This is a genomic window from Mesorhizobium sp. M0761, assembly GCF_040320205.1.
Lineage (GTDB): Bacteria > Pseudomonadota > Alphaproteobacteria > Rhizobiales > Rhizobiaceae > Mesorhizobium.
The window spans coordinates 1-57,671 of sequence record NZ_JAMYPF010000018.1; the positions used below are offsets into that span (position 1 = coordinate 1).

The 57,671-nt window shown below is 62.8% G+C and carries 49 protein-coding genes (1 of these 49 running past the window's edge); 26 read left to right on the forward strand and 23 right to left on the reverse strand.

The window, feature by feature from the left end; translation table 11 throughout:
* Window positions 1–214 precede the first annotated feature (214 nt).
* The 11 genes from pyrH (at window position 215) to lpxB (ending at window position 11,500) form a co-directional block, all read left to right on the forward strand.
* Window positions 215–937, forward strand: a complete 723-nt coding sequence (pyrH, locus tag NKI32_RS24355; protein WP_023671026.1) for a UMP kinase — start codon at window positions 215–217, stop codon at window positions 935–937.
* A gap of 101 nt (window positions 938–1,038) precedes the next feature.
* A complete protein-coding gene (frr, locus tag NKI32_RS24360; RefSeq protein WP_023671027.1) occupies window positions 1,039–1,593 on the forward strand; it encodes a ribosome recycling factor in 555 nt (184 codons plus the stop codon).
* 31 nt (window positions 1,594–1,624) lie between these two features.
* The gene (locus NKI32_RS24365; protein ID WP_023748403.1) at window positions 1,625–2,347 is read left to right on the forward strand and encodes an isoprenyl transferase; all 723 of its coding nucleotides are present in this window, start codon (window positions 1,625–1,627) and stop codon (window positions 2,345–2,347) included.
* 11 nt (window positions 2,348–2,358) lie between these two features.
* Window positions 2,359–3,174 (forward strand): phosphatidate cytidylyltransferase, encoded by an 816-nt coding sequence (locus tag NKI32_RS24370; RefSeq protein ID WP_352513709.1) that lies wholly within the window; start codon window positions 2,359–2,361, stop codon window positions 3,172–3,174.
* Between the two features lie 103 nt (window positions 3,175–3,277).
* A complete protein-coding gene (gene rseP / locus NKI32_RS24375) occupies window positions 3,278–4,420 on the forward strand; it encodes an RIP metalloprotease RseP (protein ID WP_352513708.1) in 1,143 nt (380 codons plus the stop codon).
* 217 nt (window positions 4,421–4,637) lie between these two features.
* Window positions 4,638–7,004: an outer membrane protein assembly factor BamA gene (bamA, locus tag NKI32_RS24380; RefSeq protein WP_023693445.1), complete on the forward strand. Its 2,367-nt coding sequence runs from the start codon at window positions 4,638–4,640 to the stop codon at window positions 7,002–7,004.
* 77 nt (window positions 7,005–7,081) lie between these two features.
* Window positions 7,082–8,140 (forward strand): UDP-3-O-(3-hydroxymyristoyl)glucosamine N-acyltransferase, encoded by a 1,059-nt coding sequence (gene lpxD, locus NKI32_RS24385; RefSeq protein WP_023688576.1) that lies wholly within the window; start codon window positions 7,082–7,084, stop codon window positions 8,138–8,140.
* A gap of 1 nt (window position 8,141) precedes the next feature.
* A complete protein-coding gene (gene fabZ / locus NKI32_RS24390) occupies window positions 8,142–8,594 on the forward strand; it encodes a 3-hydroxyacyl-ACP dehydratase FabZ (protein ID WP_353003946.1) in 453 nt (150 codons plus the stop codon).
* A gap of 15 nt (window positions 8,595–8,609) precedes the next feature.
* Window positions 8,610–9,443 carry an acyl-ACP--UDP-N-acetylglucosamine O-acyltransferase gene (gene lpxA, locus NKI32_RS24395; RefSeq protein WP_023706235.1) on the forward strand — a complete coding sequence of 278 codons (834 nt, stop codon included), beginning with the start codon at window positions 8,610–8,612 and terminating at the stop codon, window positions 9,441–9,443.
* A complete protein-coding gene (locus NKI32_RS24400; protein WP_353003948.1) occupies window positions 9,430–10,332 on the forward strand; it encodes an LpxI family protein in 903 nt (300 codons plus the stop codon). The genes lpxA and NKI32_RS24400 overlap by 14 nt, the downstream gene beginning before the upstream one ends.
* Window positions 10,322–11,500, forward strand: coding sequence for a lipid-A-disaccharide synthase (gene lpxB, locus NKI32_RS24405; RefSeq protein ID WP_353003950.1), 1,179 nt, complete (start codon window positions 10,322–10,324; stop codon window positions 11,498–11,500). The genes NKI32_RS24400 and lpxB overlap by 11 nt, the downstream gene beginning before the upstream one ends.
* A 132-nt stretch (window positions 11,501–11,632) precedes the next feature.
* Here lpxB and gltA read toward each other — a convergent pair whose 3' ends face one another.
* Window positions 11,633–12,964: a citrate synthase gene (gene gltA, locus NKI32_RS24410; RefSeq protein ID WP_353003953.1), complete on the reverse strand. Its 1,332-nt coding sequence runs from the start codon at window positions 12,962–12,964 to the stop codon at window positions 11,633–11,635.
* Between the two features lie 180 nt (window positions 12,965–13,144).
* Window positions 13,145–14,569 carry a glutamate--tRNA ligase gene (gene gltX / locus NKI32_RS24415; protein ID WP_023706238.1) on the reverse strand — a complete coding sequence of 475 codons (1,425 nt, stop codon included), beginning with the start codon at window positions 14,567–14,569 and terminating at the stop codon, window positions 13,145–13,147.
* A gap of 461 nt (window positions 14,570–15,030) precedes the next feature.
* Here gltX and arr point away from each other — a divergent pair, with 461 nt between their 5' ends.
* Complete coding sequence (arr, locus tag NKI32_RS24420) at window positions 15,031–15,447, forward strand: NAD(+)--rifampin ADP-ribosyltransferase (protein ID WP_023688571.1); 417 nt, start codon at window positions 15,031–15,033, stop codon at window positions 15,445–15,447.
* A gap of 111 nt (window positions 15,448–15,558) precedes the next feature.
* Window positions 15,559–18,015 carry a ComEC/Rec2 family competence protein gene (locus NKI32_RS24425; RefSeq protein ID WP_353003955.1) on the forward strand — a complete coding sequence of 819 codons (2,457 nt, stop codon included), beginning with the start codon at window positions 15,559–15,561 and terminating at the stop codon, window positions 18,013–18,015.
* Here NKI32_RS24425 and lexA read toward each other — a convergent pair.
* On the reverse strand, window positions 18,009–18,791 hold the full coding sequence (gene lexA, locus NKI32_RS24430) for a transcriptional repressor LexA (protein ID WP_023693449.1): 783 nt from the start codon (window positions 18,789–18,791) through the stop codon (window positions 18,009–18,011). The genes NKI32_RS24425 and lexA overlap by 7 nt on opposite strands.
* A 205-nt stretch (window positions 18,792–18,996) precedes the next feature.
* Window positions 18,997–19,761, reverse strand: a complete 765-nt coding sequence (locus NKI32_RS24435; protein ID WP_023688568.1) for a GntR family transcriptional regulator — start codon at window positions 19,759–19,761, stop codon at window positions 18,997–18,999.
* 167 nt (window positions 19,762–19,928) lie between these two features.
* Between NKI32_RS24435 and kynU the strand changes: the two genes are divergently transcribed.
* Entirely contained in the window at window positions 19,929–21,176 is a 1,248-nt protein-coding gene (gene kynU / locus NKI32_RS24440) for a kynureninase (protein WP_023696564.1), read from the forward strand.
* A gap of 106 nt (window positions 21,177–21,282) precedes the next feature.
* Here kynU and kynA read toward each other — a convergent pair whose 3' ends face one another.
* Window positions 21,283–22,119, reverse strand: a complete 837-nt coding sequence (kynA, locus tag NKI32_RS24445) for a tryptophan 2,3-dioxygenase (protein WP_023748414.1) — start codon at window positions 22,117–22,119, stop codon at window positions 21,283–21,285.
* Window positions 22,116–23,741 (reverse strand): AMP-binding protein, encoded by a 1,626-nt coding sequence (locus NKI32_RS24450; RefSeq protein WP_023684707.1) that lies wholly within the window; start codon window positions 23,739–23,741, stop codon window positions 22,116–22,118. Before NKI32_RS24450 ends, kynA begins: the two co-directional genes overlap by 4 nt.
* A 166-nt stretch (window positions 23,742–23,907) precedes the next feature.
* On the opposite strand from NKI32_RS24450, the gene NKI32_RS24455 reads away from it, so the two are divergent.
* Window positions 23,908–24,735: a hormone-sensitive lipase gene (locus NKI32_RS24455; protein ID WP_352840309.1), complete on the forward strand. Its 828-nt coding sequence runs from the start codon at window positions 23,908–23,910 to the stop codon at window positions 24,733–24,735.
* Window positions 24,736–24,781: 46 nt separating this feature from the next.
* Here the strand turns inward: NKI32_RS24455 and NKI32_RS24460 are convergent, their stop codons facing one another.
* From NKI32_RS24460 to NKI32_RS24480, 5 genes are read right to left on the reverse strand one after another with little or no spacing between them, the layout of a single operon-like run.
* The gene (locus tag NKI32_RS24460; RefSeq protein ID WP_353003957.1) at window positions 24,782–25,987 is read right to left on the reverse strand and encodes a molybdopterin molybdotransferase MoeA; all 1,206 of its coding nucleotides are present in this window, start codon (window positions 25,985–25,987) and stop codon (window positions 24,782–24,784) included.
* Window positions 25,987–26,469 carry a cyclic pyranopterin monophosphate synthase MoaC gene (gene moaC, locus NKI32_RS24465; RefSeq protein WP_023726639.1) on the reverse strand — a complete coding sequence of 161 codons (483 nt, stop codon included), beginning with the start codon at window positions 26,467–26,469 and terminating at the stop codon, window positions 25,987–25,989. The genes NKI32_RS24460 and moaC overlap by 1 nt, the downstream gene beginning before the upstream one ends.
* Before the next feature lie 2 nt (window positions 26,470–26,471).
* On the reverse strand, window positions 26,472–27,284 hold the full coding sequence (gene trpC / locus NKI32_RS24470; RefSeq protein ID WP_023750454.1) for an indole-3-glycerol phosphate synthase TrpC: 813 nt from the start codon (window positions 27,282–27,284) through the stop codon (window positions 26,472–26,474).
* 3 nt (window positions 27,285–27,287) lie between these two features.
* Window positions 27,288–28,298 (reverse strand): anthranilate phosphoribosyltransferase, encoded by a 1,011-nt coding sequence (gene trpD, locus NKI32_RS24475; RefSeq protein WP_353003960.1) that lies wholly within the window; start codon window positions 28,296–28,298, stop codon window positions 27,288–27,290.
* 31 nt (window positions 28,299–28,329) lie between these two features.
* The gene (locus tag NKI32_RS24480) at window positions 28,330–30,225 is read right to left on the reverse strand and encodes a peptidylprolyl isomerase (RefSeq protein ID WP_023688560.1); all 1,896 of its coding nucleotides are present in this window, start codon (window positions 30,223–30,225) and stop codon (window positions 28,330–28,332) included.
* A 147-nt stretch (window positions 30,226–30,372) separates the two neighbouring features.
* Between NKI32_RS24480 and tpiA the strand changes: the two genes are divergently transcribed.
* The 5 genes from tpiA (at window position 30,373) to NKI32_RS24505 (ending at window position 35,500) form a co-directional block, all read left to right on the forward strand.
* Window positions 30,373–31,143 carry a triose-phosphate isomerase gene (gene tpiA, locus NKI32_RS24485; protein WP_023819952.1) on the forward strand — a complete coding sequence of 257 codons (771 nt, stop codon included), beginning with the start codon at window positions 30,373–30,375 and terminating at the stop codon, window positions 31,141–31,143.
* A 195-nt stretch (window positions 31,144–31,338) separates the two neighbouring features.
* Window positions 31,339–31,827, forward strand: a complete 489-nt coding sequence (gene secG, locus NKI32_RS24490; RefSeq protein ID WP_023693455.1) for a preprotein translocase subunit SecG — start codon at window positions 31,339–31,341, stop codon at window positions 31,825–31,827.
* A gap of 201 nt (window positions 31,828–32,028) precedes the next feature.
* On the forward strand, window positions 32,029–33,147 hold the full coding sequence (locus NKI32_RS24495) for a L,D-transpeptidase (protein WP_027049440.1): 1,119 nt from the start codon (window positions 32,029–32,031) through the stop codon (window positions 33,145–33,147).
* A 163-nt stretch (window positions 33,148–33,310) separates the two neighbouring features.
* The gene (gene pyrG / locus NKI32_RS24500; protein WP_023672693.1) at window positions 33,311–34,939 is read left to right on the forward strand and encodes a CTP synthase; all 1,629 of its coding nucleotides are present in this window, start codon (window positions 33,311–33,313) and stop codon (window positions 34,937–34,939) included.
* A gap of 24 nt (window positions 34,940–34,963) precedes the next feature.
* Complete coding sequence (locus tag NKI32_RS24505; protein WP_023832095.1) at window positions 34,964–35,500, forward strand: DUF1697 domain-containing protein; 537 nt, start codon at window positions 34,964–34,966, stop codon at window positions 35,498–35,500.
* A 103-nt stretch (window positions 35,501–35,603) separates the two neighbouring features.
* Here NKI32_RS24505 and NKI32_RS24510 read toward each other — a convergent pair whose 3' ends face one another.
* From NKI32_RS24510 to NKI32_RS24530, 5 genes are all read right to left on the reverse strand, one after another.
* Window positions 35,604–37,061: an NCS1 family nucleobase:cation symporter-1 gene (locus NKI32_RS24510; protein WP_023710457.1), complete on the reverse strand. Its 1,458-nt coding sequence runs from the start codon at window positions 37,059–37,061 to the stop codon at window positions 35,604–35,606.
* 200 nt (window positions 37,062–37,261) lie between these two features.
* Entirely contained in the window at window positions 37,262–38,050 is a 789-nt protein-coding gene (gene otsB, locus NKI32_RS24515) for a trehalose-phosphatase (RefSeq protein ID WP_023672690.1), read from the reverse strand.
* Complete coding sequence (locus NKI32_RS24520; RefSeq protein WP_023754856.1) at window positions 38,047–39,828, reverse strand: alpha,alpha-trehalose-phosphate synthase (UDP-forming); 1,782 nt, start codon at window positions 39,826–39,828, stop codon at window positions 38,047–38,049. Before NKI32_RS24520 ends, otsB begins: the two co-directional genes overlap by 4 nt.
* A gap of 144 nt (window positions 39,829–39,972) precedes the next feature.
* Window positions 39,973–42,135 carry an amylo-alpha-1,6-glucosidase gene (locus tag NKI32_RS24525; RefSeq protein WP_023688553.1) on the reverse strand — a complete coding sequence of 721 codons (2,163 nt, stop codon included), beginning with the start codon at window positions 42,133–42,135 and terminating at the stop codon, window positions 39,973–39,975.
* Between the two features lie 43 nt (window positions 42,136–42,178).
* Entirely contained in the window at window positions 42,179–43,240 is a 1,062-nt protein-coding gene (locus NKI32_RS24530) for a glycosyltransferase family 4 protein (protein WP_352626157.1), read from the reverse strand.
* Here NKI32_RS24530 and NKI32_RS31585 point away from each other — a divergent pair.
* Window positions 43,226–43,732, forward strand: coding sequence for a DUF982 domain-containing protein (locus NKI32_RS31585; RefSeq protein WP_488377175.1), 507 nt, complete (start codon window positions 43,226–43,228; stop codon window positions 43,730–43,732). The two genes, NKI32_RS24530 and NKI32_RS31585, sit on opposite strands and share 15 nt — an antisense overlap.
* 185 nt (window positions 43,733–43,917) lie before the next feature.
* Entirely contained in the window at window positions 43,918–44,076 is a 159-nt protein-coding gene (locus NKI32_RS24540; protein WP_352626158.1) for a hypothetical protein, read from the forward strand.
* A gap of 600 nt (window positions 44,077–44,676) precedes the next feature.
* Here NKI32_RS24540 and NKI32_RS24545 read toward each other — a convergent pair.
* From NKI32_RS24545 to NKI32_RS24565, 5 genes are all read right to left on the reverse strand, one after another.
* The gene (locus NKI32_RS24545) at window positions 44,677–44,877 is read right to left on the reverse strand and encodes a hypothetical protein (RefSeq protein ID WP_352626159.1); all 201 of its coding nucleotides are present in this window, start codon (window positions 44,875–44,877) and stop codon (window positions 44,677–44,679) included.
* Between the two features lie 2 nt (window positions 44,878–44,879).
* Window positions 44,880–45,065, reverse strand: coding sequence for a hypothetical protein (locus NKI32_RS24550; protein ID WP_023682450.1), 186 nt, complete (start codon window positions 45,063–45,065; stop codon window positions 44,880–44,882).
* Between the two features lie 655 nt (window positions 45,066–45,720).
* Entirely contained in the window at window positions 45,721–47,193 is a 1,473-nt protein-coding gene (locus NKI32_RS24555; protein ID WP_353003965.1) for a protein adenylyltransferase SelO, read from the reverse strand.
* A gap of 285 nt (window positions 47,194–47,478) precedes the next feature.
* The gene (locus tag NKI32_RS24560; RefSeq protein WP_353003967.1) at window positions 47,479–48,855 is read right to left on the reverse strand and encodes an NAD(P)/FAD-dependent oxidoreductase; all 1,377 of its coding nucleotides are present in this window, start codon (window positions 48,853–48,855) and stop codon (window positions 47,479–47,481) included.
* 30 nt (window positions 48,856–48,885) lie between these two features.
* On the reverse strand, window positions 48,886–49,713 hold the full coding sequence (locus NKI32_RS24565) for a DUF2243 domain-containing protein (RefSeq protein ID WP_023738736.1): 828 nt from the start codon (window positions 49,711–49,713) through the stop codon (window positions 48,886–48,888).
* Between the two features lie 311 nt (window positions 49,714–50,024).
* On the opposite strand from NKI32_RS24565, the gene ctaD reads away from it, so the two are divergent.
* Window positions 50,025–51,683, forward strand: coding sequence for a cytochrome c oxidase subunit I (ctaD, locus tag NKI32_RS24570; protein ID WP_353003969.1), 1,659 nt, complete (start codon window positions 50,025–50,027; stop codon window positions 51,681–51,683).
* Between the two features lie 104 nt (window positions 51,684–51,787).
* On the opposite strand, the gene sdhD is transcribed toward ctaD, so the two are convergent.
* Window positions 51,788–52,177, reverse strand: coding sequence for a succinate dehydrogenase, hydrophobic membrane anchor protein (gene sdhD, locus NKI32_RS24575; protein WP_027050929.1), 390 nt, complete (start codon window positions 52,175–52,177; stop codon window positions 51,788–51,790).
* Window positions 52,178–52,833: 656 nt separating this feature from the next.
* Here sdhD and cphA point away from each other — a divergent pair.
* Genes cphA through NKI32_RS24590 form a run of 3 tightly spaced genes read left to right on the forward strand, consistent with a single transcriptional unit; the run spans window position 52,834 to window position 57,331 of the window.
* Window positions 52,834–55,611: a cyanophycin synthetase gene (gene cphA, locus NKI32_RS24580; protein WP_352626163.1), complete on the forward strand. Its 2,778-nt coding sequence runs from the start codon at window positions 52,834–52,836 to the stop codon at window positions 55,609–55,611.
* Window positions 55,611–56,510, forward strand: coding sequence for an isoaspartyl peptidase/L-asparaginase family protein (locus NKI32_RS24585; RefSeq protein ID WP_353003972.1), 900 nt, complete (start codon window positions 55,611–55,613; stop codon window positions 56,508–56,510). The genes cphA and NKI32_RS24585 overlap by 1 nt, the downstream gene beginning before the upstream one ends.
* Complete coding sequence (locus tag NKI32_RS24590; protein WP_352626165.1) at window positions 56,507–57,331, forward strand: cyanophycinase; 825 nt, start codon at window positions 56,507–56,509, stop codon at window positions 57,329–57,331. Before NKI32_RS24585 ends, NKI32_RS24590 begins: the two co-directional genes overlap by 4 nt.
* A gap of 227 nt (window positions 57,332–57,558) precedes the next feature.
* Here the strand turns inward: NKI32_RS24590 and NKI32_RS24595 are convergent, their stop codons facing one another.
* Window positions 57,559–57,671 carry the final stretch of a hydrolase gene (locus NKI32_RS24595; protein ID WP_023702861.1) on the reverse strand. 385 nt of this gene lie beyond the right edge of the window, so the window shows 113 of its 498 coding nt (coding positions 386–498); the start codon falls outside the window, past its right edge; the stop codon is at window positions 57,559–57,561.

Genomic DNA, 57,671 nt, shown 5'->3' on the forward strand with positions numbered 1-57,671 from the left:
GCGGTTGTGTTCGGCCCGGGGGCGGGGGGGGGGGGGCTCCGCTGCCTCAACCCCCCCCCCGGGGGGCGCCGCGCGTGCTTGGGGATGTGGGGGTGGGGCGGCGGGGTTCTCGCGCGGCCCCCTTCGTGTATCGGAACTCGGCATCGCGCCAGCGGCGGCGCCCCCGCGAGGGCGGCCTGCCCAGGCTGCCACACGCAACAATGACGAGGTCCAGATGACGGCAAAGCCCCTCTATCGACGTGTCCTGCTGAAAGCGTCGGGCGAAGCGTTGATGGGCGAGCAGCATTTCGGCATCGATGTCTCGGTGGTCGACCGAATCGCGGCCGACATCGCCGAAGCCCGCGCACTTGGCATCGAGGTCGGCGTCGTCATTGGCGGCGGCAATATCTTTCGCGGCGTGGCGGTGGCATCCAAGGGCGGCGACCGCGTCACCGGCGACCACATGGGCATGCTGGCCACCGTCATCAACTCGCTGGCGCTGCGCACCTCGCTGAACAAGATCGGCGTCGATGCCGTCGTGCTGTCGGCCATCGCCATGCCCGAACTTTGCGAGAGTTTTTCCCAGCGCCAGGCCACCGCCTATATGAACCAGGGCAAGGTCGTCATTTTCGCCGGCGGCACCGGCAATCCGTTCTTCACCACCGATTCGGCCGCGGCCTTGCGCGCCGCCGAGATCGGCGCCGACGCGTTGTTCAAGGGCACCCAGGTCGACGGCGTCTATTCGGCCGATCCCAAGAAGGATCCGAATGCGACCCGCTTCGAGCGCATCAGCCATGCCGAAGTCATCAACAAGGGCCTTTCGATCATGGATACCGCCGCAATTGCACTTGCGCGCGAAAATAACATCCCGATAATCGTCTATTCGATCCACGAAAAAGGTGGTTTCGGCGATATTCTGCGGGGCGGTGGCCGTTGCACGATCGTCGCCGACGAGTGACCCGGAGTATACTCTCCTAAAAAGGGGATCAGTTTTCGAAAGCGGGTCCGAATATAGGCCCTAAGCACTGAACCCGGATCAAACGGGTCGAGGAGACTAAGATGAGTGGTGAGTTCGACGACCTCAAGCGGCGCATGGATGGCGCGATCGCCGCCTTCAAGCACGATCTGGCTTCGCTGCGCACCGGCCGTGCCTCCAGCAATCTGCTCGACGCCATCCAGGTCCAGGCCTACGGCACCACCATGCCCATCAACCAGGTGGCGAACGTGTCGGTGCCGGAGCCGCGCATGATTTCGGTTTCGGTCTGGGACAAGTCGATGGTCGGCGCGGTCGATCGTGCCATCAGAGAATCCAATCTGGGCTTCAATCCGATCGTCGACGGCACCAACCTCAGGATTCCGCTGCCCGAGCTCAACGAGCAGCGCCGCAAGGAACTGGTCAAGATCTCGCATGGCTACGCCGAGAACGCCCGCGTTGCGGTGCGCCATGTCCGTCGCGACGGCATGGACTTCTTGAAGAAGGCGGAAAAGGACGGCGACATCAGCGAGGACGATCAGCGGAAGCGCTCCGATCAGGTCCAGAAGCTGACCGACGAGACGATCAGCACCATCGATCACCTGCTTTCCGATAAGGAAGCTGAAATCATGCAGGTTTAGGGTCGGCCCACACCGGCCCGAAAGCGAGACAATGGCAACGCCGGCGCATGTCGCGATCATCATGGATGGAAACGGACGCTGGGCCAAGGCGCGCGGCATGCCGCGGCTTGCCGGCCATCGCGCCGGCGTCGAAGCGCTGCGCAAGACGGTGCGCGCCGCGCCCGGTCTCGGCATTTCCTTCCTGACCGTCTACGCCTTTTCATCGGAAAACTGGTCGCGGCCCAAGGCCGAAGTGAGCGACCTGATGGGGCTTTTGAAGCTGTTCATCCGCCGCGATCTGGCCGAACTGCACCAGAACGGCGTGCGCGTCAGGATCATCGGTGACAGGGCGGGGCTGCAGCCGGACATCAGGGGCCTGCTCGAAGAGGCCGAATCGCTGACTGCGCGCAATGAATCGCTGACCTTGGTCATCGCCTTCAACTATGGCGGGCGCGACGAGATCGTGCGCACGGCACGCAAGCTCGCAGCCGCAGTGGCGCGCGGCGAGATCGACGCAGAGGCGATCACGGCAGACACTTTTGCCGGCGCCCTCGACACCGCAGGCATTCCCGATCCGGAGCTGGTCATCCGCACCAGTGGCGAGCTTCGGCTGTCGAACTTCCTTCTGTGGCAGGCAGCCTACAGCGAACTGGTTTTTCTGCCTTGCTACTGGCCTGACTTCAGCCGCGAACACCTGGCCGACGCATTGCGCGATTTTGCTGGCCGCGAGCGCCGTTTTGGCGGGCTTGCCGCTCAAGATGTCGCTGCCTCGTGATCGGCGGCGGGATGAACAATCTTCAGCTTCGCATCGTCTCGGCGCTGGTGCTGGCCGCAATAGCGCTTGGCCTGACCTGGTTGGGAGCGCTGTGGTTCCGCCTGCTTTGCGCCGGGATATCGGCGGTCATCTTCTATGAATGGGCGCGCATGTCGCGCCCCTTGGCCGGTGCGACCCTCGGCTTCATTCCCGAAGCGCTGCTTCTGGTTTTCGTCGTCGCCCTGGTTGCAGGCGTGCCGGCATCGTGGCTTCTGTCTCTTGTCCTGGCCATGGTTGTGGTCGCTGCTGTCGGCGCCCGTATGCATGGAGCGGCGCAATGGGATGCAGCCGGTCTTGCCTACGCGGCTTTGTCCGGCTTATCGCTGGCGCTGCTGCGCGGCGGCGACCATCCCGGCCTGGTCGCAATCCTGTTTCTGTTCGCCGTGGTCTGGGCGACCGACATCTTCGCCTATTTCGTCGGCCGCTCCGTCGGTGGGCCCAAGCTCGCGCCATCTATATCCCCCGGCAAGACGCAGAGCGGCGCGCTTGGCGGCGCTGTCGGCGGCGTGGCCGCCGGCGTGCTTCTGGCTGCCGCCGCCGGGGCCGGCAATCTTGGCGTCCTCGCCTTGGTTGCGCTGGTGCTGTCGATTGTTGCCCAGGCTGGCGATCTCTTCGAATCCTGGGTCAAGCGCCGCCACGGCCGCAAGGATTCAAGCGCGTTGATACCCGGGCATGGCGGTGTCATGGACAGGGTGGACGGGCTTGTCGCGGCGGCTTTTGCCCTATACGTGATCGGCTGGATTTCGGCGGGCGCCGATCATCCGGCGCAGGGGCTGTTTCCGGCTTGAGTGATATTTCACGGCGAAGAAATGGCGCACGCCACGGATTCGCCTGGATTGATGTCACAGTCGCGGCGACACCTTTTGCCGCGGGTGAATTTGAGGGCATGACTTGAACGAAATTCTTCACGCGTTGTTCAGCACGGAAGGCTTTGTCCTCGGCACGCTGGTGCCGTTTCTGTTCGTGCTGACCGTGGTCGTCTTCATTCACGAAATGGGCCATTACCTGGTCGGCCGCTGGTGCGGCATTGGCGTGAAGGCCTTTTCGATCGGCTTCGGCCCCGAACTTCTCGGCTTCAACGACAGCCACGGCACGCGCTGGAAGCTCTGCGCCATACCGCTCGGCGGTTATGTCAAATTCGTCGGCGACATGAGCGCCACGTCGAGCCAGCCGAGTTCGGAAGATCTGGAAACGCTGACTGACGCTGAACGCAAGGTCGCCTTCCACACGCAACCCATCTGGAAACGCGCCGCCACGGTGGTGGCCGGACCGTTGTTCAACTTCCTTTTGACCATTGCCGTCTTTGCCGTGCTGTTTTCCCTCTATGGCCGCCCTGTGTTTGAGCCGATGGTGGCGGCGGTCACCGCCGGCAGTCCAGCCGCAAGGGCCGGCATTTTGCCAGGCGACCGATTCGTCGCCGTCGACGGCAGCAAGGTTGAGACCTTCGCCGACGTCCAGCGCCTAGTTTCGGGCCGCGGCGGCGACGCCATCACCTTCACCATGTTGCGCGACGGCAAGGAGGTCACGGTCGTCGCGACGCCGGAGCCGATGGAGCAGCTGGACGCACTGGGCAACAAGGTCAAGGTGGCCGTCATCGGCGTCGTCAACAACAAGGATGTCGGCCAGCCCAGGCTGATCACCTACAGCCCTGTCGGAGCAGTCGGCGCCGCGGTCGAGGAGACGGGGCACGTCATTCAGCGCACCGGCCAGTTCCTGCAGCGATTCGTTGTCGGCCGCGAAGACAAATGCCAGCTGGGCGGCCCGATCAAGATCGCCAAGATGTCGGGGCAGGCGGCAAAGCTTGGCTTCCTGTGGCTGGTGCAACTCGTCGCCGGACTGTCGGTCGGGATCGGAATTCTGAACCTTTTGCCGATTCCCCCCCTCGACGGCGGCCACCTCCTGTTCTACGCACTCGAAGCCGTTTTCCGGCGTCCGGTATCGGAGCGGATGATGGAAATGGGATACCGGGCCGGCCTCTTTCTGGTGCTGGGATTTATGGGCTTCGTCTTCTGGAACGATCTGTTTGGGTGCTGAAATCATGAAGAAATTTGGCTTCAGCACCGGCAATGTTGAGACGCCGTTTACCATGCACGGGGGTATGCGTGACGCGAAAGCCACGCATCAGGGTTAAGTAATTACAAATTAACCTGAAGCCTTGCGTGTAGGGAAAATCCGGTTAATACGGTAGGAGAAATTACCGCACGTCCGGTTTTCTCGCCGTGGGGACTTCGAGAAAAGGTACAAAAGCCCGATGAAGGCAGCATCCAAATTTTTGAGCGCCGCGTCCGCGGTGGCTATGTCCGCCGCTCTGGTTGTACCAGGTGCGCTCGCCGTGCAGTTCGTTGCCACATCTGCGGCGCAAGCAGCCGTTGTCTCGAGAGTCGAGGTCAACGGCAACCAGCGCGTAGACGCCGACACCATCCGCAACTACATCACGATCAAGCCGGGCAAGGCGTTTTCCAGCGCCGATATCGACGATGCGGTCAAGGCACTGTTTGGTACCGGGCTGTTCTCGGACGTTCAGATCAATCAGGTCGGTTCGACGCTGGTGGTCAAGGTTGCCGAATATCAGGTCGTGAACCAGGTTCTGTTCCAGGGCAACAAGAAGCTCAAGGACAATGCGCTGGCAATCGCCGTGCAGTTGAAGCCGCGCGGAACGTTCTCGCAGGCAACGCTGGACTCCGATGTCGAGGCGGTGAAAGCTGCCTACAAGCGAATTGGCCGCGACGATGCCGCCGTGACGACGCAGATCATGGACCTCGGCGACAACCGCGTGAACGTGGTCTTCAACATCAACGAAGGCGGCCGCACCAAGATCGCCGCAGTCAATTTCGTCGGCAACAGCGCCTATTCGAGTCGCCGCCTGTCCGACGTCATCGCCACCAAGCGCTCAAGCTTCCTGTCCTTCGTGCTGCGTGACGACGTCTATGACGAGGACAAGCTTCGCGCCGACCAGGAATCGCTTCGCCGCTTCTATTACAATCACGGCTATGCTGACTTCCAGGTGGTCTCTGCTGTCGGCGAGCTCGACGACACGACCAACCAATACACCGTTACCATCACCGTCCAGGAAGGGGACCGCTATACGTTCGGCGACGTCAGCGTCGAGAGCACCATTCCCGAAGTCGACTCGAAGGCGCTGGAATCGGTGGTTCAGACCCACAAGGGCGACGTCTACAACGCCAAGGATGTCGAGGACACCATCATCGCGCTGACCGAGAAGGTGGCGGGTTCTGGTTATGCCTTCGCCCAGGTGACGCCGCGCGGCGACCGTAACTTCGAGAATCACACCATTTCGGTCGTCTACACGATCGACCAGGGCACCAAGGCCTATGTCGAGCGCATCGAAATCCGCGGCAACGACCGCACGCGCGACTATGTCATTCGGCGCGAATTCGATGTCAGCGAAGGCGACGCCTTCAACCAGGTTCTCATTCAGCGCGCGAAGAAGCGGCTGGAAGCGCTGGATTATTTTGAGAAAGTCGACATTTCGACTGTTCCGGGTTCCGAGCCTGACCAGGTCGTGCTTGTGGTCGACGTGGTCGAGAAGTCGACTGGTGAGTTCTCGATCGGCGCCGGTTATTCGACCGGTGGCGAGACTGCCGGTCCGTCCGTCGAGGGATCGGTTGCGGAGCGCAACTTCCTCGGTCGCGGCCAGTACATCAAGGTCTCGGCCGGCGGCGGCAAGAATTCGCGCGACTACAGCCTGTCCTTCACCGAGCCCTATTTCCTCGGGCGCCGTATCGCCGCCGGTTTCGATATCTTCCAGCAGACGCGAAATTATTCGGACTACGACAGCGAGACGCTGGGTGCGACGGTTCGCTTCGGCCTGCCGATCACCGATAATATCTCGACGCAGCTAGCGTACAATATCGCGCAGGAAAAGTATAAATATGATGATGACTGCTTGACCAGCGGCACCTATGATCCCTCGAAATGCGACGTTTCTGCCGCAATTCGAGAGGGTATTGATGAAAGCCCTTGGATCAAATCGTCCGTCAGTCTCGGCTTGGTCTACAACACCATAGACGACATGAAGAGCCCGCATGAAGGCATCTACGCCACCACGACTGTGGAAGTGGCCGGCCTTGGTGGCGATGCCAAATTCGTCAAGGTTACCGGTCGCGGCACCGTCTACCAGACTCTATCAGAACAGTTGGATCTGGTCGGCCTGATCTCCGGCGGTGCTGGCCATATCGCGGGCTATGGCGATAATGGACTGCGTATCTTCGATCAGTTCAAGAGCAGCGACCGCATGATCCGCGGCTTCGAGTATGGTGGCATTGGCCCTGTGGATATTGCAACAGGTGACCACCTCGGCGGCACCACCTATTTCAATGCTTCGGCGGAAGCTCAGTTCCCGATACCGGTCATTCCGGAAAGCTTTGGCGTGCGTGGCGCTGTGTTTGCTGATGCCGCCACACTGTACGGCAGCAAGATTGATACTCCTGGCGTCACTCAGGCCTCGGTTGATATGAAGTTGCGCGCGTCGGTTGGTGTCGGCTTGTTGTGGTCATCGCCCTTCGGCCCGATCCGCATCGACTACGCGATGCCCGTCAAGAAGGAAAAGACCGACGACGTGCAGGAATTCAACTTCGGCATGTCGAGCCGCTTCTGATCTTGCGGTAACGATGCTTCCGGGCCGTTGGGGTCCGGAAGAGAATTGATCCGACCTAGCTGGATATTGCTTCTGGAATGACCGATCCGGTGTTCTTCGCGCCATCACGCCGGTATACGGCTGGCGAAGTCGCGAATCTGACCGGCGCATCGCTTGTCGATTCCGATCTTGCCCACATATCGATCGATGCGTTGGCGCCAGCCAATGAAGGCGGCGAGGGTGCGCTCGTCTTCGTCGACGGCAAGCGCAATTTCGCGCTGATGCAGTCGCTGAAGGCGGCGGCCGTGTTTTGTCCCGCCGAGTTCGCGGGCAAGGCGCCGGCCGGCATCGCGGTTCTGGTTCATCCGCGCCCGCAGCAGGCCTTCGCCATGATCGGCCGGCTGCTGTTCCCGACGGCGGCTACGCCGGGACCGATGACCAGCGAAACCGGGGTCTCGCCGCAAGCTCATGTCGATGCCTCGGCGCATATCGAGGCCGGGGCGATCATCGAGGCCGGAGCGGTCATCGGCCCCCGCGCTTCCATCGGCAGCGGAACGGTCATTGCCCCCCACGCCGTTATCGGCCCCTCCTGCCAGATCGGCCGTGACGGCTACATTGGGCCGGGTGTCAGTGTTCAGTATGCGCTGATCGGCAACCGCGTCATCATTCATGGCGGCGCCAGGATAGGCCAGGACGGCTTCGGCTTTGTCGGCGGCGCCAAAGGCCCTGAGCGTGTGCCGCAGGTCGGCCGCGTCATCATCCAGGACGATGTCGAAATCGGCTCGAACACGACCGTCGATCGCGGCGCCATGTCGGATACGGTCATCGGTCAGGGGACCAAGATCGACAATCTGGTGCAGATCGCCCATAACGTTCGCATCGGCCGCAATTGCATTATTGCCGGGCTCTCTGGTATTTCCGGCTCCGTCACCGTCGGCGACGGTGTCACCATGGGGGGCGGCGTTGGCCTTGCCGATCATTTGACCATCGGATCAGGGGCCAAGCTTGCTGCAAGAAGCGGGTTCATGAGCAACGTGCCGGCGGGCGAGATCTGGGGAGGCTATCCGGCGCAGCCGATGGCGGAAGCCATGCGCGAGATCGCCATGCTGAGGAAGCTCGCCAGGACGCGCAAGCAGGGCGAAGGGGGAAGTAGCTGAGATGGTGCCGGCGACGCTCGAAGCTGTCGATATACTGGGGTTGATGAAGCTTTTGCCGCATCGCTATCCCTTCCTGATGATCGACCGCATCATCGATATCGACGGCAATGATTCTGCCGTCGGCATCAAGAACGTGACCATCAATGAGCCGCATTTCCAGGGCCATTTCCCGGACCAGCCGGTGATGCCGGGCGTGCTCATCGTCGAGGCCATGGCGCAGACCGCCGGGGCGATCTGCATCCGTAACCTCAACACGGAAAAGCCGTCGCTGGTCTATTTCCTGACCATCGATAATGCGAAATTCCGCAAACCGGTCGTCCCGGGCGACCAGTTGAAAATCCACGTCAAGAAAATCAAGATGCGCGGCAACCTGCTCAAATTCGCCTGCGAGGCCATGGTGGAGGGCACAAAGGCCGCCGAAGCCGAGATCTCGGCAATGATGGTTACCGGCTGACGGTTCGAAATGCTCATGAAAATACAGACTTCAATCCACCCCTCGGCCGTCATCGAGGCCGGCGCGCAGATCGGCGAAGGCGCGGCAATAGGACCTTTCTGCTATGTCGGCGCTGACGCCGTCATCGGTGACCGCGTCGAACTGGTCAGCCATGTCTCGGTGCTGGGCGCGACAACCATTGGCGCCGCGACCAAGGTCTATCCAATGGCGACACTGGGGGGACCGCCGCAGAACACCAAGCACAAGGGCGGCCGCACCACTTTGGTCATCGGCCAGAACTGCACGATCCGCGAAGGCGTGACCATGCATCTCGGCACCGATTCCAGCCGCGGCGAGACGACCGTCGGCGACAACGGCAATTTCCTTGCCTATGCCCACATTGCCCATGATTGCGTCGTCGGTAAAAACGCCACCTTCGCCAATGGCGCGACCCTGGGCGGCCATTGCGAGGTCGGTGACAGCGTCTATATTGGCGGCCTCAGCGCCGTTCATCAGTTCGTGCGTGTTGGTGACAACGCCTTTCTCGGCGGCTGCTCGGCTTTTGTCGGCGATGTCATTCCCTACGCCATTGCGGTGGGCAATCGCGCCAGCCTGCGTGGACTCAACATCATCGGCCTGAAGCGCGCCGGGTTGCCGCGCGCCGAAATCTACCTGCTGCGCAAGGCTTACAAGACCATCTTCGACCGCTCCCGCACTGTCGGCGAGAACATCGAATTCGCCAAGGCCGAGTTTGCGTCGTCGCCGACGGCCATGAAAATCATCGATTTCATCACCAGTCGCGGCAAGCGGCATTTTGCCGTCCCGTCGCTTAAGGGTGGCGACGGCGACGATGCCGATGACGAAGGCTGAGGCCACTTCAACGGCCCTCGATCTTGCGCCGGACGCCAGGGTCGGCATCATTGCCGGCGGCGGTAGCTTGCCGGTCGAAGTTGCCGCCGGCCTGGCGGAGGCCGGACATCCGCCCGTCATCATCCTGGTCGAAGGTCAGGCCGACCGTCAGTCCGACCTCACAATCTATGAGCATGAAAGCCTTGCGCTGGAAGACATCGGCTCGCTGGTTGCGTTGCTGAGGCGCCGGCGGATCACCCATCTTGTGCTTGCCGGCGAGATCAGGCGCAGGCCGCGGTTGGTCGACATGCGTCCGAACCTTGGGCTACTGGCACTTATACCCTCGCTCGCCATGGCGCTTGCCCGCGGCGATGACGGGCTGTTGAAGATATTGACCCGCGGCCTGGAGGCACGGGGCGTCAAGGTTGTCGGTGCGCATGAAGTCGTGCCCCGGCTCGTCGCGGCCGAAGGGCCGCTGACCAAAGCAGTGCCGCGAAAGTCCGACTGGCGCGATATCGAGGCGGCACACGCGGCGGCAAAGGCCATCGGCGCGCTCGACATTGGTCAGGCGGCAATTGCCATCGGTGGCCGCACTGTTGCCCTGGAAGGCGTCGAGGGCACCCACGGACTGCTCGAGCGGACGCAGCAGTTGCGCGGCCATGGCAGGCTGGCCGGCAAGACGCGCGGTGTCCTGGTCAAATGCGCCAAACCTGGCCAGGAATTGCGTGCCGATCTGCCATCTATTGGCCCCCAGACCGTCGAGGCGGCGCATGCCGCGGGGCTCGCCGGCATTGCCGTCGAAGCCCGCCGTTCGCTCATCCTCGAAGGCCCCGCCGTTCTCGCGCGCGCCAATGCGCTCGGCCTGTTCGTGTTCGGCCTGCCGGCTGCGGAGTCTGTCCATGGCAGCTGAGAAGCCGCTGAAGATTGCCATCGTCGCCGGCGAAGAATCCGGCGACCTGCTCGGCGCCGACATCGTGCAGGCGCTGAAGCGCATGACCGGGCGCGAGGTGCAACTCGTCGGCACTGGCGGGCGGCATCTGCAGGCGCTCGGACTGGCGCCGCTGTTCGACGGCGCCGAGATCGCGCTGATGGGGCTCAGCGCCATCCTGCGTGACTTGCCGCGCCTGATGCGGCGGATCAGCCAGACGGCAAGTGCTGTCGCCGCCGAAAAACCCGACTGTCTGATCACCATCGACAGCCCCGATTTCTCGCTGCGCGTCGCCAAAAAGATCCGCGCCGCCGATCCGTCGATCCCGATCGTCCATTATGTCTGCCCGAGCGTCTGGGCGTGGCGGCCGGGTAGGGCGGCCGCGATGAAGCCCTATGTCGACCACATACTGTGCATCCTGCCTTTCGAGGTGAAGGAGCTCAGCCGTCTCGGCGGCCCGCCCGGCACTTACGTCGGACATCGCCTCACGCATGATCCAGGCGTGCAGGGCGCGGCCAGGGCGCAAGCCCAGCCACGCGATCTCTCGGCCGATCACGTCAAGACGCTGCTCGTCCTGCCAGGGTCGCGGCGCGGCGAGGTGAGCCGGCTTATCGGTCCGTTCGGCGAGACGGTGTCGGCGCTGCGCGCGCGTGGCCACAGGCTGCGGCTGTTGCTGCCGACGGTGCCGCATGTCGCCGAACTGGTCAAAACATCGGTGGCGCGCTGGGATCAGGAGCCGGAAGTCATCCTCGATCCCGAGCGCAAGTGGCAGGCCTTCGGCAAGGCCGATGCGGCGCTGATCGCGTCTGGAACGGTGTCACTGGAACTGGCGATGTCGGGTGTCCCGATGATCTCTTGCTACAAGTTCGATCCGATCATGCTGATGGCGCAGAGCCTGATCACGGTGTGGAGCGCTGCTTTGCCCAACCTTATTGCCGACCGGCCGGTCGTGCCGGAAAGCTACAACCAGTATGTGCGGCCGCACTATCTGGCGCGGCAGCTCGAGGCACTGTTCTCAGACACCGCCTACCGCGCTTGGCAAAAGGACGGCTTTGGCGAGGTTGCCAGACGCATGGCCACCGACAGGCCCTCCGGCGACATCGCCGCCGATGTCGTTCTTCGCCACATCGGGAGAGCGAATAGGGCTTAGCGAGTGAATAGTGAATAGTGAATAATGAATAGTGAATAGGATTAACGAGCTCTCGACTATAATCAAGCTGCTACTTACTACCTGCTATTACTACCTGCTATTCACTACTTACCATTCACCATTCACTCTCTTTCACCTTTTCGCAATCGGCACGTAGTCGCGTTCCGGGGCGCCGGTATAGAGCTGGCGCGGGCGGCCGATCTTCTGGTGCGGGTCCTCGATCATTTCCTTCCACTGCGCGATCCAGCCGACGGTGCGCGCGACCGCGAACAGTACGGTGAACATGGTGGTGGGGAAGCCCAGCGCCTTCAGCGTGATGCCGGAATAGAAATCGACGTTCGGATAGAGCTTCTTCTCGATGAAGTAGGAATCGGTCAGCGCGATCTTTTCCAGCTCCATGGCGATGTCGAGCAGCGGATCGTCCTTGATGCCGAGTTCGCCCAGCACCTCATGCGCCGTCTTCTGCATGATTTTCGCGCGAGGATCGTAGTTCTTGTAGACGCGATGGCCGAAGCCCATTAGCCGGAACGGATCGTTCTTGTCCTTGGCGCGGGCGATGAATTCCGGGATGTGGTCGACATGGCCGATCTCGCCCAGCATGTTGAGCGCCGCTTCGTTGGCGCCGCCATGCGCCGGGCCCCACAGGCAGGCGATGCCGGCGGCAATGCAGGCGAACGGATTGGCGCCCGACGAGCCGGCAAGGCGCACCGTCGAGGTCGAGGCGTTTTGTTCGTGGTCGGCATGCAGGATGAAGATGCGCTCCATGGCGCGCGCCAGCACCGGATTGATCTTGTATTCCTCGCACGGCACCGCAAAGCACATATGCAGGAAGTTGGCGGCGAAGTTCAGCTCGTTCTTCGGGTAAATGAAGGGCTGGCCGATATGGTATTTGTAGGCCATGGCTGCAATCGTCGGCATCTTGGCAATCAGCCGCATCGAGGCGACCATGCGCTGATACGGGTCCGAAATGTCGGTGGAGTCGTGATAGAAGGCCGACAGCGCGCCGACCACGCCGCACATCACAGCCATCGGATGCGCGTCGCGGCGGAAGCCGGTGAAGAAGCGCGACATCTGCTCGTGCACCATGGTGTGGCGCGTCACCCGGTAGTCGAAATCGTCCTTCTGTGCCTTGGTCGGCAGTTCGCCGTAGAGCAGGAGGTAGCAGACTTCGAGGAAGTCGCCATGCTCGGCCAGCTGGTCGATGGGATAGCCGCGGTGAAGCAGGATGCCGGCATCGCCGTCGATGAAGGTTATCGCCGACTCGCAGCTCGCCGTCGAAGTGAAGCCGGGATCGTAGGTGAAGGCGCCGGTGGTGTTGTAGAGCGCACCGATGTCGATGACGTCGGGCCCGACCGAGCCGCTCCGCACCTTGAATTCATGCGTCTTGCCGGCCAGTTCGAGCCTGGCAGTCGACGGGTGCGTCGTCTTGCTGCCGGTTTCCAGTCTCGTCGCAGCTTCGCTCATTCTCAAACTCCTTCATCTTCCTCATGCCGGCAAGGCAATTCCTGCAAACGACACGTCGAAATCACCGGAATGCGCGAACTCGCCACCGCATTTAGGAAGTGCGTGCCAGATTGGGCCAAGGCCTAATGTTGCACTGCGAAACCCGCCTTTCAATGCCAATCTTTTTGGGCCAGCTCGCTCCTAATCGATTTGATCCGCAATCCGCGCCAGGCTTTCCTCGCGGCCAAGCACGGCAAGCACGTCGAACACGCCGGGCGAGGTGCTGCGGCCGGTAAGGGCCGCCCGGAGCGGTTGGGCCACGGCGCCGAGCTTGTGGCCGCCGGCCGCTGCGAACTTGCGCACCGCGGCTTCAGCCGCGGCAGCCGACCAATCGCCCGAAACAGTCTGCAAAGCGGCATGTGCGCCGCGCAGGATCGCGCGCGCGTCGGCACTGAGCAGTGCTGCCGCCTTCTCGTCGATCGGCAGCGGCCGCTCGACGAACAGGAAGGCAGCGCCATCGGCCAGTTCCACCAGCGTCTTGGCGCGCTCTTTCAGGCCAGGCAAGGCGGCCAGCAGCTGCGCCTTCCTGGCGTCGTCGAGACGGGCGGCGATAGCAGATCCGCCTTCGAGGTATGGCAGAGTGGCGACGAAAATGTCGAACAGCTCGGTATCGGCCATCTTGCGCATATGCGCGCCGTTGATTGACTCGAGCTTGGCGAAGTCGAAGCGCGCCGCACCCTTGTTGACATCGCCGATGTCGAACCACGAAATCATGTCCTTGATCGACATGATCTCGTCGTCGCCATGGCTCCAGCCGAGCCTTGCCAGATAGTTGAGCAGTGCCTCGGGCAGATAGCCCATGGCGCGATAAGCCTCGACACCGAGTGCGCCGTGCCGCTTCGACAGCTTGGCGCCGTCGGCGCCGTGGATCAGCGGGATATGCGACATCGACGGGACGTCCCAGCCCATGGCGTTGTAGATCACCGTCTGGCGCGCGGCGTTGGTCAGATGGTCGTCGCCGCGGATGATGTGGGTGACGCCCATGTCATGGTCGTCGACGACGACGGCATGCATGTAGGTCGGATTGCCGTCCGAGCGCAGGATGATGAAATCGTCGAGGTCCTTGTTGGGGAAGCGCACCTCGCCCTGCACACGGTCGTGCACCACGGTTTCGCCCTCGGTCGGCGCCTTGATGCGGATGGCGCCCTTGACGCCGGGAGGCGCCTCCGAGGGGGCACGATCTCGCCACTGGCCGTTGTAGCGCGGCGGCAGGCCCTTGGCGCGTGCGGCCTCGCGCATCGCCTCGAGCTCGGCAGGCGTCTCGTAGCTGTAATAGGCCTTGCCCAGGCGCACCAGCTCCTCGGCCACCTCACGGTGGCGCGGCGCGCGCTCGAACTGCGATATGGCCTCACCGTCCCAGGAAAGGCCGAGCCAGGTCAGCCCATCCAGAATGGCCTGTGTCGCCGCCTCGTTGAAGCGTTCGCGGTCGGTGTCCTCGATGCGCAGCACCATCGTGCCGCCGGTGTGCTTGGCGTACAGCCAGTTGAACAGCGCCGTGCGCGCGCCGCCGATATGCAGATAGCCGGTGGGCGAGGGGGCAAAACGGGTGACGACCGTGTCGGACATGGAACTCTCGGAACCTTGGAAAGCGGAGCGTGATCGCGCGGACTTTCGCGCTTTGCGCGTTCATGTAGCATAGGGGGTCTGGGGCGCAAGGGGCAGACCCGATGGCTGGACGTGGCCGGGGCACGTCGGCAATTATCGGTTGCGTCAACTGGCGCTGGAGCCTTGTAGCACAAAATCTGTTCGCACCCTCCGCGCAACCTCGTTTGGCAGCAGCGTCAATGTCTGGGTTTCATTCGGCTGCAGCGCCCGTCACAGTGCCTGGAACATCGCTGCGACGGTGGTAGCCCCCTCTGACGAGCGGACATTTCTTCACGGATGCGGCACTGCCCGACACAACGCCGCCGTGACAGCGTTGGCTTGGTCACGCATATTGACCTTTCTGCAATCATTATCGTGAACACCGCAACTGTGTGCAGGCCGGTCTCGCCACGAAGGAGGCATGATTGAAAGAAGGACTACCGATGACCGAAAACGCCGACCATACGGAGGGTGATCCGTTCTACCATGGTACCCGGGCGGATTTGAAACCCGGGGATCTGCTGAGCGTCGGCCACCCTTCCAATTTCAGAGGTAAACCACTGTCATGGATCTATTTCACCCAGACACTGGAAGCCGCCATCTGGGGAGCAGAGCTTGCAACGGGTGACGGTCGTCAAAGGATTTACATCGTAAAGCCGACGGGGTTTTTTATGGATGACCCTAACCTGACCGACAAAAAATTTCCCGGTAATCCGACGAAATCCTACCGCTCCCGTGATCCGTTGCTCATCCTGGGTGAACTCGGTGAATGGCAGGGTCATACACCGGAACAATTGAAGGCAATGCACGATGGGCTTGCTCGCCTGAGAGCGGAGGGCCAGGATATGATTGAGGATTGAGCGTCCTTGCCAGGTGATGGTCGATTCCGGCGCGGTGGACGTGATCACGCGGACTTTCGCGCTTTGCGCGTTCATGTAGCATAGGGGTCTGGGGCGCAAGGGGCAGACCCGATGGCTGGACGTGGCCGGGGCACGAAGGAAGGCGAAGGCGCCGAGGCAAGCGTCAGCGAACGCTCGCTGTTTGCCGATAGTCCCTATGCCGAGCCGCTGCCCCTCGCGCTGCCTGAGCCGCATCCCGGCGTCGCGCCTGCGCTGCCCGGTCACGCGTTGCCGGCGCAAGTCACAGCGCCCGGATCTATCGCCCGTCTGCGCAGACGGCTTCGCCGTCCGTCATGGCCCGCGCTCCGCCGCAGCCTTGCCGTGGCCGCCAACACGGAGCTCGACCGGGGCGTCGCCTTCCTGCTGGTGCCGGTTTTCCTGGCGGCCGGCGTCATCATTTATTTCTCGCTGGCCGGCGAGCCCGGCTTTGCGCAGCCAATCGCCATTGTGGTGCTGGCGACATGTTGCGCCCTCGCCACGCGATCGCGGCCGAGGACGCATCTGTTCTGCATGGCCGCGATGCTGTGCGCGCTCGGCGTCGTCGCCGCCAAAGTCGAGACTTGGCGCGCCGGAACGCAGATGCTCGGCTCCGAGATTCAGACACGGCTGACCGGCCGCGTCGTCAGTCTCGAACAGATGGAAAGCGGCCGCATCAGGCTGACGCTCGATGTGGTTTCGACCGCTTACCCCGAGCTGCGCTACGCCCCGGAGCGGGTCAGGCTCTCGGCGCGGACCGTTCCCGCCGATATGACCGCCGGCTCCCTGATCACCGGCTATGCCAGGCTGTTGCCGCCGACCGGTCCGGTGCGGCCGGAGAGCTACGATTTCTCCTTCGACAGCTATTTCACCGGTATCGGCGGCAGCGGCTTCTTTCTCGGCAATCCGAAAACCATTGCTACGCAGGGACCGCCGCCGCTGACCGCGCGGCTCTCCTCGGCAATCGAGAACGCGCGCGAAAACATTGCCGACCATATCAGGGGCAAAATCGGCGGCGCCGAAGGCGAGATTGCCGCGGCGTTGATTGTCGGGGTGCGCGCCGGCATCCCGGACGAGGTCAACGAAGCGATGCGGCGCACCGGCATCTACCACATCATCTCCATCTCCGGCCTGCACATGGCGCTGGTTGCCGGCACCATCATGGCGTTGCTGCGTGGCGCCTTTGCGCTGTTTCCCGATTTCTCTTCGCGCCGCCCAGTCAAGAAATATGCAGCAGTGGCAGCACTCGTCTCCATCGCCGCCTATCTCGTCATTTCAGGCGTCGTGGTTGCCGCCGAGCGCAGCTTCATCATGCTGGCGGTCATGCTTGTCGCCGTGCTGTTTGATCGCGCCGCACTCACCATGCGCAATCTGGCGATCTCCGCCATTGCCGTCATCCTGGTGTCGCCGCACGAGGTGGTCGGTCCCAGCTTCCAGATGTCGTTTGCTGCCACCGCCGCCCTTGTCGGCGCCTATGCCGGCTGGGCCGATTACCGCGCCGACAAGGTGAGAACGCCGCCGGCAAAGCGCTCCTTCGTCGGCTTCCTGTCGCGAAAATTCGCGCTGGCCATGGGCGGCCTCGCCATGACCTCGATCATCGCCGGCAGTGCAACCTTGCTGTTCGCCATCTGGCATTTTGAGCGTGTGTCGCCGCTCAGCCTGATCGCCAATCTGGCCGTGATGCCGATTGTTTCGTTGATCGTCATGCCTTTTGCCGTGCTCAGCGCACTGGCGATGCCGTTCGGCGCCGACGGGCCGTTCCTCTATGTGATGGGCAAGGGTCTGATGGCGATGATCGCTATATCGGCCTGGATTTCCGAGCGCTCGCCGGTCGACGCCGTCGGGCTGATCTCCATCCGCTCGGTGCTGTTGGTGGCGGTCGCCCTCGTCATCGCCACCATGGCCACCACCTGGCTCAGGTTGGCGGCCGTGCCTTTCGCGCTGGCCGGCCTGTTGACGGTGCCGCAGGTGCTTACGCCCGACGTGCTCATATCCGAGGATGCGCATCTGGTGGCCATGCCGATCGGTGGCGGCGAACTCGCCCTCAACCGCGAACGCTCCAACGAATTCACCACGGACAATTGGAAACGGGCGCTGCGGGCCGAAACCATTATCCCACCTGAGATTTTCGAGTCAACAGATACGCGGTTCGATCTCGATCCGCTCGATCTGCCGCCCGGCTCGCCCTTCTATTGCACCGGCGATCTCTGTATCGCCCGGCACCCTTCCGGAGCCATTGTAGCGCTTGCGAAAGACCGCAAGACGGCGCGGCCGGCCTGTGCCTTCGCGAGCCTGATCGTCATCGATGACGCCACCGCCTACAATCCGTGCCGCGACCCGCTGGTGCTGGTCGTGACGAAGAAACAGCTGGCCCGCGACGGCAGCGCCGCCGTCTTCTTCGATCCGCAATCGGCAGCTGCAGCGCCAACCATCCGCTTCGCCGTCGACAAGCCGTATCGCCCCTGGCACGAGCAACGCCGCTTCTCCCGCGAAGCGCGCGGCCTGCCGCCTTACAACCAGCGTGAAAAGTACAAACCCAAGCCGGCTCAGTAGCGCCGGATCAATCCGACAAGCTTGCCCTGCACCTTCACCCTGTCCGGTCCAAAAATGCGGGTCTCGTAGGCCGGGTTGGCGGCTTCCAGGGCGATCGAGGCGCCCTTGCGGCGGAAGCGTTTCAGGGTCGCTTCCTCATCGTCGACCAACGCCACCACGATCTCGCCGGGGCTGGCTGTGTCGGCATTGCGGATGATGACCGTGTCGCCATCGAAAATGCCGGCCTCGATCATCGAATCGCCCTTGACCTCGAGCGCGTAGTGTTCACCGCCCATGATCATGTCGGGCGGCACCGAGATCGAATGGGTCTGATGCTGGATGGCGTCGATCGGCACACCGGCAGCAATGCGTCCCATCACCGGGATCGACACCGCCGAAACGGCGTCGTCATTGCCGGCCGACATCGAACGCGACGGCGAGCCCGGCTTGATCTGGCGACCGATACCGCCTTGGCCCATCGCGCCTTGTCCTTGGCCGCCTTGCCCTTGGCCGGTTTGACCAAGACTGCCCTGAATGACGCTCGGCGAAAACTTCCTCGCCGCATTGAGGCCTGGTGCGATCGAGTCGGGCAGCCGCAGCACTTCCAGCGCGCGCGCCCGGTTCGGCAGCCGGCGAATGAAACCGCGCTCCTCAAGCGCCGTGATCAGGCGGTGGATGCCGGACTTGGAGGCGAGGTCAAGCGCTTCCTTCATCTCATCGAAGGACGGCGGGATTCCGCTCTCCTTCAGGCGTTCATGGATGAACATCAGAAGCTCATGTTGTTTGCGCGTCAGCATCGCGGCCCCCAGGGGTTCTGAAACCAGAATCAGAAAAAACAAACCCAGAACAAACACTATCTGTTCCAGTTGTGTTCCGCAACCTTTTAAAGTTTAATGAATGTGTTGACGTTTTGTTCAGCGTGACGTTCGGCACCGCGAGCGGCGCTCGTAGTCGTTGGCCGGCAACGGGGTGAAACGAAGACAAAGTGCCCTGCGTCGTCGGCTACGATCGCCGCTTCCTTTTCGGACGGGGCTGCGCAGCATCCGCGCCGGGTTCACTCTGGGCATAGACCTGCAGCGTGTAGCCGATGTGAGCGGTCATCAGAGTTTTCGCACGTTCGACGTCGCGATCGAGGGCCGCTTCCATCAGGGCGGTATGGTGTTCGATCGCCACGGCGTCGCGCAGGGCCGCCACGGCCTTCCGGTGGCCATCCGTGCGGCCGGCGGCGGCGCGCAGCGTCGGGGCCAGACCCAGAAAGCGGTGATGGCGATGCAATTGGTCGGAAATCGTCGCATTGAAGCGCAGCAGCCAGCTGGATGTCGCGGCACTGAGCAGCGCCGCATGGAAGGCATCGTGTTTTTCGTACCACGCGTCGACCGCATCATCCGATGGATCGTCGAGAACAGACCCGCACCGTGAGAGACGATAGTGGGCGGCAACGACCGCGTCTTCCCACTCACGATCGCCCTCCTCGATCGATTCCACCAGCAGGGGCAGTTCGACCACCAGCCGCGCACGCGCCAAATCCTCGAGCTCCGCCCGAGAGACGGGAGCGACCGCAAACCCGCGGTTGCTGATGGCGGTCACAAGCCGTTCCGCCTCCAGCCGCGACAGCGCCTCGCGCAACGGCGTCCAGCCGATGCCGTAGGTGTTGCGCAGCGTGCTCAGCTTCAACGGCGCGGCAGGCGCCAGCCGGGTCGCAAGAATATCGCGCCTGAGCAGGCGATAGGCCGCTTCCGTCTTCGAGGTCTGCTCGTCATCCAGCATCGTGATCCATCAGACATAAACGCTCGGCGGATCATTATATATCAAAGCCTTTCAATGGGTGAATTATATATAATGTTTGACAGTTCAAGGGCGACCACTCAAGATCGCCGGCATGTTTGGGCGGCAGGCTCCGCCGCGCGCGTTTGTCCATGGAGGGGCGCCGGATCATGAGCACGACACCCGATCTCGCTACAATCGAAGCAATGGATGCCGCCGATCCGCTGCGCTCCATGCGCGAACGCTTTGTCTTGCCGCAAGGCGTGATTTATCTCGACGGCAATTCCCTGGGCGCCGCGTCAGCGGTCGTCTTCAGCGAACTGCAGCAGGCCGCCACGCAGGAATGGGCGCACGACCTCATTCGCGCCTGGAACACCGCCGGCTGGTTCAACATGCCGGTGGAACTCGGAGATCAGCTCGGGCGACTGATCGGCGCGGCTGATGGGCAGACGGTGGTCTGCGACACAACCTCGATCAACATCTACAAGCTGCTGCACGCAGCGCTCGGCATGCGGCCGGATCGGTCGGTCATCGTTGCCGAGGGCGACAGTTTCCCGACCGACCTCTACATGGCCGAAGGCGTCGCCTCGACCCGGCCGGGAACGCGGCTGCGGCTGGAGGGCGTCGACGCGGCCGCAATCGAGGAGCTGATCGACGACAGCGTTGCCGTCATCCTGGTCAACCACGTCAACTACAAATCCGGCCAGTTGCGCGACATGGCGGCGCTGACGCGCAAGGCACATGACGCCGGCGCGCTGATCATCTGGGATCTCTGCCACACGGCCGGCGCCTTGCCGGTCGAACTTGACCGTGCCAATGCCGATTTCGCCGTCGGCTGCACCTACAAATACCTCAATGGCGGCCCGGGCTCGCCAGCCTTCATCTACGCGGCCGAGCGCCACCATGACGATGCCCACCAGCCGCTCAGCGGCTGGTGGGGCCATGCGCGGCCCTTTGCCTTCGAGCAGGGCTTTGCCGTCGGCAGCGGCATTCGCCGCTTCCTGTGCGGAACGCAGCCGGTGCTGTCGATGCGGGCGCTCAAGGGCGCGCTCGATATCTGGAACGACGTCGATATGGCGGCGGTGCGCAGAAAAAGCATCGCGCTGACCGACCTGTTTATCCAGCTCGTCGAAGCCAGATGCGGCGCCTACGGGCTTGAACTGGAAAGTCCTCGCGACGGCAGCCAGCGCGGCAGCCAGGTGTCGTTCCTCCATCCGCATGGCTATCAGGTGATGCGCGCGCTGATCGAGCGCGGCGTGATCGGCGATTTCCGGGCGCCGTCGACCATCCGTTTCGGCTTCACGCCGCTCTATGTCGGATATGGCGATGTCTGGCAGGCGGTCGAAGTCCTGGAGGATATTCTGCGCACCGGCGCCTGGCAGGACGCCCGCTTCGCGGTGAAGACCGCGGTCACCTGAGGAACTAGAGCAATTTCAGGAAAAGTGTGAAGCGGTTTTCCGTCCGCAATTGCGTCAAATCAAAGAGCTAGAGCATTTCGCCGTTTACGTTAAACGGTGAAATGCTCTAGAGCCGGGTGCGGACCGTCCAGAGCTCCGGAAACAGCACAACCTCCAGCATCTTCTTCAGATAGGAGGCGCCTGAGGTGCCGCCCGTGCCGCGCTTCAAGCCGATGATGCGCTCGACCGTGGTGACGTGGTTGAAGCGCCAGCGGCGGAAGTAATCCTCGAAGTCGACCAGCTTCTCGGCCAGTTCGTAGAGCATCCAGTAGCGCTGCGGGTCGCGGTAGACGGTTTGCCAGGCAGCCAGCACGTCTTCGTTCTCGACGCGCGTCTCGCGCCAGTCCGTGCGCCCGGCATCGGCGCCGATGTCGAAGCCATTGCGCGCCAAAAGCAGAAGCGCCTCGTCGTACAGCGACGGCGTGGCCAGGATCGCTTCCAGCCTGTCCGTAAGATCGGGCCGGTGCTTGTGCGGCCCGAGCATGGCTAGGTTGCGGTTGCCGGCCATGAACTCGATAGCGCGGTACTGCCACGACTGGAAGCCCGAGGATTGGCCGAGCGCGTCGCGAAACTCGGTGTATTCGCTTGGCGTCATCGTGCGCAGCACGTCCCAGGCATTGTTGAGCTGCTCGAAGATGCGCGCGACGCGAGACAGCATCTTGAAGCTCGGTTCGAGGCGGTCGGCGCGGATAGAGCGGATCGCGGCGCCGATCTCGTGCAAAGCGAGCTTCATCCACAATTCCGATGTCTGATGCTGGATGATGAACAGCATCTCGTCATGGGCCGAAGACAGCGGCGCCTGCGCATCGAGCACCTTGTCCAGCTGCAGATAGTCGCTGTAGGACATCCGCTCCTTGAACGACATCTGCGCGCCATCGGACGCCGGATCGTGCGGCTTAATCAATTGATCTTCTCCGCGCGCAACCGGAAGCGCTGGATCTTGCCGGTCTGGGTTTTGGGCAAGGCGTCGATGAACTTCACCGAACGCGGATATTTGTAGGGCGCGATCGTTGCCTTGACGTGGTCCTGCAGGCGTTTGACGGTCAATGCGTCCGGCGAAACGCCTTGCACAAGCACGATATGCGCCTCGACGATCTGGCCGCGTTCGCCGTCCTCGGCGCCGGTCACCGCGCATTCGGCGACGTCGGGATGCGAGAGCAGCGCCGCTTCGACCTCGGGGCCGGCGATGTTGTAGCCGGCGCTGACGATCATGTCGTCGGAACGCGCGGCGAAGTGGAAGAAGCCATCCTCGTCCTGCGTGAACGTATCGCCGGTGAGATTCCAGCCGTCGCGGACATAGTCCTTTTGCCTGGCATCGGCCATGTAGCGGCAGCCGGTCGGGCCGCGCACCGCCAGCCGGCCAGTAGAGCCGCGCGGCAACTCCCGCATCTCGTCATCGACGATGCGTGCCTGATAGCCGCCGACGGGTTTGCCGGTGGAGGCCGGCTTCATGTCGTCGAAGCGGTTGGAGATGAAGATATGCAGCATCTCGGTGGCGCCGATCCCATCGAGGATCGGCTTGCCGGTCTTCTCAGTCCATTCCTCGAAGACAGGCGCCGGCAGCGTCTCGCCCGCCGAAACCGCGACGCGCAGCGAGGACAAGTCAGCGCCTTGATCCATGGCCTTGAGCATGGCCCGATAGGCGGTTGGAGCGGTGAAGGAAATGGTCGCTTTGTAGGTCTCGATGATGTGGATCATGTTGGGTGGCGTCGCCTGTTCCAGCAGCGTCGCCGCGGCGCCGAAGCGCAGCGGGAAGATGGCGAGCCCGCCAAGACCGAAGGTAAAGGCAAGGGGCGGGGAGCCGACGAAGATGTCGTCGGGCGTCACCTCCAGGATTTCGCGGGCATAGGCGTCGGCGACGATCAGCAGGTCGCGGTGGAAATGCATCGTCGCCTTCGGCACGCCGGTGGTGCCGGAGGTGAAGCCGAGCAGCGCGACATCGTCGCGGCCGGTGTTGACGGCAGTGAAGGTGACCGGCTTGTCGAGGGCGGCTCGGTCGAGTTCCGCGTCATGGTTGGCCGTGCCGTCGAAGCCAATGACCTGCTTGAGATACGCATTGCCCTTGGCGCAGGCGGTCATCTCGTCCATCAGCCTCGTATCGCAAAGTGCGACCGTGATTTCCGCCTTGTCGACGATCTTGGCGAGTTCGCCGGCACGCAACATCGGCATGGTGTTGACGACCACCGCGCCCACCTTGGTGGCGGCCAGCCAGCAGGCGACCATGGCCGGATTGTTGGCCGAGCGGATCAGCACCCGGTTGCCCGGCTTGACACCGTAATTCTCGACCAACGCATGGGCGAGCCTGTTGGTCCAGTCGGACAGTTCCTTGTAGGTGCGGCGGCGGCCATTGCCGATCAGCGCGGTGTGGTCGCCGAAGCCTTTTTCGACCAGCCTGTCGGTCAATTCGACGCCGGCATTTATGTGGTCGGGATAGTCGAAGCCGTCGAGCAAAAACTCCGGCCATTGCTCCGGCGGCGGCAGGTTGTCACGCGTGAATGTGTCGATATGCGCTGATGGCCCAAGCATTTTCGGCTGCCCCTGTCTGCCTCGCGCCCATGGCTGAACAAGGCGCAGGATCGCACCAGTCGAAATTTGTTTCAAGCCTAAAATGTTTTTAGGTCGCAGCATTGACGCCGCCCTGTTCGGCGGCCATTCCTGTCGACTGAACTGAAGCCATCCGGGAGGGATGCAGATGCTCGAACATCGTGTTGCCGATTGGGACAATGCCTACGCCAACGGCGACAACATTGCCGGCAGCAATCGCTGGCCGGCCGCGTGGGACACACCGGCACAGGCTTTTCGCGACACAATGTCGGCGTCCGGTCGGGCCAAGCTCGACATCTCCTATGGCGACAGTCCACGCAACAGGCTCGATCTGTTCCTTCCCGATGTCATGCCCAAAGGGCTCGTCGTCTTCATCCATGGCGGTTACTGGAAGGCGTTCGACAACAAGCCATGGTCGCATCTGGCCAACGGCGCGGTTGCCAATGGCTTTGCCGTGGCAATGCCGACTTACACGCTTTGTCCCGACATACGCATTTCCGGCATCGTCAGGGAAATCGCGGCGGCGATCGGCAAGGCGGCGACGATGGTCGGCGGGCCGGTGATCCTGACCGGGCATTCCGCCGGCGGCCATCTCGCCTCCAGGATGGTGACGACAACGACGCCTCTGGCCGCCGATGTGGCCGGCCGCATACGCAATGTCGTCTCGATCTCCGGGGTTCATGATCTGCGGCCGATCATGCGGACGGGGATGAACGCGACACTGGCCATCGATGAAGCGGAAGCACTGGCCGAAAGCCCGGTTCTGCTGCGCCCCATGCAGGGCGCGCGCATCACCTGCTGGGCCGGCGGCGGCGAGCGGGCGGAGTTCCTGCGCCAGAATGCGCTGCTTGCCAACATCTGGATCGGCCTCGGCGCCACGACCAGCACAGTGGTCGAGCCGGACCGGCATCATTTCAGCATCGTCGACGGGCTTGCCGATCCGACACATCCGCTGACGCGGACATTGCTGGCGTAGTAACAAACAGTTTATCTGTTAGATTTAAAGGCTTAAATGCGCGACCTCAGCGCAACATCAGAACGCTGCAAGCAGCGCCTGCTTCTGCCGCCGGAGCGAAGGGCTCGCGCACGATCAGGCCGTTGGCGTCGGCCAGCATTCTCAGCATCGAGGAATCCTGGATGCCGAACGGCGTCGCCACCAATGCGCCGGCTTCTTCCCGGACCACGGCGCGCACATAGTCTTGCCTTAGATCATTGGCCGGCATCGCGGCGCCAAGCTGAGCCTGGCGGATGTCCTGCCGGTGGGGACGGCCGCCGAGCTGCGCCAATAACGGCTTCAGGAACAATTGCGAGCAGACCAGGCTCGCCACCGGATTGCCGGGCAGGCCGATGCACCTGATATCGCCCAGCCGCCCGAACATCAGCGGCTTGCCCGGGCGCATGGCGAGCTTCCAGAAGTCGAGGTTCATGCCTTCGCCGGTCAGCACGTCATGGACGAGATCATGGTCGCCGACCGAGGCGCCGCCGAGCGTGACGATGACGTCGGCTTTCGCATCGACCGCCTTTTTCACCAGCGCCGCGATCGTTTCCTTGCGATCGGCCGCTATACCGAGATCGAGCGCGCGAGCGCCGACCGACTGCGCCACAGCAGCGACGCCATAGGCGTTGGACGAGATGATCTGGGCGGGGCCAGGTTCGCTGCCCGGTGGCAGCAATTCGTCGCCGGTGGCGATGATGGCGACCAGCGGCCGTTGCACCACGTTCAACCGGGGATGATTGGCCGACGCCGCCAGCGACAATGCAGCCGGATCGAGCACGCGGCCTTTCTCCAGCAGCACGTCGCCTTGGGCAAAATCCAGTCCAAGGCGGCGGATGTTGCGGTTCTTCGCCGTCGGTTCGGTGACCTCGATCCGGCCACCGCCGAGATCGCGAACATTTTCCTGGATGACGATGGTGTCTGCGCCTTCAGGCAGCGGCGCGCCGGTGAAGATGCGCACGGCTTCCGCCTTGCCGACAGCGCCGTCAAAGCCGCGCCCTGCAGGCGCCGTGCCGATCACCGAAAGCCTCGCGGGGAGGGTCGCCACATCCTGCGCCCGTGCGGCATAGCCGTCCATGGCAGATGCATTGAAAGGCGGCTGGGTACGCAGCGCCACGACCGGCTCCGCCAGCACCCGGCCGGCCGCATCCGCCAGCGCGACGCTTTCACCGGGCAACGCCACAGCGCCGTCGAGGAGGCGTTGAAGCGCCTCGGCGACCGGAACCAGCGCCATTACGAACCCGCCCTGTAGTCGCCGGACTTGCCGCCGGTCTTTTCCACCAGCCTGATGCCGGAAATCACCATGGCACGGTCGACCGCCTTGGCCATGTCGTAGATGGTCAGGCACGCCACCGACGCCGCGGTCAGCGCCTCCATCTCGACCCCGGTCTTGCCGGTGACGCGGGCAAGCGCGGTGACCCTGAGGCCGGGCAGCGTGGTGTCCGGTTCGATGTCGACCGACACCTTGGTCAAAAGCAGCGGATGGCAGAGCGGGATCAGCTCATGCGTCTTCTTGGCCGCCATGATGCCGGCAATGCGCGCGGTACCCAGCACATCGCCCTTCTTGGCGTCGCCGTCGAGGATCATCTTCAGGGTTTCGGCCCGCATCGACACAAAGCCCTCGGCGACCGCCGTGCGCGTCGTCTCCGCCTTGTCGCCGACATCGACCATGTTGGCCTCGCCCTTGGCGCCGAGATGGGTGAGGGCGGCTGCCATTGTCAGGCTACCTCTGCCTTCGCCTTGCCTGTCAAAAGCAGCCGCGTTGCCGCAGCGACATCCTCTTGCCGCATCAGGCTCTCGCCGACGAGGAAGGTGCTGATGCCGGTCTTTTGCATCCTGAAGCAATCGTCGTGGGTGAAAATGCCGCTCTCGCTGACCAGCAATCGGCCGCCCGGCACCATCGACGCCAGCCGTTCCGAGGTTTCGAGGCTGGTCTCGAATGTTCTGAGATTGCGGTTGTTGATGCCGATCAGCTGCGACGACAGTTTTACCGCGCGCTGCGTCTCGGCCTCGTCATGCACCTCGATCAGCGCATCCATGCCGAGTTCGAATGCGGTCGCTTCCAATTCGCTGGCCAAGGCATCATCGACGCTGGCCATGATGATCAGGATGGCATCAGCGCCCCAGGCGCGAGCCTCGTAAACCTGGTAAGGGTCGAACAGGAAATCCTTGCGCAGCGCGGGCAGGGCGACGGCGTTGCGCGCATTGGTGAGAAATTCCGGCGCGCCCTGGAAGGATGGCGCATCGGTCAGCACCGAAAGACAGGCGGCACCGCCTTTCTCATAGGCCTGCGCCAGTGCGGGCGGGTCGAAATCGGCACGGATCAAGCCTTTGGAAGGGCTAGCCTTTTTGATCTCGGCGATCAGGCCGAAGCTGCCCGATCTGCGCTTCGCCTCAAGCGCCCTCAGAAAGCCACGCGGTGCGTCGGCATCCTTGGCTCGCGCCTTGATCTCGGCCAACGGTATCCGCGCCTTCGCCGCCGCGATCTCGTCGCGTTTGTAGGCCTCGATCTTGCGCAGAATGTCAGCCACGGCTCATCCGTTCGAAATCTCGACCAGCCTGTCGAGCACGCCCAGCGCCCGGCCGCTGTCGATGGCCTGTGTGGCCGCGGCCATGCCGTCGGCAAGCGTCGTCGCCTTGCCGGCTACCACCATGCCGGCGCCGGCATTCATCAGCACCGTATCGCGATAGGCGCCGGCAGCACCGCCCAGCATGTCGCGCAACGCCTTGGCGTTGTAGGCGGCGTCGCCGCCGCGCAACTCGTCCTTGGTGTGGCGCTGCAGGCCGACGGCTTCCGGGGTGAGCGTGAAATGGCGGATCTCGCCGCCGGCCAGTTCCGCCACCTGCGTTTCGCCGGTGGTGGTGATTTCGTCATAGCCGTCGCCATGGACGACCCAGGCATGCTCGGTGCCCAGCGCCTTCAATGTCTCGGCCACCGGCACGATCCATTCAGGCAGGAACACGCCGACCATCTGCCTGCTGACGCCGGCCGGATTGGACAGCGGTCCGAGCAGGTTGAAGATGGTGCGCGTGCCGAGCTCGACGCGGGTCGGGCCGACATGCTTCATCGCAGGGTGGTGCGCCGGCGCGAACATGAAGCCGACGCCGGCCTCCTGGATGCAGCGGCCGATCACCTCTGGCAGGATATCGATCTTGACGCCGAGCGCGACCAGCACATCGGCAGCGCCCGTCAGCGACGACAGGCCGCGATTGCCGTGCTTGGCGACCGGCACGCCGCAGCCGGCAATGACGAAGGCCGAAGCGGTCGAGATGTTGACTGAATGCGAATTGTCGCCGCCCGTGCCGACAATGTCGATGGCGCCCTCAGGAGCTTCGACGCGCAGCATCTTGGCACGCATGGTGGCGACGGCGCCGGAAATCTCGCTCACGGTCTCCCCGCGCACGCGCAACGCCATCAGGAAGCCGCCGATCTGGCCCGGCGTCGCGTCGCCAGACATGATGATGTCGAAAGCTTCGCGCGCTTCCTCGAAGGTAAGCCCGGTTCCCGTGGCGACCTTGGCGATATGGGTCTTCAGGGCGCTCATTGGGCCAAGACGTTCATTGGGCTAAGGCCATTCATTGGGCGAGGGCTTGGGAAACGGCGGCCTGGTCGACGCTGACGGCGTACTGCGTCTGCAACTGCGCCACCAGCTGGTCGAGCAGATCGTCGGACATGCCTTGCGTGAAGGATTTTTGCGCATCGTCGGGTACCGAGCTGGCGTCGGCTCCGGCCGGCTCGAACACTTCGGCGACCTTGAACAGGATCTGGCCGTCGCCGGTGGGCGAGGGGATCAGCCCGGTGCCGCCTTCGCCGACCCCGAACATCGCAGCAGCACCCTCCTTGCCGAAATCGACATCGTCGGCCTCGCGCTTCACGCCGCGCTTGGTCTGCTTTTCAAGCTTCAGTTCGCCGGCGATGACGTCGAGTGTGGTGCCAGCCTTGAGGCGCTTGTCGAGTTCGTCTGCTTTCGCGGTCAGCCGCTTGGTCGTTTCCTCTGTCGTCCAGTCCGCCACCACGCGCTGGCGGACTTCGTCCAGCGTGCGGTCGCGAGCCGGCGTGATCGATGTCAGTTCATAGAACACGAAGCCGTTGTTAGGCGTGGTCAGGGCTTGATTCTCGGTGTTGGGCTCGGCCTCGAACACCGCCTTGATCAGGTCCGGCGATGCCGGCAGGTCCTTGATGATGGTGCCGTCCGGCTTGAGGCCGGTGCGGTCTATGGCCTCGACGGTGACGTCCTTGAGCTTCAGTTTGGCGGCGGCTTCGGCCAGCGTGCTGCCGGCGGCGCGGGTGTCTTCGTAGTTGTCGTGCACGTCGAGCAGGATGCGGCTTGCTTCGCCGAGCGCCAGATCCTTTCGGATCTGGTCTGACACTTCCGCCAGCGGCTTCACCGTTTCCGGTTTGATCTCGGTGACGCGCAAAAGCACCGGACCGAACGCGCCCTGGACGACCGGGCTGACTTCGTTGACGGCAAGCGCGAATGCGGCATCGGCGACCGCCTTGTCGGTGATCTTATCCTTGGAGAGCGTGCCGAGCAGCGTGTCGGCCGGGGTCTTGCCCTGCGCGGTGACGATCTTGTCGAAAGTGGCGCCCGTCTTCAGCGAATCGGATGCCGCCTTGGCGGCGTCCGCGGAAGGAAACACCAGCTGTTCGATGGTGCGCATTTCCGGCGTGGTGTAGCGGCCCTTGTTCTTGTTGTAGTCGTCGCTGACCTGCTGGTCCGTTACGGCGCTGACATCCATGATGTCTTCGGGCTCGAGCCGGACATAGGAGAATTTGCGGTATTCTGGCGCCGCGTAGGTTTTCTTGTTGGCCTCGAAATAAGCCTGAAGCACGCTATCGGATGGCGCCTCGATGGGCTCCACCAACGCCTTTGGCAAGATCAGATAGTCGATGGTGCGGTCTTCGCCGCGATAGAGCGCAACTGCCTTGAAGAAGGTGTCTGGAGCCTTGAGGCCGTCCGAAACCGCTTCGACGATCTGCTGGCGCACCGCCACCTGAGCCCGGTTCTTCAGATAATCCTCCGGCCGCATTCCCAGTTCGCGCAGGCGGGATTCGAACAGCCGGCGGTCGAACTGGCCATTCGGGCCCTGGAAGGCGGGTTCCTGCCGCGTCAGTTCGGCCAGCCTGTCCTTGGAGAAGCCAAGCCCGAGCTTGCGCGCCTGTTCGTCGAGGACGGCGCCGGACACCAACTGAGCCAGCACCTGGTTGTCGATGCCATAGGCCTTGGCCTGGTCGCGGCTGATACGCTGGCCGATCTGCTGCTGCAGCATGGCGATCTGGCGATCGTAGGCGAGGCGGTATTCGGTGATCGACACGGTGGTGCTGCCGGCGGTGATCACCGCATGATGGCCGGCCAGGAAGCCGCCCGTCATCCGCGTGGTGACGCCCCAGGCAAGGAAACTCAACACCAGCAGCGACAGCAGGGCTTTCGCGACCCAGGTCCCTGCCGCGCTTCTCAATATACCAAGCATTGTTACTTCCGATTTTTGCGCAGTTTTGCGTGCGCCCGAGTCTGAAACAAGCGCAATAGCGCCCTTCCGGCTCACTGTCGATTGCTTTGTGGCCTGATTTTGATAGGGAGGGCGAGACCCCAATGTCGCCCGGAGAACCAGATCCCCATGACGCCAGGAATTCGACCGCTCGTTGCCGGCAACTGGAAAATGAACGGCACCAGCGCTTCGCTGAACGAGCTCAGGATGATCGGCAACGGCTTCATGAGCGGGCTCGACGCAGAGACCGAAGCATTGGTCTGCGTGCCGGCGACCTTGCTGTCGCGCGCCGTCGAAATCCTGTCGCGCACGCCGGTGCGGGCCGGTGGCGAGGACTGCCACATCAAGGAAAGCGGCGCCTTCACCGGCTGTGTCTCAGCCGAGATGCTGAAGGATGCGGGCGCCAGCCACGTCATTGTCGGCCATTCCGAGTGCCGCGAACAGCGCAGCGAGGACGATGCCATCGTCCTCGCCAAGGCCTCGGCGGCGTGGCGGGCAGGGCTCGTCGCCATCATCTGCATCGGCGAGACCAAGGCCGAGCGCGAAGCGGGCACAGCACTCGACGTGTTATCGCGCCAGGTCGCCGGCTCGGTGCCACCGAGCGCAACGCCCGCCAACACCGTTATCGCCTACGAGCCGGTATGGGCTATCGGCACCGGCCTGACGCCGACCGCCGAAGACGTGGCGGAGGCGCACGCACATATCCGCCAAAAACTGGCGGAAGCGCTCGGCGCAGTCGTGGCCGGCAAGATGCGCATTCTCTATGGCGGCTCGGTCAAGGCGTCCAACGCAGTCGAACTGCTGGGCGTCAAAAACGTCGACGGCGCGCTGGTTGGCGGCGCCAGCTTGAAGGCATCCGACTTTCTCGCCATCGCCGAGGCATACCAGAATATCGCGTAGGCCCCGGAATTTCGTTGCCGACAGTTCCGTCATCGACTTATGAACGCGGCAGTTCGGCGGAAATCGTTGCAAAGGGCGCATTGCTTCCCATATTCCGGCCACGGGCTTGGAAATGCCGTTAAAGCATTGTATGGAGCCGCCTCCAAATCACCGGCCCTGATCGCCAGGGAGCGGCAGGGCTTGCCAGGATAAAATATGGAAACCGTACTGATCGTCATCCACCTCATGGTCGTGCTCGCCCTTGTCGGCGTGGTGCTGCTGCAACGCTCCGAAGGCGGTGGTCTCGGCATTGGCGGCGGTTCCGGTTTCATGACCGCGCGTGGCGCCGCCAATGCGCTGACGCGGGCGACGGCGATCCTGGCCGCGGCCTTCTTCGTGACGTCGCTGACACTCTCTATCGTTGCCCGCTATGGCGAAAAACCGATCGACATTCTCGATCGCGTGCCGGCCGACAGCGGCAACGGCGTGCTCAATCAGTTGCCCGGCACGACGGCGCCGACGCCGCCTTCGGGCAACACCGCACCGGCCGCGCCCGCGGCCAACGGCGCCGCCACCACGCCGCCCGCCACCACGGCCCCGGCGACGGCTCCATCTCCGGCGACGCCACCTGCAACCGATTCGGCTACGCCGCCGGCTACCAATGGCGTTACCTTGCCGGTGACACCGCAGGTTCCGAACCAGTAGTCGGTAGCGTCAGATGCCGCGATCTGTTGTTGTTTCAACACAGTCGCGGCAAATGGCACACGATCACGAAGATTCGACCGCACCCCGTGCTTGAGGCCCGTACGCCACTTCGATTATAGATTGCCGGCGGCACTTTCTGCGCCCTTGGGGGGCGCCGGGCGACGCCGTGGGCAACAAGCATTGAACGATCGGATCTTCGCCATGCAGCTTCGCAGCTTCATTTTCATGGGGTTTTGTGCCGTATTCGGCATGAGCTCCGCGGCCTTCGCCGGCACTCCGGCAATGACCTCACCGCAGGCGGTTGGCAAAACCGCTGTCATCAACGTCGCCGCCAAGAGCGATGCGACGCAGCTGAAGCTTCTCAAGAAGAAGAAAAACCCGAGCCCGGATGATCTGGCTCAGATCAGCAAGCTCGAAGACAAGATCGCCGCCGACAGGGATCTCGCCCGCGTCAAGGCGCTCGAGGCCCGCAAGCTGGCGATGCGCGATGCGGCGAAAGCCAGGGCCGATGCCCAGCGCCAAGCGTTCCTGGCAAGCAAGGGCAAGCCGGTCGTGGTTGCCGACGCCAAGCCAGGCAAGAAGACCACCAAGATCATCGCTCCGGTTGACCCGATCGCGCCGATCGAGCCGATCGAATCGGCTGAACCGCTTCCGGCCGAAGCGATGAATATCGCGCTGACCGGCAACAATGGCGAATTGCGCAGCGAGGCCCCGGGCCAGAAGCCGACGAGCGGCGGACTGTTCGCCGGCCTGTTCGGCGGCACGTCCTCTGCCTCGTCGATTGCCTATCTCCCCGAAACGCGCGCGCTCGACCAGGCTCTCGCCAAGCGGCAAGCCAAGAAGCAGTTCAAGGTGAAGCCGGAATTCGTGCCGCAGGACGTCGAATTCAGCGGCTATGAGCCGGGTACGATCGTCATCGATACCAGCGCGCGCCGCCTCTACCTCGTCGAATCGGCTTTCACCGCCCGCCGCTATGCGATCGCGGTCGGCCGCGAAGGCCTGCAGTTCAAGGGCAAGGTTGCCGTTGGCGACAAGCAGGAATGGCCGCGCTGGATCCCGACGCTCGACATGCAGAAGCGCGAACCCAAGCATTATGGCCAGTACAAGGACGGCATGCCCGGCGGCGGCCAGAACCCGCTCGGCGCCCGCGCCATTTATCTCTACGACGGCAAGAAGGACACGCATCTGCGCATCCACGGCACCATCGCGCCGCAGTCGATCGGAACCAGCGCCTCCAATGGCTGCTTCCGCATGATCAACGAGCACGTCATGGACCTCTACAGCCGCGTCAGGGTCGGCACCAAGGTCGTCATCATCTGACGCTTTCACAAACCTGCCGAAAGGGCCGGCTTTTGCCGGCCCTTTTGTTTTGACCAAAACACCAGTCTCGAACCTCGGGACTATCGCGCCTTCTCTTGAAAAAGCCTCAGCGGCGGTTTTTTCTCTGGCGGAATCAATTCGGCCGCGTTAAGCGATAACTCCCATGGCGCGATATGTATTCATCACAGGCGGCGTGGTTTCCTCACTAGGAAAAGGCATCGCTGCAGCGGCCCTTGGGGCTCTCTTGCAGGCGCGAGGCTATCGCGCACGCATCAAAAAGCTCGATCCCTATCTCAATGTCGATCCCGGAACGATGTCGCCTTACCAGCATGGCGAGGTTTTCGTCACCGATGACGGCGCCGAGACCGATCTCGATCTTGGCCATTACGAGCGCTTCACCGGCCGCTCGGCCAACCAGCAGGACAACATCACCACCGGCCGCATCTACAAGAACATCATCGAGCGCGAACGGCGCGGCGACTATCTCGGCGCCACCGTGCAGGTCATTCCGCATGTCACCGACGAGATCAAGAATTTCGTGCTCGACGGCAATGACGACTATGATTTCGTGCTGTGCGAGATCGGCGGCACGGTTGGCGATATCGAGGCGATGCCGTTTCTCGAGGCTATCCGCCAGCTCGGCAACGATCTGCCGCGCAACAACGCCGTCTATGTCCACCTGACCTTGATGCCTTACATCCCGACGGCTGGCGAGCTGAAGACCAAGCCGACCCAGCATTCGGTCAAGGAACTGCGCGGCATCGGCATCGCGCCCGATATCCTGCTGGTCCGCGCCGACCGCGCCATCCCCAAGGAAGAGCGCAGAAAACTGTCGCTGTTCTGCAATGTGCGCGAAAGTGCCGTCATCCAGGCGCTCGACGTGCCCCACATCTATGACGTGCCGATGGCTTACCACAAGGAAGGGCTCGATTCGGAAGTGCTGGCCGCCTTCGGTATCGATCCGGCGCCGAAGCCGCGCATGGAGCCTTGGCAGGCCGTGTCCAACCGCATCCACAATCCGGAGGGCGAGGTGACGATTGCCATCGTCGGCAAATACACCGGCCTCAAGGATGCCTACAAATCGCTGATCGAGGCTTTGTCGCATGGCGGCATGGCCAACCGCGTCAAGGTCAAGCTCGACTGGATCGAGAGCGAGATTTTCGAGAAGGAAGACCCCACGCCGTGGCTGGAAAAGGTGCATGGCATCCTGGTGCCCGGCGGCTTCGGCGAGCGCGGCTCGGAAGGCAAGATCCTGGCGGCGAAATTCGCCCGCGAGCGCAAGGTGCCGTATTTCGGCATCTGCTTCGGCATGCAGATGGCCTGCATCGAGGCGGCGCGCTCGCTGGCCGGCGTCGAACACGCCTCGTCGACCGAATTCGGTCCGACGGACGAGCCCGTCGTCGGCCTAATGACCGAATGGCTGAAAGGCAACATGCTGGAGAAGCGCCGCGAAACGGGCGATCTCGGCGGCACCATGCGGCTTGGCGCCTATCAGGCCGAACTCGCCAAGGGTTCGAAGATCGCCGACATCTATGGCGACACCCAGATTTCCGAGCGCCATCGCCATCGCTACGAGGTCAACATCGACTACAAGGAGCGGCTTGAGGATTGCGGCTTGGTGTTTGCCGGCATGTCGCCCGACGGCGTGCTGCCGGAAACCGTCGAATATCCCGACCATCCCTGGTTTATCGGCGTCCAGTATCACCCGGAGCTGAAGAGCCGGCCGCTTGAGCCGCATCCGCTGTTCGCCAGCTTCATCTCGGCCGCGGTGGACCAGTCGCGGCTGGTCTAGGGCCACGGTGAGGTTTCGCAGCTGATGCAGACCTATGTTGCGCTGCTCTACAGCATCATCCTCGGCGAAGGCCGCCGGGTCGTCATGGCCGACCTCAAGGCGATGGCTGAACACCTTGGGCTGAAGAACCCGCGCACCCTGGTGGCGACCGGTAATCTGGTCTTCGAGACACGGGCGACTGGCATCGCCAAGCTGGAACAGCGGCTGGAAACGGCCTTCGAAAAAACCTTCGGCCGCAATGTCGTCATCATCGTGCGCACTGCCGAGGATTGGCTGAAACTTGCCGCCGGCAACCCATTCCCGGCCGACTCTGCCGAGGCAGGCGATCAGGTGGCCGTGCGGGTGATGCGCGAGCCAGCGCCAGCGGATGGTGTGGCCGCGCTCCAGGCCTATGCCGCTGAGGACGAGAAGGTGGCTTCGGTCGACGGTGACATCTGGGTCGTCTTTTCGCGCCAGCGGCCAAGCTCGCGGCTGCTCGCTGCCATGAACCACAAGCGCATGGGCATCGGCACCGCACGCAACTGGAACACGGTGCGGAGATTGGCTGAGATGGTGGAGTAGGGAGTAGGGAGTAGGGAGTAGGGAGTAGGGAGTAGGGAGTAGGGAGTAGGGATTATACTATTCCCACTGACTACTGACTACTGACTACTCCCTATCTCTCATTTCACGCCTTTGCCGTCCTGGCCCCTGCGCCAAGGGCGGCGGTGCGAAGGACGTAGTAGATGACCCCTGCAATGCCGACACCGAAGAACCAGCCATAAACGCCCCACCATGCCGGCAGCAAGTTGGTGAAGTTCGGCAGGACCGAGGAGAAGATGGCGCCGATGCCGGCGGCTATGAAGGCGTTGACGTGCCAGCCTCCCTGGAAGCGGAACTCGCCATGTTCGCGGTACAGTGCCTCGACGTCGACCTCGCCCTTCCGGATCAGATAGTAGTCGACCATCATCACCCCGAAGATCGGCCCCATCGTCGCGCCGATGACGTTGACGAAAGACGCGGCACTGCCTTCCCACGGCGCGAAGGGATAAAGCACCAGCGCGATCACGGCCGCGATATAGCCGCCCTTCTTGAAGTCGATCTGCCGGGGAAAGACATTGGAGAAGTCGAAGGCCGGCGAGACGAAGTTTGCCACCACATTGATGCCGAGCGTCGCCACGGCAAAAGTCAGGGCTGCAAGCGCTGCCAGGAACCAGCTGTCGAATTTCGCCGAGATCTGGTCGGGATGCAGAAGCACTTCGCCATAGACGTCGAAGGCAGCGATGGTGGTCACGCCGGCGACCAGCGAGAACAGGATGAGATTGATCGGCAGGCCCCAGATGTTGCCCTTGCGCAGCGATGCCTTGTCTGGGGCATAGCGGGCGAAATCGCAGAAATTGAGATAGAGCGCCGAGAAATAGGTGACCCAGATCGCGGCCACCGCAAACAGCGACGTCCAGGAGCCAGGGGTTCCGGGTACGCCGGCATCCTTTGTCTTGTCGAGCAGCACATCCATCGGGATGTCGCTGGTAAAGGCAAATCTCCCGGATTTTACACAGAGATAGATCGCCAGGATCAACATCATCACCCAGACCGCCGGTCCGGCCCAATCCTGGAAGCGGCGCACCGTTTCCATGCCGTTCTGGATGATCAGCAATTGCAGTGCCCAGATGACCACAAAACAGATCACTTCCAGACCCGTATGGCCGAGGAAATGCGTGTTGGCGTTGAAATCGGCGAACCATTGCGAGCGGATCAGCAACGCCACGATCGCGCCCGATGCCGCTGCCGTCTGCGCGCCGTACCAGAAGCAGGCGACGATGGCGCGCACCAGGGCCGGAATGTTGGCGCCCCAGATGCCGAAGGACGCGCGCGCCAGCACGGGGTAGGGCACGCCGGTCTTCACGCCGGCATAGCCGACCATGTTCATCAGCGCGTAGATGATCAGCGAACCGATGCCGATGGCGATGATGAAATTGACGAAGCCGCCGCAAAACAGGAACAGGCTTGCGGCGAGATAGTAGCCCCAGAGGCTGTGGACGTCCGACGTCCAGACGTTGAAGATCGAGAACGGCCCCCAGTTTCGGACTTTGGCCGGAGCCAAATCCTCATTGTATAGATCGGGTGATGCGCCTTGTATGGTCATTGCGATGTCCTCCCCTTGATGCCGCACGCGCCCTCACGCGTCGACTGCGCAGGTTATGCCTGACGCAGGGGAACCGGCAAGCAATCCATTTGCCGGCTTTGGCCTTAAAGATATTCAATGAGAACAGCGCTTATCGATCGGCTTTTGGCGAAGGTCGGCGCAATCGCGGCGATCTTGATTCGACCCGCAGACGGCAGCGATCAGGACGCTTTGCGGTTGAGGGCCGGTGATGCGTCGAAATTGGCGGCAAGCCAAGCTATCGCGCAGGTGACATCATCGAGCCTGTATTGGGCCACGGTCGGCCCACGCGGCTTGACCCGGATCGAGATGCCGCCGGCCTCGTTGATCGCCTCGAAACCGTTTTCGTCGGCGGTGTCGTCGCCGAGAAAGACCGGCCGCCGTCCGGCAAAGGGCGGGATTGCCATGAAACGCCGCACGGCAGCGCCCTTGGCTGCTTCGAGCGGCATGAGTTCGACGCCGGCGTTGCCCGGGATAACCCGATAGCCCTTGGGAAGCTCGGTCAATGCCTGTTCGGCAAGATGCGTTGCCCTGGCCAGCAGATGCGGCGCCGCACGCGTATGGATGGCGAGGATCGGACCCTTGCGCTCGATATGAACAAGGCCGTCATCCAGTTCGGCCTCGATGGCGTCGGCAAGGGCAGCGATATCGGCGGGAGCATCGGCGGTAACGACCGGGCCGTCCGGCGTCAGCCGGTGTTCCAGCCCATAGAGACCGGCAACACGCAGCTTCAACGGATGAAACAGGCGGTCGGCGCCTTCGACCGAGCGGCCGGTGATAAAGGCGACAGCGCCGTCCAGCCGTTCATCGACGACGCCGAGGAGGTTGCGCAGTTCGTCGCTTACGGACACGGCGTCGGGGTGCGCCGCGTGCTCCAGCAACGTGCCGTCGATATCGAGGAAAAGCGCCCATTGTCCTTCCGGCAGGTCGGGTGCGGTTGGCAGGCCCGGTGCTTTTGACAGGCTATTCATGACGCCACCTTCCGCATGCGGTCGAACAGCGAGACGATGTTGGTGTCGGTGTTTGCGGGCCGCTCGGCGACACTAGTCGCTCTTTCGAGGTCGCCGCGTTTGCGCAGGCGCGCCGCATCGAGCAGCATGCTGCCGGCCCAGCGAAAGACATTGTTGTCGCGCACTATTTCCCGCATCGGGCGCATGCGCTCGCGCTGTTCGTCCGGTGACATGGTCAGCGCCTGCAGCAGCACCTGGCTCATCATCGCCGCGTCGTAAGGATTTACGATCAGTGCTTCCAGCAGTTCGCGCGACGCGCCGGCAAATGTGCTGAGCAACAGCACGCCCTGTTCGTCGTCACGCGCGGCGACGAATTCCTTGGCTACGAGGTTCATGCCGTCATGCAGGCTGGTGACCATGCAGATGTCGGCGGCGCGATAGATCTCATAGACCTGTTGCTGCGAATGGTGCTCAGCCACCATGACCACGGGCTTGTAGCCGTCATGACCGTAGCGCTGGTTGAGCTCGTTGGCATAACGCAGGCATTCATCGTGCAGTTGCTGGTACGCCGGCAGCGTGCCGCGGCTTGGGGCAGCAATCTGCAGGAACACTACCTTGCCGATCCACTCGGGGTGGCGCGTAAACAATTCGTCCAGCGCATGGAAGCGGTCGAGGATGCCCTTGGTGTAGTCCAGGCGCTCGACGCCGACGCACAGCTTGACGTCCGCCGACAGGCCGAACCGCTCACGCAGGCGGGCGCGGCTTTCCTCGACCGGTGGCAGTTTGGCCAGGAGTTCGGCCGGCCATTCGATGGAGATGGGATAGGCGTGCACCAGTGTCGTCCGCCCGCCATACGAGATCGCGGCGTCGGCGCGCTCGATCCGGCTTTCCAGGAACCTGTCTACGCTTTCAGTGAAATTATTGGCATGAAACTGGGTGTGAAAGCCGATGATCGAGCTCCCGAGCAGTCCATCAAGAACGCGTTCGCGCCATGGGCAGATGCTGAACACTTCGGAGTTCGGCCACGGGATGTGCCAGAAGGTGATGATGATCGCCTCCGGCAGGCGCTCGCGGATCATGCGCGGCAGGAGCGCGAAATGGTAATCCTGAACCAGCACGATCGGCCGCTCATTGCGCGCCTCGGCAACCACCATATCGGCGAATTTGCGGTTGACGGCCTCATAGGCCTCCCAGTCCGAGGCACGGAAGACCGGCCGTGTGAAGGCGATATGGCAGAGCGGCCAAAGCCCTTCATTGGCAAAGCCGAGATAATAGCCCTGGTATTCGTCGTCGCTCAGCCACACGCGGCGCAGCGTATAGGACGGATTGTCCGGCGGCACCTGAACCCGATCGTTGCTGTCGACCGTCAGACGATCCGCAGTTCCGCCGCCATAGGCGATCCAGGTGCCGCTGCAGGCGCGGGTGATAGGCTCAAGCGCCGACACCAGGCCGCTGGCCGGCACCAGAAGCTCGACGCCGTCGTCCTTGATGTTGTGGATATAGGGTTCTCGGTTCGAGACGACGATGACCTGCGCGTCCGGCAGGTCGTCGGCAAGTATCTTGCGCAAGGTGTCGGGCGACCAGTTCACCAGCGCCGCGTCGGGAGATTGTCCGTTCTTCTCGAACTCCCGCAAGACCTTGCGCGTCGCTTCCGATGCGACGTCCTCGCCGGCAGTCGGTGCAACCGTCAAGCTATGGCTACGACGTTGCCTGGAGATCGATAACATAACGGCTAGAATCGAAAGGCCAAGGCTTGCAAGGATCAAGACCCAGAGCAGGGCCATGCCATAATCAGTCATTCCAATTCCAACTCAATTTTGGCCGCCAGGGCCTTTTTCTTCATGGTTCGATTTGAGTGTTCGCAGCCGACGATCGCCCGTGAGAACCTGTGTTTTTCGCAACGCACAAACCCTGGGTTCGGTTCCCGTTGAAGGCCGTTCAGATCATGTCCGCACGATCAGCGGAACCAGCCCTTCATGGCGGTCGGCGAGAAAGGCGACGACGCGGTCGCCGACGCGCTGGAAGGTAAGATCGACCCTCTTTTCGCCGACACCCAGATGCCTGAGCGTCAGCGTATCGATGCCGATCGGCAAACGGGGTCGAGTGACGTGGATTTCGCCGTTCCAGCCGTCGATTTCCAGACCGAGGCACGCCTGCATCAGCATGAAGGCCGAGCCTGCCGACCAGGCTTGCGGCAGGCAGGCGACGGGGTAGGCGATCGGCGCTTCACCCGGCGAGCGGGTAAAGCCGCAGAACAGTTCCGGCAGCCGCATGTTGAAGTGCACGGCGGATTCGAACGTGCCGCTCATCAGCCGCACCACGCTGTCACGCTCGCCGAACCGCGCCAGGCCGGCGCCGCACATCGCCGTGTCATGCGGCCAGATGGAACCATTGTGGTACGACATCGGGTTGAACAGCACAGCATCGTCGGAAAGCGTTCGCACCCCCCAGCCGGAGTGGAAGGAGGCCGAAAGCAACTGGTCGGCGACCATCTTCGCCCGCGCCGGTTCGGGCAGGCCGACATAGAGCAGGTGTCCGGCATTCGACGTGCGCACCTTGCACGGCTCTCCGGCGCCGTCGATCGCCAGCGCATAGAAGCCGAGATCGTCCAGCCAGAAATCACGCTCGACGGCGATCCGCATCTCTTCGGCGCGATTTTCCCAGTGCTCGGCCTGCGCGAACTCGCCCCGGCGGCGGGCGAGAGCGGCAAGGCCCCTGAAGGCGGCGAAGACATAACCCTGCACTTCGACCAGCGCGATCGGCCCCTTGGGAATGCGGCCGTCGGCGTGGAAGACCGAGTCGAAGCTGTCCTTCCAGCCCTGGTTCGCAAGGCCGGATTCGGCAGCGCGCTGATAGGTGACGAAGCCGGTTGCGCGGCTCGCCTCTTCCGTCCACTTGGCGGCGGCGCAGAGAGACGGCCACAGGCTGGCGATGAAGTCCATGTCGCCGGTGCGCTCGGCATAGGCGCAAGCGAGGTGGATGTAGAGCGGCGTGGTATCGACGCCGCCATAGTAGCGGCCGAAGGGTAGCTCCTGCAGCGCCACCATCTCGCCCTTGCGCGTCTCGTGCATGATCTTGCCGGGCTGCGAGTCGCTGAAAGGCGATGTCTCGGTCGCCTGGTGCTGGGCGAGGAAGGCAAGCACGCCGCGCGCCAGGCCGGGGTTGAGCCATAGCATCTGCAGCGCCGAGATGACGCCGTCACGGCCGAAGGCCGTCGAAAACCAGGGGATGCCGGCATAGGGGTAGGGGCCGGTCGACAGCTCGGTGGTCAGCAAGGCGACATCGGCGCGAGCGCGTTCGACCCAATCGTTGAAGACGCGGCCCGAACTGTGCACCGTCGCTCCATGGCGGCGCTTGGCCCGCATGCCGAAACGGGCGCGCGCCGCGGCCGCCCGGAAGCGGTCGCGGTCGGGCGTTTCGGTCAGTTCCGCGCCGACCTCGACGTAAAGCATCTTGCTGCTGCGCTTGGTCACTGCGATGAGGAAATCCGCGCGCTCGGCGCTCAGCTGGTCCGGCGGCTGCGAGAACGAGATCGCAGACACCCGCGCCAGCCCGTCCAGTCCGTCATAGCGCAGCAGCACCGAGGCAGGCTCGATCTCCGCTGCATGCGCCATTCCGCGCTTCGGCCGGGTCGAACCGCGCACCTCGAACATGTCGCGGAAATCGGCGGCAAAATGCAGCGAGACGCGGATTGCCGAATGCTCCTGGCTGTAGTTGGAAAGGGTGATGCGCTCGAACAGCCGGTCCTGCCACAACAGCCTGACGCGCTCGATATGGATGGCGCCCTGGGGGATGTCGCGGCCACCGACGCTTTGCATCGGCAAATTGGTCATATTGCTGGTGAACAGCACATTGTCCTGGCTGAGCGAGGCGCCGAGCAGCGATGTCTGCCGGCCGCCGACGGTGAGCCTGAACTCCGACAGCACCCGGGTGTCGTCACGGAAGAAACCGTCGCCCGCACCCCTGATATCGCCGTAGGCATCGGCCACGGCAAAACAGTCGCCTTGCTTCAGGGCAAACAGCCGGTGCGGCTCGCGCGGCGCGGTTTCGTCCAGGGAGGCAAGGGCCACGGCAGGGTCGAGCTTGCGCTCGTCAAGTTCGGTCATCAGTCACAAATCTCTGTTTCGGGCTCGGAACGTCAGCCGTCGTTCACGATGCTTTCGATTCAGCCGGGGCGCCGATGAGACGCGCATAGGCAGTGAGATAGTCGCGCGCCATCCTGTTGGCGGAGAACCGACTTTCGAAGACGGCGCGCACCTTTCGCCGGTCGAGTTGCAGCAAGGCCGGCACCGCGGCGACAGCGGCATCGAGAGAATCGACGACAAATCCGGTAACGCCATGGTCGATGACTTCCGGCAACGCACCGCAGTTCCAGCCGATGGTTGGCGTACCGCACGCCATCGCCTCGATCGCGGCAAGGCCGAACGGCTCGGGCCAGTCTATCGGAAACAGCAGACCAGCGGCATTGCCGAGGAATTCAGTCTTCTCACCCTCGGCGATCTCGCCGACATAGTCGATGCGGTCGCCATCGATCAAGGGCTCGATCGTCTCATGGAAATAGGCGCGGTCATCGTCGCCGATCTTGGCCGCCAGCTTGAGCTTCATGCCCGAGCGCAAGGCGATGTCGATGGCCCGGTCCGGCCGCTTGTCGCGCGAAAGCCGGCCGAGAAAGGCAAGGTATGGTTCGCCCGCCGCCGTCTCGAAGGTCGGCTTATAGAGACCCGTCGGCAGCCCGTGATGGATGGTGGCCAGCCAATTGGCATTCGCAAGCCCGGTCTTCTGGCTATGCGAGATCGAGATCAGCGGAAAGCGCGGAAAACGCTGATAGGCTGGCGCCAGGTCGACATAATCGAGCCGGCCATGCGGCGTCGTCACCGTCTTGTCCGGCATGGTCTCGAAGAACGAGAAATGCAGGAAATGACTGAGGTGAAAATGAATGATATCAAAGTCGTGGGCTCGGTTCCTCACATCGGCAAGCATCGCAAGATGCGCCGCCGTGTCCGATTTCAGCGGGCGCGGATCGAGGCGTAGCGCGCGTTCGCGTCCTGGTATCAGTCTGGCCGACGTCCGGCTGTCGCCGCTGGCGAACAGCGTCACCTCATGGCCGAGTTCGACCAGCCCTTCGGTCAGATAGGAAACGATGCGCTCGGTGCCGCCATAGAGAAGGGGTGGCACCGATTCGTGCAAAGGGGCGACATGGGCTATGCGCATGGTTTGAACGTGTCCCTCAAGGCAATCACGAGAGCGAAATGCATCAGCCGGCCTAACGTTCCGGACAAAAGCGGGCGTCGGCAACCCAAGCCCACCGGCGCAGATTTTTTTGCAATAAGCGGAACAAACGCGCTATCCGCGAATTTAGTAGGGTTGGTCCGCGCTGCGGCCGACCAGGGAGAGAACAAAATGGACCGCTTGCATTTCTTTACGCCCGTGCGCATTGCGCGCGGGCAGGGACACCCCGTCGAGGAAGTCGATAGCGTTGCCGAAGCGATGGTCTTTTTGCAGAAATGGCCATTGGGACGGCGTGGGCCTGTGTATCAGTGCGCCGTGAATTGCTGCTCCGCGGCCCTGTCGGGCAGAATGTCGGCCGAAGCAGCCAGGAAGGCGTTTACGGGCTTTGCCCGCATCACCCGGCTGCTCGATGATGACATGGCCCTTCCGATGGGCGGCGAAAGCATGGCGGAAGTCCACGCGCTGAGGCGCTAGGCGCCGGTCCAGCCATTTGGCTATTGAACACCCGGGCTTTGGCGGCGCGGGCATCATCTTTTCCGCACCGGAGTATTCCGGCGCGGCCCTTCACCTCATGGACCACACTGTGCTTTCATGCGGCGTTTCGCATGACCGGTGGGTGACGACCATCCACGGGCGGCCCGAACGTGGAGGGGTAGACAATGTCGAGACTGATCCTGGGAACACTCGGCGCTATCGTCATCGCCCTCATCTGGGCGGTCTTTGCCAGTTTGATGGGCGCGCCATCGATCGTGATCACGGTCGGCGCGGTCGCCATTGGGGCCGGCGTCTACACCTACGTCGACCGACGCTCGACTTGACGCGTCCCCGGTCTGCCGCGCGCTCGACCAATTGCACGCCGGTGTTTGACGCGCGCGACAGTCGCGGCGGGCATTCTTCAAAGATGAGCTTGCTGGCCGCATAGAGAGCCAAGGCGCAGACAGGGCGCCACACGTCGGACCGGGCTCCGCGAGAACTTGGGAGAGATCGTCAAAGATCTTTCAATCCGGCCAATGTAGATCGAAACGGCGAATCTGTGGATTTCCGGTGGAACATCGTCGCCTCGAAACACTTCGGGCGTTGCACTGCCCCATCAGTGCACGTTCCCTTGTTCTGTTGGAACTGGCCGGCTGCCGAAAGGTGGCCGGCTTTTTTGTATATTAGCGGAACCTGAAATTACGGGGCTTGTTCTGCATGCGGCAGCGAGCCCTCGCTGCTGGTCGAGGGCCGTAACCCTTGGCCGGGCCCGCATCGCTCCGCCAGTGGTGCGGGCCCACGGCCTCCGGTTTTTCCGGGCGTCTCGACTCGCTGATCCTCACCCTGGTCCGGCTAATGCATGTCACTCAAAAAAAGGCTCGGTTGTGAGACAATGACATGCACACGCGGCGCGCTTTAGCACAATCATTCACAAAGCCGTGGGTTCAACTGTTGCTACCCTTCTTGGCTGGATTGTGCGAATGATGACTGTCCTTTTCACCACCACCCCCTGAAACTCGGCTTTTGGATCGACGGTCTTCATCCGCCGGGGGGTTGTTGACCTGCAGGGGTTTTCTGGCGTTCTCGTGCGATGCGCCTGGCCCGCCCTGCCGGATCGTGTTCGGGTGTTTCTTCGATGTGGACATGATCACCGATCCTGCTGACGGCCCTGATGAGTGGTGTTGACCTTGGTGTTGGCTTGCTGCCCTTGGCGCTCCGGATCCGGCGCTCCGTGAGTGCCGTGCTGGGCATCATCGTGGCTAATCTGTCGCCCTTCTCCTCGACCCTTCTGGCTCTGGTTCTCAGGCGGCACGGGCGGCATTTTGCTCGACATCTGCATCTCCTTGGGTTGGTCTCGTGACTCCAAACCGTGATCGTGGGGGGAAGTTCCGTCTGCTTCATCAGCACCTGTGCTTTTCGGTGCCGACGGTGACTCCCAACAGCGGCCCGCGTTGCTGGTCGAGGACAGGCAATCTCTGGGCGGGCCGCGTCGCCCGCCAGTGGTGCGGGCCTGCAATATAAATCCTAAGCTAGTTTATTGCGAGCTTCCGGCGACTTGCGTAGCGGGCCACAGTGGCTTTCAGGAGAGCAGCGTGTTGTATCCGGTCGATTTGGAGCGACCGAAATACAGTGCTTGACCACGTTGCTGACATGATCGGTGACGAGCGCGGTGTCGCGCCTGGATCGCGGCAGCAGCCTCTGGTCCGATCTGCCCGCAGCTGGTGGCAGCTAAAACGACGTCAAAAGACCTAAGTCTCTTTGATCGCCCTCGCTGCTCGCACGAGCGATGACCAGTCAGCTCCCATGGCTGCGACAAGGTCTCGAGCATCTTCGTCTGATATTCCGGTACGGTCTACGAGCTTCCGTGCCAGCAATTCGAATGCCAATTCTATGATCGTCATAGCTCAGCCCTTACGAGAGTGCCCGTGATGATAGCTTGCAAATGGGTCTTCCGCATTTGCACATGTTAAGCGACCATCACGAATGTCTCATGTACCGCAGAATGTCTGCAGGACGCGCTCATCCGGGCGTGGCGGCTCAGCAAAGCGTTCCATTCCCGGCTGCTCATCGAAGGGACGGCTGACGACCGCCAGGATCTCCTCGAACGGTCTAAAGTCGCCGCCCAACGCCGCCTGGATCATCGCCTCGATGCGATGATTGCGGGGGATGAATTTGGGATTGACCGATTGCATGGCAGAACGGCGCGTGGCCGTGTCGGCTGCTTCGCTTGCAATGCGCTGGCGCCACCGCGCCGACCAGGCATCGAATGAGCTTGGATCCTTAAACAACTGCCGCGCCGTGCCTTGGCCGTCCGCAGCGTCGAGGTCATCGCCCAGGCGCCGAAAGCCGAGCGTAAAGTCCGCTTCGCCGTGAGCCAGCACGTCCAGAAAGTCGGCAGCGAGCTGCAAGTCGCCTTCCGCTTCGGTCAGCAGTCCGAGTTTTGTGCGGAAGCCGCGCTGCAACACAGCCCCATAGGAGGCCTGGAACGACCTCAGCACCTCTTCCGCTTCAGACACTGCTTCATTCTCGTCCGTGCTCATGAGCGGCAGCAGGGTCTCGGCAAAGCGCGCAAGGTTCCATGTGGCGACACGAGGCTGGTTGGCATAGGCATAGCGACCGGCGCGGTCTATCGAACTGAACACCGCGCTGGGGTCGTAAGCGTCCATGAAGGCGCATGGGCCATAGTCGATCGTCTCGCCCGAGATCGACATGTTGTCGGTGTTCATGACGCCATGGATGAAGCCGACCAGCATCCAGCGCGCCACCAGATCCGCCTGTGCGGCGACAACGGCCTCCAGCAAAGCCCGGTACGGCCGTGCTTCCCCCGCCAGCTGTGGGAAGTGACGCTGAATGGCATAGTCGGCCAATATCTTGAGCGCCTCGGTGTCGTGGCGCGCGGCGAAATATTGGAACGTGCCGATCCTGATATGGCTTGCCGCCACCCGTGTCAGGACGGCGCCGGGCAGCCGGACCTCGCGATAGACCGCGTCGCCGGTGAGCACCGCCGCAAGGCTTCGCGTCGTCGGAATGCCGAGCGCCGCCATCGCTTCGCTGACGACATATTCGCGCAGGACAGGGCCGAGTGCGGCGCGGCCGTCACCGTTGCGCGAGAACCGCGTTGGTCCCGATCCTTTCAGCTGGATGTCACGGCGAACGCCGTTGACGTCCACCACTTCGCCAAGCAGCAGGGCGCGCCCGTCGCCGAGCTGAGGCACGAAGCTTCCGAACTGGTGGCCCGCATAAGCCAGAGCGATTGCCTGCAAGCCTTCCGGAAATTTGTTGCCGGCCAGCATCGCCACTCCATCCGGGCTGGTAAGCAGGTCGGCATCGAGCCCGAGTTCCTCGGCGAGGGGCCGGTTGAACCGGATCAGCCGCGGTTCGGATACCGGCTTCGGATGTGTTTGCGCGAAGAAGCGCTCCGGCAGTTGCGCATAGCTGTTGCTCAGGGCAGGAAGCCCCATCTGAATGACCGGGGTTTGTTCAGCAGTCGCAGGTGACGTCATGACGAGCTGTCTCTGAAGAGGAGGGGTTCAACAGATCCCGTTTCGAGGAGCCTGTGTTCATTTGTTCATATAGGGACGCAACGTCGTTGGTGCCATCCGGATCCATCAGGCCGGCACCGGATACAAGCTGGGAACCACCCGCCTCAACTATCGAGGTTCGGGCTGCCGTGGGACGACGGGCCGTGGCGGAATCCAGAGCTGACCCCCGCATCGCCACTGTCTCCGAACTGGGCACCCGGCAATCTAGTCAGTGCGGGCGTGCAATGCCGGGGCGGCGTCTGCCTTGGTTGGCAGCGGCTCTCTCGGGGCCGCTCCCGGCGACGATGTCGAACCCGGTTCGACTCGCTCCTCGGCGATGAGCCGGGCGCCACGCTCATAGGTCAGGTAGCGCCAGAGCCACTGGATCGAGACCTGAACGCGGTGCTGAAAACCGACGAGCAGGTAGACATGGATGAGCGCCCAGGCAGACCAGGCGAACCAGCCTTTCAGTTTCAGCCTGCCCGATTCGAACACGGCAGCGTGGCGGCCGACAATGGCCGTGTTGCCTCGATTGCTGAAGACAAAAGCGGGCAGCGTATCGCCAGCATCTATCCGGCGTGCCAGTGCCTTGCCGAGGTGCTCGCCCTGCTGCTTGGCGACTTGGGCAAGACCCGGCAATGGCTGGCCGTTCCCATCGACGACCAGTGCGACGTCGCCAAGCGCGAAGACATCGGGATGGCCGACGACCTGCAGGTCGGATTCGACCTTCACCCGACCGCCGCGGTCGAGCCCGACACCAAGCTGGGCGACCAGCGGAGAAGCCGCCACCCCGGCGGCCCAGAGCGTCAAGGCCACCGGGATCACCTGGCCGCCGACGGTGATCTGATGCGCTTCGATCGCCTCGACCCGGTTGCCGAGCGCGACCTCGACGCCCAGGCTTTCAAGGCGCAGACGTGCATATCTGGAAAGCTCCGGGGCGAATCCGGCGAGCAGACGCTCGCCGGCTTCTACCAGTATGATCCTTGTCTTCTCGGGCCGGATGTTGCGGAAGTCGCGCGCCAGTGTGTGCCGGCTGAGTTCGGCGATCGAGCCCGCCAGTTCGACACCGGTCGGGCCGCCGCCGATAATGGCGATCGTCATCAGCCGGGATTGCTCGACTGGATCGGTGGTCCGTTCCGCGTGCTCGAACGATAGCAGCAGCCGTGACCGGATCGTGCGCGCGTCCTCGATGGTCTTCAAACCGGGACAAACCCGAGCCCAGCTCTCCTGGCCGAAATAGAATGGCTGCGAACCAGTGGCCAAGACCAGGATGTCGTAGGGGACCGTGGTCCCATCGGCCAGCACCAGTATCCTGGCCTCGGTGCCGATCTCGGTGACATCGCCGAAGAGGACCTGAACCGAGGGATAGCGGCCCAGGATCTTGCGGATGGGCTCGGCGATATCAGGCGCCGACAAGGCGGCGGTTGCAACCTGATAGAGCAAGGGCTGGAACAGGTGGTGATTGTGGCGGTCGATGATCGTCACCCCGATTTCCGCCTTGCCAAGCGCCTTGGCAACCTCCAGGCCGGCAAAGCCTCCGCCGACCACGACGATGCGCGGTGTTAGGCTCCGGCCGTGGCTGCTCTCGGTGGCGAACTGCATGCTTGATACTCCCCTATCCCTGTCCGGAAGTCATAGCCTGGCAGGAGTGCCTCGCTGCTGGCTGGAGCTACTGCTCATTCCGGCGGCATCGGTCCAGGCGAGGCATCCGGCAATGACAGGCGTCGTGCTGACCACAAGGGCGCCGCGCGCGTGAAGGGATACCAACCCGCGCCATGAGACGCGGTCGACCGCCCAGATGGTGCCGCTGGCGTCGACCCATTTGAGATGGGCGTCGGCGACTTCAACGGCCCGCATCATCGCCGCCGGTTCCATCCCGGCCCGAAAGACGATGATGGAATTGGCGGCACCGTTGAAGAACGGGCCGGCGCCGGCTGCCAATCCCGCGAGCAGGACGATGCTGGTCAGCGCTGCCGAAGCACCGCGTGCCGGTCCGCCGCGGTTGGGCAGCACCAGCACCAACACCAGCGGCACGATGCCGAAGATGACCAGCCACGCGATATCCCAGGCGAGCGGCAAGTCGCTGTTCATCTTGATCCGGTGCAGACCCAGCAGCCAGTGAAACACGACAGCATCGACGACATGCCAGACGCCGAACCCTGCGAAGGCGAGCCGCAGGATCTCCGTGGTGGTCCCGGGCCGCGCGCCCGCCGCCCTCGCGGCCACCAGCAGCACCGTGCCGGCGACGGCGAGCACATACATGAAAAGATGGAAGAGGCCGTCGGCCATGATCTGGAAGCGCAGGTCGGAACCCGCCGGATCGGCGACGCCCGAGAGAAGATGATGCCATTGCAGGATCTGATGCAGGACGATGCCGTCGAAGAAACCGCCGAGCGCGAAGCCGAGCAGCAGCCAGCCGGCTCGCGTCCTCGGGTCGAGTGTCGCGGTGATCGCGTCCATGTCAGGACCACCGGCTCCAGGCCGGGGCGTTCAGTTGCCTGGGCACCGACATGTCCGGCGGCGTGGGGTCATGGAGACCATGACGCGCCTCGAGCCAGAAGGCGGATATCAGCCCACCAACCACCGTCGTCAGAACCAGGGTCGCAGCAATTATCGCCAGCATGGACGTCGATCCTCAGCCGCGCAGGGTCGGCCGCGCGGAACCTAACCGCGGCTTCCGTGGAATGTTCCTACCGCCGGTTCGGTGGAGGGAACAATCAAGTTCCAGCACGGTTCGATGCTGGCGACGGACGGCTCAAGCGGAGAAGGTCATGAACGAATATACGGCGGCAGATCCGGACGGTCTCGACAGCCACCAGCCGACCGGCATCACCCGATGGCTGTTTTCGACCAACCACAAGGACATCGGCACACTCTATCTGGTCTTCGCTTTCATCGCGGGGGTGATCGGCATGCTCTTGTCGGTGAGCATGCGAATCGAGCTGCAGCAACCCGGGATCCAGTTTTTCCCCGGACTGGCGTCGATGATCTACGGTTACCAGGGCGACGCGGCGATCGACGCCGGCAAGCAGCTTTACAACGTCTTCACCACGGCCCACGCGCTGATCATGATCTTCTACACTGTGATGCCAGCCCTGATCGGCGGCTTCGCCAACTGGATGGTTCCGATCATGATCGGCGCCCCCGACATGGCCTTCCCGCGCATGAACAACATCTCGTTCTGGCTGCTGCCGCCGGCATTGATGTTGCTTTTATTGTCGATCTTCATGCCCAGCGTCCCCGGCGGCTATGGCCCTGGGACCGGCTGGTTCCTGTACCCGCCGCTGTCGACCTCCGGCCATCCCGGTCCCGCCGTGGATCTGGTCATCCTGTCTCTGCACATTGCGGGCGCCTCCTCGATCCTGGGAGCCATCAACTTCATCACCACCATCTTCAACATGCGCGCGCCGGGGATGACCCTGCACAAGATGCCCCTGTTTGTGTGGTCGATCCTCATCACCGCCTTCCTGCTGCTGCTGGCTCTGCCGGTGCTGGCCGGCGCCATCACCATGCTCCTGACCGATCGCAATTTCGGAACCACGTTCTTCGCGCCGGACGGCGGAGGCGACCCGCTGCTGTACCAGCATCTCTTCTGGTTCTTCGGCCACCCGGAAGTCTACATCATGATCCTGCCGGCGTTCGGCATCGTCAGCCAGGTGATCTCGACCTTCTCGCGAAAGCCGATCTTCGGGTATCTCGGGATGGTCTACGCAATCGTGGCGATCGGGGTGATCGGCTTCGTCGTCTGGGCCCACCATATGTACACCAGCGGGATAGGCCTCGACACGCAGCGCTACTTCACCTTCGCCACGATGGTGATCGCAGTGCCGACCGGGATAAAAGTGTTCTCCTGGATTGCAACCATGTGGGGCGGTTCGGTCAGCCTGCGGACGCCGATGCTCTGGGCCCTCGGCTTCATATTCCTGTTCACCGTAGGCGGGGTGACGGGCGTTCAACTCGCAAATGCCGGCCTCGACCGTGAACTGCACGACACATACTTCGTCGTCGCGCATTTCCACTACATACTTTCACTGGGAGCGATCTTCGGCATCTTCGCGGGCTGGTATTACTGGTTTCCGAAAATGACGGGATATCTTTACAATCCGCTTCTGGCTGGGGTCCATTTCTGGACGACCTTCGTCGGCGTGAACCTCGTCTTCTTCCCCCATCACTTCCTTGGATTGGCGGGCATGCCGCGTCGCTATGTCGACTATCCCGACGCATTCGCCGGCTGGAACATGGTGTCCTCTTATGGATCGTACATGTCGGCCGCGAGTGTCGTGATTTTCCTCTTCGGCATCTTGGAAGCTTTCTACCGGCGAAGAGCCGCCGGCATGAACCCGTGGGGGCCAGGAGCTACCACATTGGAGTGGGAGTTGACCTCTCCACCCCCATTCCATCAATGGGACAGGCTGCCGCAAATCAGATGAGGCCGGGTTGTCCAACTCCTTTGCGCAAGCCAGCCCGGTTCCCCGCTGAGGGCGAACTTCAGCCTGCCGGTGGCAGACGCTGGCTGCAGTTGAGAACCGGATCGCTATCTGAAGCTGATTAACAGCACAGCGAACAAGCTTGCGAGCGCGACTGCCCAGCAGAACAACCAATTTGCGATCAGAAGAAGCGATTTGAGCACGGTGGCATGGCAGTAATCTTCGATAATCGATTGCATTCCAAGCCGCATGTGAACGCAGCTTACGAGAATGAAGCCAATAAGGGCTGGCGCGACATAGATCGATCCTACGACGCTGAGGACGGCGTCTCGAGGCTCACCGACCAGCATTATAACGACCGCGACGATGTAAATGACAAGGATCAACAGGGCAGCAGATGTCAGCCGCTCCAGCATGAACGTTTCGGTTCCGTGTTTCGCCGATCCAAGGCCCCGCACTCGAGCTAGCGGAGTTCTGATTGAGGGTCTGTCAGCCATGGCGTTTCCCCAAAATTACTTGGTTGCCTTGCGCGCAACTCAAGCTGTTGCTGTTTCGATGCCCGGGCCGCCGGTGCCGACGGATAATGGGCAAGCACGGTCTCCAGTCGAGCAAGGCGGGCTTTGTGGGCGTTCAGTTCGTATCCTGAACGCCATCCAATTTGCCTGGGTCTGCCATCTCTGCATAACTCGCTTTCAAGCAGCGAGATACGAAGGCGGACCGCGTCGATCTCCTTGACAAGCGCGGCCTTCACCGATTTTCGACTCTGCATGGCTGTAGTTCCGGTGCAAGGATGGTTCCAAACCTGACGCGTCTGGAAATGTTCCCGGGTGCCGAAGGCGTGCTGAAGATTAATGCCTCAGTGCTGGACCCGCACAATGGGTCGCCATGAGCTAAATCCGGGCACTAGCTCAACGGCCGCGATGTGCCCGGCGAATGCTTGTGAAAACGAGCGAATGCCTGGCCGCCTCGTCACGAGAGATAAGTAGCCCTCAGAACAGTGACCGCACGTGGCCGAGATGACCAGATGGTGTTCTTGGGCCAACATATGTTAACGCCCACTTTTGTTGCTCTCTCCTGCAAAAATATTTGGGCTTAAAGGCCGGGAACTAACCGATCCTCCGGATGTTGCGGAATTAGTCAGGAGAAACGGACTATGTCGGACAAAGAAATTCATCGGGGCGCCTCGCGTTTTCGCCCTATCCGCGTCGTAGACGCCCGCGTGTTTCGCGGGCCGCACCTCTATAGCATGACGCCAATGGTCCAGATTCGGATCGACCTCGGAGCCCTTGAGGCGTTCCCGACAGACAAACTGCCCGGGTTTTCCGAACAAATCGTCCGACTGTTGCCCGGCCTTGCGGGCCATGGCTGCAGCTATGGCGCCGCCGGCGGCTTCGTCCGCCGCATGCAGGAAGGAACCTGGCTCGGCCACGTCGTCGAGCATGTCGCCCTGGAACTGCAGAGCATGCTCGGTCACCGAGTAACACGAGGAAAGACACGGTCGGTCAAAGGCAGTCCCGGCACTTATAACGTCATGTTCGCCTACAAGGATGAGCTTGTCGGGCTGCTCGCCGGACGCGTCGCGCTCGAACTGGTGGACAGCCTGCTGCCGGCCAATCTGCATGGTGTCGAGGGGCTCGGCGAAATTGCGGAAACGCAGGGGCCATTCGAGTTCGCAGCCAGGCTTCAGCAGCTCAAGCGTCTGGCCGCCGAACGTGCCTTGGGGCCCACGACTGCTTCCTTGGTGCGCGAGGCCGAGAGGCGAGGCATTCCCGCGGCGCGGATCGACGACAGCAGCCTCGTGCTGTTTGGTCACGGAAAGCATCAGAAGCGCATCCGCGCCAGTTGCAGCGATCTCACTTCCGAGATTGCGACCGAGATCGCCTCGGACAAGGACTTGACCAAATTCCTGCTGCAGCAGGCCGGCTTGCCGGTGCCACGCGGGGAACTGGTGCGATCGGCGCAGGACGCAGTCGCGGCAGCAGCACGGCTGGGCTACCCCGTGGTCACCAAACCACTCGATGGCAATCATGGAAGCGGCGTCAACATCGGTTTGGCAACAGAAGACGAGGTCCGCTGGGGCTTCGAACAGGCGCGAGAATACAGCCGCAGCGTTATCGTCGAGCAGCATTTCGTCGGCTCGGACCACAGGATCCTGGTGATCGGTGGAAAGGTCGTGGCGCTTGCCGAGAGGGTTCCGGCCCATGTGGTCGGCGATGGCCGGAGTTCTGTCGCCGAGCTCGTCGAGGAGACGAACCGCGACCCACGAAGGGGAGAGGGCCATTCCTCGGTATTGACCCGCATCGAGATCGACGAATGTGTCGAGCATTTCCTGTCAAAATCGCAGCTCACCCTGGCGAGCGTTCCAGCGCCGGGTCAAATGGTGCTCTTGCGGCCCACCGCCAATCTCTCCACCGGTGGGACCGCGATCGACCGAACGGAAGAAATCCATCCCGAAAACGCGCTGATCGCCAAGCGGGCGGCACAGATCGTCGGTCTCGACATTGCCGGGATCGACTTCGTCTGTCCCGACATCTCACGGCCGGTCAGCGAAACCGGCGGCGGCATCATAGAGGTGAATGCCGGTCCCGGCTTTCGCATGCATCTCGAACCCTCGTCGGGGCGCGCCCGCAACGTCGCACGGCCCGTGCTCGATCTTCTCTTCAAAGGCGGCAAGGACGGCCGGATTCCGATCTTCGCGATCACCGGGACCAACGGCAAGTCGACCACTGCCAGAATGCTGGCGCACATCCTGCAGGCGAATGGCGCAACCGTCGGGCTCACCTCGACCACCGGCGTCTACCTGAACGGCGAACGAATCATCACAGGCGATTGCTCAGGCCCGCAGAGCGCCAGGATCGTGCTGCGCGAGCCAGGTGTCGATGTCGCGGTGCTGGAATGTGCACGCGGCGGCATCCTGCGCGAAGGGCTTGCCTTCGATGCATGCGATGTTGGCGCGGTGCTGAACGTCCACGGCGATCATCTCGGGCTGAGGGGCATCGACACGATCGAGGACCTGGCGGAGGTGAAATCTGTCGTGGTCGAGTCCGTCCGCCGCGGCGGATGGAGCATTCTTAATGCCGACGACGTCCACACGTCCGCAATGTCGCGAGATGCCGGCGGCAGGATCTGCTACTTCTCGCTGGCGAGCAGGAGCGAGTGGCCCGATTTCTTGCGCAGCCACCTGGCGGAAGGCGGCCGCGCCGTGACGCGGGAACCCAGCAGCGACGGCTGGGACATTTTCATCCACGAGGATGGGGAATCGATGTTCCTGATGAGCGTCGACGAAATTCCCGCGACCTTCGAGGGTTCGGCCGAATTCAACGTTGCCAACAGCCTGGCAGCCGTCGCCATGGCGCATTGCCACGACGTTCCGGCGGCAACGATCCGGGCGGCGCTGGCCGAGTTTGGCACCTCGTTCGAGCAATCTCCCGGTCGCCTCAACGTCTTCGACGGGCATGGTTTCCGCACGATCGTCGACTATGCGCACAATCCGGAGGGGCTGAAGGCGCTCGGAAAGCTGGTTTCCCACATGAGGCGCGGCTATCAGCGCACGATCGGCCTGGTCGCCATACCGGGCGACCGCCGCGATTGCGACATCCGCGAGATGGGCGCGATCGCTTCGCGGATATTCGACGTCATCGTCTTCAAGGAGGATGAGCAGGAGCTGCGCGGCCGAGCCCCCGGAGCGATCGCCGGCTTGCTGCGGGAAGGTGCCTTGAACGCCGGCTGCGCCCCAGGCCGCATTCACGCCGTCTGTCCCGAGAAGGAGGCCGTCGACGTGTGTCTCAGGCTTGCACGGGAGAACGACCTTGTCGTGCTGACCGTCGACGACGTTGAAGCCGTGTGGCGGCAGGTAACCGGCTTCGGAGGCGCGACGCCTTCGAGGGGAGGGCCCGATCAGACCCATATTCGCCATCTGAGGGCTGGCTGATGTGGTCGCTGATCCTGCACGGCGGCGCCAAGGAGATCGATCCGCAAGAGGAGGAGGCGCATCGCAACGGATGCATCGAGGCACTCGAGGCAGGTCGGGCCGTCCTGGCCGGCGGCGGAACCGCGGTCGATGCCGTGGAAGCGGCCGGTCGCATCCTCGAGGCGGACCCGACGTTCAATGCGGGATATGGAAGTGCCCTCAATTCGGACGGCGAGGTCGAGATGTGCGCTGGCCTGATGGAGGGCAGGGACTTCAATGTGGGTGCCGTCGCAGTGATCAAGGGCGTGCGCCATCCAATCAGTGTCGCGAAGGCCATGCTGCATGAGGAGCCGATCCTGCTGGCGTCGGAGGGGGCCCGGCGTTTCGCCGCCGAGAAGCAGCTGGAGCTTTGCGATCCGGCGGATTTGATCACGCCGCAGCAGCGCGACGCCTCCAGCAAGTCGGAGGCGAAGGATACGATCGGTGTGGTTGCCCAGGATCAATACGGGGACATCGCCGTCGGCACTTCGACCGGCGGACTGGACGGCAGTGCTCCCGGTCGTGTGGGGGATTCTCCGCAACCCGGCTGCGGCTATTATGCCGACAACCGGTTGGGAGCCGTCGCCTTCTCGGGAGACGGTGAGCATATCGCGCGAAAGGCTCTCGCGGCCCGTGTCATGCAGGCACTCTCGGCGCGGCAGGCATTGTCTTCGGGACAGGCTGAAGGCGGCCTGGAGCAGGTGCTGAATCCCGCGCTCAAGGAAGTCGAGGCGATCGGCGGCGAAGCCGGAGCCATCGTGCTTACCGCGACCGGCGTGTCTGGATGGGCGCATAACAGCAGGGAGTTCGCAGTCGCTTTCATGACCAGCGAGGACAACCACCCGCACGTTTTCCTGCGCAAGAAAGACGTGGGCAAATGACCGACAAGAAGAAAAAACGATCCTCGAACGGTAAAGCTGGAACGCTCGTCATCATCGGCGGCCACGAGGACCATGATGGCGATCGTGTCATCTTGAAGGAGGTAGCGAGCCTGGTTCCGAACGGCCGCCTGGTGCTTGCCACCATCGCGTCTCATGAGCCGGATGGCTATCTCGAGAAGTATCAGAGGTCCTTCGGTGAGCTGGGCATCAAGGATGTCATCGAACTCTACGTCAACGACCGCCTCGAGGCAGCTCATGAAAAGAAAATAAGTGCGCTCGCAAACGTGAGCGCGGTGTTCTTCTCCGGCGGCGACCAGCTCCGCATCACCAGCCAGATCGGCGACACGCCCATCGACGAGCGGGTGCACGAAATCTATGAAGCCGGAGGCGTCATTGCCGGCACCTCCGCGGGCGCGTCGGTCATGAGCGACACGATGATGGTGAAGGGGCCGAACGCAGCCTCCTTTCGGATCGGCCACATTCGGATGGCGCCGGGACTGGGCCTGCTGCCGAATGTCATTATCGACCAGCACTTTGCGGAACGGGGCCGCATTGGGCGGCTCATCGGGGCGGTGTCGCAGAACCCGCGCGTACTCGGCATCGGCATCGATGAAGACACCGCGATCGTGGTGAAGGGCGAGATGTTCAAGGTCATCGGCAGCGGCGCTGTCTATCTGGTCGATGCAGCCGGCGTGACCCATTCCAACATCGCGGAAGGTGAGCCTGATGCCGCCCTTTCCATCCATGATCTGAGGGTTCACGTGCTGAGCTCAGGCGATGCGTTCGATCTCGCGCTGCGACGGCCGGTAGGGCTTCCGTAAGACTCCGCCACACTCAAGTTGATGGTGTGGCGCGGTCCGCGTACCGGCCCCTCGAGCGGTGCCGATCCACGCGCGAAAGGCGCTATATATGTGAAGCTGTTCTCCTATCTGAAGCGGCCCAACTTGGATTGTCGCATTGTTGCGGGTCCGGCAGGATTACAGACGGCCTCTCGTCGGCTCCAATCCCGCTAAGCTGAAGACCTTCGCTCGCCCGGCGTTCTGTCGGGCTAACCCCGCCGGCGACTGGCCTGAATGGCAGCAAAGGTTACCGGACGAAACCCCCATGCGTCGACGCCGACATCATGCTGGCGCGTCATCGGCTTCAGACGACCGTGCGAAT

Excerpts from the sequence above, each read along its gene's own strand:
- pyrH (WP_023671026.1), top strand. The coding sequence starts at position 215 with ATGACGGCAAAGCCCCTCTATCGACGTGTCCTGCTGAAAGCGTCGGGC.
- frr (WP_023671027.1), top strand. The coding sequence starts at position 1,039 with ATGAGTGGTGAGTTCGACGACCTCAAGCGGCGCATGGATGGCGCGATC.
- NKI32_RS24365 (WP_023748403.1), top strand. The coding sequence starts at position 1,625 with ATGGCAACGCCGGCGCATGTCGCGATCATCATGGATGGAAACGGACGC.
- NKI32_RS24370 (WP_352513709.1), top strand. The coding sequence starts at position 2,359 with ATGAACAATCTTCAGCTTCGCATCGTCTCGGCGCTGGTGCTGGCCGCA.
- bamA (WP_023693445.1), top strand. The coding sequence starts at position 4,638 with ATGAAGGCAGCATCCAAATTTTTGAGCGCCGCGTCCGCGGTGGCTATG.
- lpxD (WP_023688576.1), top strand. The coding sequence starts at position 7,082 with ATGACCGATCCGGTGTTCTTCGCGCCATCACGCCGGTATACGGCTGGC.
- fabZ (WP_353003946.1), top strand. The coding sequence starts at position 8,142 with ATGGTGCCGGCGACGCTCGAAGCTGTCGATATACTGGGGTTGATGAAG.
- lpxA (WP_023706235.1), top strand. The coding sequence starts at position 8,610 with ATGAAAATACAGACTTCAATCCACCCCTCGGCCGTCATCGAGGCCGGC.
- NKI32_RS24400 (WP_353003948.1), top strand. The coding sequence starts at position 9,430 with ATGACGAAGGCTGAGGCCACTTCAACGGCCCTCGATCTTGCGCCGGAC.
- lpxB (WP_353003950.1), top strand. The coding sequence starts at position 10,322 with ATGGCAGCTGAGAAGCCGCTGAAGATTGCCATCGTCGCCGGCGAAGAA.
- gltA (WP_353003953.1), bottom strand. The coding sequence starts at position 12,964 with ATGAGCGAAGCTGCGACGAGACTGGAAACCGGCAGCAAGACGACGCAC.
- gltX (WP_023706238.1), bottom strand. The coding sequence starts at position 14,569 with ATGTCCGACACGGTCGTCACCCGTTTTGCCCCCTCGCCCACCGGCTAT.
- arr (WP_023688571.1), top strand. The coding sequence starts at position 15,031 with ATGACCGAAAACGCCGACCATACGGAGGGTGATCCGTTCTACCATGGT.
- NKI32_RS24425 (WP_353003955.1), top strand. The coding sequence starts at position 15,559 with ATGGCTGGACGTGGCCGGGGCACGAAGGAAGGCGAAGGCGCCGAGGCA.
- lexA (WP_023693449.1), bottom strand. The coding sequence starts at position 18,791 with ATGCTGACGCGCAAACAACATGAGCTTCTGATGTTCATCCATGAACGC.
- NKI32_RS24435 (WP_023688568.1), bottom strand. The coding sequence starts at position 19,761 with ATGCTGGATGACGAGCAGACCTCGAAGACGGAAGCGGCCTATCGCCTG.
- kynU (WP_023696564.1), top strand. The coding sequence starts at position 19,929 with ATGAGCACGACACCCGATCTCGCTACAATCGAAGCAATGGATGCCGCC.
- NKI32_RS24450 (WP_023684707.1), bottom strand. The coding sequence starts at position 23,741 with ATGCTTGGGCCATCAGCGCATATCGACACATTCACGCGTGACAACCTG.
- NKI32_RS24455 (WP_352840309.1), top strand. The coding sequence starts at position 23,908 with ATGCTCGAACATCGTGTTGCCGATTGGGACAATGCCTACGCCAACGGC.
- NKI32_RS24460 (WP_353003957.1), bottom strand. The coding sequence starts at position 25,987 with ATGGCGCTGGTTCCGGTCGCCGAGGCGCTTCAACGCCTCCTCGACGGC.
- moaC (WP_023726639.1), bottom strand. The coding sequence starts at position 26,469 with ATGGCAGCCGCCCTCACCCATCTCGGCGCCAAGGGCGAGGCCAACATG.
- trpD (WP_353003960.1), bottom strand. The coding sequence starts at position 28,298 with ATGAGCGCCCTGAAGACCCATATCGCCAAGGTCGCCACGGGAACCGGG.
- NKI32_RS24480 (WP_023688560.1), bottom strand. The coding sequence starts at position 30,225 with ATGCTTGGTATATTGAGAAGCGCGGCAGGGACCTGGGTCGCGAAAGCC.
- tpiA (WP_023819952.1), top strand. The coding sequence starts at position 30,373 with ATGACGCCAGGAATTCGACCGCTCGTTGCCGGCAACTGGAAAATGAAC.
- secG (WP_023693455.1), top strand. The coding sequence starts at position 31,339 with ATGGAAACCGTACTGATCGTCATCCACCTCATGGTCGTGCTCGCCCTT.
- NKI32_RS24495 (WP_027049440.1), top strand. The coding sequence starts at position 32,029 with ATGCAGCTTCGCAGCTTCATTTTCATGGGGTTTTGTGCCGTATTCGGC.
- pyrG (WP_023672693.1), top strand. The coding sequence starts at position 33,311 with ATGGCGCGATATGTATTCATCACAGGCGGCGTGGTTTCCTCACTAGGA.
- NKI32_RS24505 (WP_023832095.1), top strand. The coding sequence starts at position 34,964 with ATGCAGACCTATGTTGCGCTGCTCTACAGCATCATCCTCGGCGAAGGC.
- NKI32_RS24510 (WP_023710457.1), bottom strand. The coding sequence starts at position 37,061 with ATGACCATACAAGGCGCATCACCCGATCTATACAATGAGGATTTGGCT.
- otsB (WP_023672690.1), bottom strand. The coding sequence starts at position 38,050 with ATGAATAGCCTGTCAAAAGCACCGGGCCTGCCAACCGCACCCGACCTG.
- NKI32_RS24520 (WP_023754856.1), bottom strand. The coding sequence starts at position 39,828 with ATGACTGATTATGGCATGGCCCTGCTCTGGGTCTTGATCCTTGCAAGC.
- NKI32_RS24525 (WP_023688553.1), bottom strand. The coding sequence starts at position 42,135 with ATGACCGAACTTGACGAGCGCAAGCTCGACCCTGCCGTGGCCCTTGCC.
- NKI32_RS31585 (WP_488377175.1), top strand. The coding sequence starts at position 43,226 with ATGGGCTATGCGCATGGTTTGAACGTGTCCCTCAAGGCAATCACGAGA.
- NKI32_RS24530 (WP_352626157.1), bottom strand. The coding sequence starts at position 43,240 with ATGCGCATAGCCCATGTCGCCCCTTTGCACGAATCGGTGCCACCCCTT.
- NKI32_RS24540 (WP_352626158.1), top strand. The coding sequence starts at position 43,918 with ATGTCGAGACTGATCCTGGGAACACTCGGCGCTATCGTCATCGCCCTC.
- NKI32_RS24545 (WP_352626159.1), bottom strand. The coding sequence starts at position 44,877 with ATGTCCACATCGAAGAAACACCCGAACACGATCCGGCAGGGCGGGCCA.
- NKI32_RS24550 (WP_023682450.1), bottom strand. The coding sequence starts at position 45,065 with ATGTCGAGCAAAATGCCGCCCGTGCCGCCTGAGAACCAGAGCCAGAAG.
- NKI32_RS24555 (WP_353003965.1), bottom strand. The coding sequence starts at position 47,193 with ATGGGGCTTCCTGCCCTGAGCAACAGCTATGCGCAACTGCCGGAGCGC.
- NKI32_RS24560 (WP_353003967.1), bottom strand. The coding sequence starts at position 48,855 with ATGCAGTTCGCCACCGAGAGCAGCCACGGCCGGAGCCTAACACCGCGC.
- NKI32_RS24565 (WP_023738736.1), bottom strand. The coding sequence starts at position 49,713 with ATGGACGCGATCACCGCGACACTCGACCCGAGGACGCGAGCCGGCTGG.
- ctaD (WP_353003969.1), top strand. The coding sequence starts at position 50,025 with ATGAACGAATATACGGCGGCAGATCCGGACGGTCTCGACAGCCACCAG.
- sdhD (WP_027050929.1), bottom strand. The coding sequence starts at position 52,177 with ATGGCTGACAGACCCTCAATCAGAACTCCGCTAGCTCGAGTGCGGGGC.
- cphA (WP_352626163.1), top strand. The coding sequence starts at position 52,834 with ATGTCGGACAAAGAAATTCATCGGGGCGCCTCGCGTTTTCGCCCTATC.
- NKI32_RS24585 (WP_353003972.1), top strand. The coding sequence starts at position 55,611 with ATGTGGTCGCTGATCCTGCACGGCGGCGCCAAGGAGATCGATCCGCAA.
- NKI32_RS24590 (WP_352626165.1), top strand. The coding sequence starts at position 56,507 with ATGACCGACAAGAAGAAAAAACGATCCTCGAACGGTAAAGCTGGAACG.